46 protein-coding genes, 1 tRNA gene and 1 pseudogene (1 of these 48 running past the window's edge) are annotated in these 56,566 nt (G+C 73.7%); 29 read left to right on the forward strand and 19 right to left on the reverse strand.

The genetic code is table 11. The features are described 5' to 3' along the window. Positions 1-10: 10 nt before the first annotated feature. Positions 11-244, reverse strand: coding sequence for a heavy-metal-associated domain-containing protein (locus tag ACFY7C_RS10165; RefSeq protein ID WP_389646749.1), 234 nt, complete (start codon positions 242-244; stop codon positions 11-13). 185 nt (positions 245-429) lie between these two features. Between ACFY7C_RS10165 and ACFY7C_RS10170 the strand changes: the two genes are divergently transcribed. Then, a complete protein-coding gene (locus ACFY7C_RS10170) occupies positions 430-1,644 on the forward strand; it encodes a cation:proton antiporter (RefSeq protein WP_389646752.1) in 1,215 nt (404 codons plus the stop codon). Here the strand turns inward: ACFY7C_RS10170 and ACFY7C_RS10175 are convergent. Continuing rightward, positions 1,622-2,263: a TetR/AcrR family transcriptional regulator gene (locus ACFY7C_RS10175; protein ID WP_389646755.1), complete on the reverse strand. Its 642-nt coding sequence runs from the start codon at positions 2,261-2,263 to the stop codon at positions 1,622-1,624. The genes ACFY7C_RS10170 and ACFY7C_RS10175 overlap by 23 nt on opposite strands. 167 nt (positions 2,264-2,430) lie before the next feature. On the opposite strand from ACFY7C_RS10175, the pseudogene ACFY7C_RS10180 reads away from it, so the two are divergent. Further along, positions 2,431-4,679 (forward strand): annotated as a pseudogene (locus ACFY7C_RS10180) (MMPL family transporter). Positions 4,680-4,750: 71 nt separating this feature from the next. Here the strand turns inward: ACFY7C_RS10180 and ACFY7C_RS10185 are convergent. Both ACFY7C_RS10185 and ACFY7C_RS10190 read right to left on the reverse strand, forming a co-directional pair. Continuing rightward, a complete protein-coding gene (locus ACFY7C_RS10185) occupies positions 4,751-4,948 on the reverse strand; it encodes a MarR family transcriptional regulator (protein ID WP_351658649.1) in 198 nt (65 codons plus the stop codon). Between the two features lie 235 nt (positions 4,949-5,183). After that, the gene (locus ACFY7C_RS10190; RefSeq protein ID WP_389646758.1) at positions 5,184-6,101 is read right to left on the reverse strand and encodes a sugar phosphate isomerase/epimerase family protein; all 918 of its coding nucleotides are present in this window, start codon (positions 6,099-6,101) and stop codon (positions 5,184-5,186) included. A 146-nt stretch (positions 6,102-6,247) separates the two neighbouring features. On the opposite strand from ACFY7C_RS10190, the gene iolC reads away from it, so the two are divergent. The 5 genes from iolC (at position 6,248) to ACFY7C_RS10215 (ending at position 12,183) form a co-directional block, all read left to right on the forward strand. Next, the gene (gene iolC, locus ACFY7C_RS10195; protein WP_389646761.1) at positions 6,248-7,279 is read left to right on the forward strand and encodes a 5-dehydro-2-deoxygluconokinase; all 1,032 of its coding nucleotides are present in this window, start codon (positions 6,248-6,250) and stop codon (positions 7,277-7,279) included. A 10-nt stretch (positions 7,280-7,289) separates the two neighbouring features. Beyond that, complete coding sequence (gene iolB / locus ACFY7C_RS10200) at positions 7,290-8,117, forward strand: 5-deoxy-glucuronate isomerase (RefSeq protein WP_389646764.1); 828 nt, start codon at positions 7,290-7,292, stop codon at positions 8,115-8,117. Continuing rightward, positions 8,114-9,970, forward strand: a complete 1,857-nt coding sequence (gene iolD / locus ACFY7C_RS10205) for a 3D-(3,5/4)-trihydroxycyclohexane-1,2-dione acylhydrolase (decyclizing) (RefSeq protein ID WP_389646767.1) — start codon at positions 8,114-8,116, stop codon at positions 9,968-9,970. The genes iolB and iolD overlap by 4 nt, the downstream gene beginning before the upstream one ends. A gap of 11 nt (positions 9,971-9,981) precedes the next feature. After that, positions 9,982-11,484: a CoA-acylating methylmalonate-semialdehyde dehydrogenase gene (gene mmsA, locus ACFY7C_RS10210; protein ID WP_389646770.1), complete on the forward strand. Its 1,503-nt coding sequence runs from the start codon at positions 9,982-9,984 to the stop codon at positions 11,482-11,484. Between the two features lie 75 nt (positions 11,485-11,559). Then, positions 11,560-12,183, forward strand: a complete 624-nt coding sequence (locus ACFY7C_RS10215) for a DUF4291 domain-containing protein (RefSeq protein ID WP_389646773.1) — start codon at positions 11,560-11,562, stop codon at positions 12,181-12,183. A gap of 21 nt (positions 12,184-12,204) precedes the next feature. Here ACFY7C_RS10215 and ACFY7C_RS10220 read toward each other — a convergent pair whose 3' ends face one another. Continuing rightward, complete coding sequence (locus ACFY7C_RS10220; protein ID WP_389646775.1) at positions 12,205-13,383, reverse strand: S8 family peptidase; 1,179 nt, start codon at positions 13,381-13,383, stop codon at positions 12,205-12,207. A 156-nt stretch (positions 13,384-13,539) separates the two neighbouring features. Further along, the gene (locus tag ACFY7C_RS10225; protein ID WP_389646777.1) at positions 13,540-13,995 is read right to left on the reverse strand and encodes a GNAT family N-acetyltransferase; all 456 of its coding nucleotides are present in this window, start codon (positions 13,993-13,995) and stop codon (positions 13,540-13,542) included. A gap of 125 nt (positions 13,996-14,120) precedes the next feature. Here ACFY7C_RS10225 and ACFY7C_RS10230 point away from each other — a divergent pair, with 125 nt between their 5' ends. Then, positions 14,121-16,934, forward strand: coding sequence for an alpha/beta fold hydrolase (locus ACFY7C_RS10230; protein ID WP_389646780.1), 2,814 nt, complete (start codon positions 14,121-14,123; stop codon positions 16,932-16,934). After that, positions 16,931-17,782, forward strand: coding sequence for an ABC transporter permease (locus tag ACFY7C_RS10235; RefSeq protein WP_389646783.1), 852 nt, complete (start codon positions 16,931-16,933; stop codon positions 17,780-17,782). The genes ACFY7C_RS10230 and ACFY7C_RS10235 overlap by 4 nt, the downstream gene beginning before the upstream one ends. A gap of 20 nt (positions 17,783-17,802) precedes the next feature. On the opposite strand, the gene ACFY7C_RS10240 is transcribed toward ACFY7C_RS10235, so the two are convergent. Beyond that, positions 17,803-18,513 carry a helix-turn-helix transcriptional regulator gene (locus ACFY7C_RS10240; RefSeq protein ID WP_389646786.1) on the reverse strand — a complete coding sequence of 237 codons (711 nt, stop codon included), beginning with the start codon at positions 18,511-18,513 and terminating at the stop codon, positions 17,803-17,805. A 220-nt stretch (positions 18,514-18,733) separates the two neighbouring features. On the opposite strand from ACFY7C_RS10240, the gene ACFY7C_RS10245 reads away from it, so the two are divergent. From ACFY7C_RS10245 to ACFY7C_RS10265, 5 genes are all read left to right on the forward strand, one after another. Further along, the gene (locus ACFY7C_RS10245; RefSeq protein WP_389649435.1) at positions 18,734-20,290 is read left to right on the forward strand and encodes a von Willebrand factor type A domain-containing protein; all 1,557 of its coding nucleotides are present in this window, start codon (positions 18,734-18,736) and stop codon (positions 20,288-20,290) included. A gap of 18 nt (positions 20,291-20,308) precedes the next feature. Continuing rightward, on the forward strand, positions 20,309-20,782 hold the full coding sequence (locus ACFY7C_RS10250) for a DUF1772 domain-containing protein (protein ID WP_389646789.1): 474 nt from the start codon (positions 20,309-20,311) through the stop codon (positions 20,780-20,782). A 306-nt stretch (positions 20,783-21,088) separates the two neighbouring features. Then, a complete protein-coding gene (locus tag ACFY7C_RS10255; protein WP_389646792.1) occupies positions 21,089-21,760 on the forward strand; it encodes a ScbR family autoregulator-binding transcription factor in 672 nt (223 codons plus the stop codon). Positions 21,761-22,200: 440 nt separating this feature from the next. Further along, positions 22,201-23,130, forward strand: a complete 930-nt coding sequence (locus ACFY7C_RS10260; RefSeq protein ID WP_389646795.1) for a BTAD domain-containing putative transcriptional regulator — start codon at positions 22,201-22,203, stop codon at positions 23,128-23,130. 167 nt (positions 23,131-23,297) lie between these two features. Further along, positions 23,298-25,436, forward strand: a complete 2,139-nt coding sequence (locus ACFY7C_RS10265; protein WP_389646798.1) for a helix-turn-helix domain-containing protein — start codon at positions 23,298-23,300, stop codon at positions 25,434-25,436. 185 nt (positions 25,437-25,621) lie between these two features. Here the strand turns inward: ACFY7C_RS10265 and ACFY7C_RS10270 are convergent, their stop codons facing one another. Further along, complete coding sequence (locus tag ACFY7C_RS10270) at positions 25,622-26,833, reverse strand: IS701 family transposase (RefSeq protein WP_389646801.1); 1,212 nt, start codon at positions 26,831-26,833, stop codon at positions 25,622-25,624. A gap of 402 nt (positions 26,834-27,235) precedes the next feature. Here ACFY7C_RS10270 and crcB (ACFY7C_RS10275) point away from each other — a divergent pair, with 402 nt between their 5' ends. After that, complete coding sequence (gene crcB / locus ACFY7C_RS10275) at positions 27,236-27,658, forward strand: fluoride efflux transporter CrcB (protein WP_389646804.1); 423 nt, start codon at positions 27,236-27,238, stop codon at positions 27,656-27,658. A 103-nt stretch (positions 27,659-27,761) separates the two neighbouring features. Beyond that, complete coding sequence (gene crcB, locus ACFY7C_RS10280; protein WP_389646807.1) at positions 27,762-28,109, forward strand: fluoride efflux transporter CrcB; 348 nt, start codon at positions 27,762-27,764, stop codon at positions 28,107-28,109. 21 nt (positions 28,110-28,130) lie between these two features. On the opposite strand, the gene ACFY7C_RS10285 is transcribed toward crcB (ACFY7C_RS10280), so the two are convergent. Together ACFY7C_RS10285 and ACFY7C_RS10290 are read right to left on the reverse strand one after the other, a co-directional pair. Continuing rightward, a complete protein-coding gene (locus tag ACFY7C_RS10285; protein WP_389646810.1) occupies positions 28,131-29,267 on the reverse strand; it encodes a 4Fe-4S binding protein in 1,137 nt (378 codons plus the stop codon). A gap of 113 nt (positions 29,268-29,380) precedes the next feature. Beyond that, positions 29,381-30,124, reverse strand: coding sequence for a hypothetical protein (locus ACFY7C_RS10290; RefSeq protein ID WP_389646812.1), 744 nt, complete (start codon positions 30,122-30,124; stop codon positions 29,381-29,383). Between ACFY7C_RS10290 and ACFY7C_RS10295 the strand changes: the two genes are divergently transcribed. Beyond that, complete coding sequence (locus ACFY7C_RS10295; RefSeq protein WP_389646815.1) at positions 30,119-30,454, forward strand: hypothetical protein; 336 nt, start codon at positions 30,119-30,121, stop codon at positions 30,452-30,454. The two genes, ACFY7C_RS10290 and ACFY7C_RS10295, sit on opposite strands and share 6 nt — an antisense overlap. Positions 30,455-30,490: 36 nt before the next feature. Here the strand turns inward: ACFY7C_RS10295 and ACFY7C_RS10300 are convergent, their stop codons facing one another. Further along, entirely contained in the window at positions 30,491-31,570 is a 1,080-nt protein-coding gene (locus tag ACFY7C_RS10300; RefSeq protein WP_389646818.1) for a serine hydrolase domain-containing protein, read from the reverse strand. A gap of 214 nt (positions 31,571-31,784) precedes the next feature. Here ACFY7C_RS10300 and ACFY7C_RS10305 point away from each other — a divergent pair, with 214 nt between their 5' ends. From ACFY7C_RS10305 to ACFY7C_RS10315, 3 genes are all read left to right on the forward strand, one after another. Then, positions 31,785-32,252 carry a DUF5994 family protein gene (locus tag ACFY7C_RS10305; RefSeq protein WP_389646821.1) on the forward strand — a complete coding sequence of 156 codons (468 nt, stop codon included), beginning with the start codon at positions 31,785-31,787 and terminating at the stop codon, positions 32,250-32,252. 218 nt (positions 32,253-32,470) lie between these two features. Continuing rightward, entirely contained in the window at positions 32,471-33,559 is a 1,089-nt protein-coding gene (locus tag ACFY7C_RS10310; protein WP_389646824.1) for a PP2C family protein-serine/threonine phosphatase, read from the forward strand. Between the two features lie 266 nt (positions 33,560-33,825). After that, the gene (locus ACFY7C_RS10315; RefSeq protein WP_389646827.1) at positions 33,826-34,029 is read left to right on the forward strand and encodes a hypothetical protein; all 204 of its coding nucleotides are present in this window, start codon (positions 33,826-33,828) and stop codon (positions 34,027-34,029) included. Positions 34,030-34,196: 167 nt separating this feature from the next. On the opposite strand, the gene ACFY7C_RS10320 is transcribed toward ACFY7C_RS10315, so the two are convergent. Continuing rightward, positions 34,197-34,269: transfer RNA gene (locus ACFY7C_RS10320), tRNA-Arg, on the reverse strand. A gap of 261 nt (positions 34,270-34,530) precedes the next feature. Between ACFY7C_RS10320 and ACFY7C_RS10325 the strand changes: the two genes are divergently transcribed. The 8 genes from ACFY7C_RS10325 to ACFY7C_RS10360 all read left to right on the forward strand — a co-directional run bounded on the left by ACFY7C_RS10325 (position 34,531) and on the right by ACFY7C_RS10360 (position 44,348). Continuing rightward, on the forward strand, positions 34,531-36,207 hold the full coding sequence (locus ACFY7C_RS10325) for a dynamin family protein (protein WP_389646830.1): 1,677 nt from the start codon (positions 34,531-34,533) through the stop codon (positions 36,205-36,207). Positions 36,208-36,280: 73 nt separating this feature from the next. Next, positions 36,281-38,380 (forward strand): GTPase, encoded by a 2,100-nt coding sequence (locus ACFY7C_RS10330; protein ID WP_389646833.1) that lies wholly within the window; start codon positions 36,281-36,283, stop codon positions 38,378-38,380. Between the two features lie 174 nt (positions 38,381-38,554). Continuing rightward, positions 38,555-39,031, forward strand: coding sequence for a single-stranded DNA-binding protein (locus ACFY7C_RS10335; protein ID WP_389646835.1), 477 nt, complete (start codon positions 38,555-38,557; stop codon positions 39,029-39,031). A gap of 247 nt (positions 39,032-39,278) precedes the next feature. Further along, a complete protein-coding gene (locus tag ACFY7C_RS10340) occupies positions 39,279-40,718 on the forward strand; it encodes a Cys-Gln thioester bond-forming surface protein (protein ID WP_389646837.1) in 1,440 nt (479 codons plus the stop codon). Between the two features lie 331 nt (positions 40,719-41,049). Next, a complete protein-coding gene (ettA, locus tag ACFY7C_RS10345; protein WP_389646839.1) occupies positions 41,050-42,714 on the forward strand; it encodes an energy-dependent translational throttle protein EttA in 1,665 nt (554 codons plus the stop codon). A gap of 13 nt (positions 42,715-42,727) precedes the next feature. After that, positions 42,728-43,153 (forward strand): acyl-CoA thioesterase, encoded by a 426-nt coding sequence (locus ACFY7C_RS10350; protein WP_389646842.1) that lies wholly within the window; start codon positions 42,728-42,730, stop codon positions 43,151-43,153. Continuing rightward, positions 43,150-43,830, forward strand: a complete 681-nt coding sequence (locus ACFY7C_RS10355; RefSeq protein WP_389646845.1) for a hypothetical protein — start codon at positions 43,150-43,152, stop codon at positions 43,828-43,830. Before ACFY7C_RS10350 ends, ACFY7C_RS10355 begins: the two co-directional genes overlap by 4 nt. Beyond that, on the forward strand, positions 43,827-44,348 hold the full coding sequence (locus tag ACFY7C_RS10360; protein ID WP_389646848.1) for a GNAT family N-acetyltransferase: 522 nt from the start codon (positions 43,827-43,829) through the stop codon (positions 44,346-44,348). The genes ACFY7C_RS10355 and ACFY7C_RS10360 overlap by 4 nt, the downstream gene beginning before the upstream one ends. Here ACFY7C_RS10360 and ACFY7C_RS10365 read toward each other — a convergent pair. From ACFY7C_RS10365 to ACFY7C_RS10385, 5 genes are all read right to left on the reverse strand, one after another. Then, positions 44,329-44,931 (reverse strand): hypothetical protein, encoded by a 603-nt coding sequence (locus tag ACFY7C_RS10365; protein WP_389646851.1) that lies wholly within the window; start codon positions 44,929-44,931, stop codon positions 44,329-44,331. The genes ACFY7C_RS10360 and ACFY7C_RS10365 overlap by 20 nt on opposite strands. A gap of 86 nt (positions 44,932-45,017) precedes the next feature. After that, entirely contained in the window at positions 45,018-46,049 is a 1,032-nt protein-coding gene (locus ACFY7C_RS10370) for an ABC transporter ATP-binding protein (RefSeq protein ID WP_389646854.1), read from the reverse strand. Next, entirely contained in the window at positions 46,046-48,832 is a 2,787-nt protein-coding gene (locus ACFY7C_RS10375) for an FtsX-like permease family protein (protein ID WP_389649437.1), read from the reverse strand. The genes ACFY7C_RS10370 and ACFY7C_RS10375 overlap by 4 nt, the downstream gene beginning before the upstream one ends. Before the next feature lie 59 nt (positions 48,833-48,891). Next, the gene (locus ACFY7C_RS10380; RefSeq protein ID WP_389646857.1) at positions 48,892-52,230 is read right to left on the reverse strand and encodes an FtsX-like permease family protein; all 3,339 of its coding nucleotides are present in this window, start codon (positions 52,228-52,230) and stop codon (positions 48,892-48,894) included. A gap of 161 nt (positions 52,231-52,391) precedes the next feature. Next, positions 52,392-52,796 carry a globin gene (locus ACFY7C_RS10385; RefSeq protein ID WP_389646860.1) on the reverse strand — a complete coding sequence of 135 codons (405 nt, stop codon included), beginning with the start codon at positions 52,794-52,796 and terminating at the stop codon, positions 52,392-52,394. Positions 52,797-52,908: 112 nt separating this feature from the next. Between ACFY7C_RS10385 and ACFY7C_RS10390 the strand changes: the two genes are divergently transcribed. Continuing rightward, positions 52,909-53,886, forward strand: coding sequence for a methyltransferase domain-containing protein (locus ACFY7C_RS10390; RefSeq protein WP_389646863.1), 978 nt, complete (start codon positions 52,909-52,911; stop codon positions 53,884-53,886). Positions 53,887-53,907: 21 nt separating this feature from the next. Here ACFY7C_RS10390 and ACFY7C_RS10395 read toward each other — a convergent pair whose 3' ends face one another. Together ACFY7C_RS10395 and ACFY7C_RS10400 are read right to left on the reverse strand one after the other, a co-directional pair. Then, complete coding sequence (locus ACFY7C_RS10395; RefSeq protein WP_389646866.1) at positions 53,908-55,218, reverse strand: FHA domain-containing protein; 1,311 nt, start codon at positions 55,216-55,218, stop codon at positions 53,908-53,910. Between the two features lie 40 nt (positions 55,219-55,258). Further along, on the reverse strand, positions 55,259-56,566 hold the 3' portion of the coding sequence (locus tag ACFY7C_RS10400; RefSeq protein ID WP_389646869.1) for a VWA domain-containing protein. It continues 9 nt past the right edge of the window; 1,308 of the gene's 1,317 nt are visible here — the last part of the coding sequence; the start codon falls outside the window, past its right edge; it ends in the stop codon at positions 55,259-55,261.

Raw genomic sequence — 56,566 nt, forward strand, 5'->3', positions numbered from 1 at the left:
AGCGGTCCGCTCAGGCGCGGCCGACCAGCTCGTAACCGGCCTCGTCGACGGCGGCGCGGACGGCCTCCTCGTCGAGCGGGGCGGCGGAGACGACGGTGACCTGGCCGGTGGCCGCCACGGCCTTGACCGAGGAGACGCCGTCGATCTCGGAGATCTCGCTGGAGACCGCGCCCTCGCAGTGGCCGCAGGTCATGCCCTTGACCTGGTAGACGGTGGTGAGTTCGGTCTTCGTCTCGGCGGTCATGACGTTCTCCTCTTCGAGGGTGTTGCGGTGCGGGGTCCCGCAGGTGCGCGGGGCCGTACGCCGTACTAGCACAGAGTATACCCCTAGGGGGTATGGATTGCACGGGTGTCCGACGCGTGGCGCGAGGGGTGGTGCGATCCGGGCCCGGCAGGGCGACCGACCGGCTCTCATGGTAGATACCCGATATGTCGCACTCGGGGACCACGCTGATCCTGATCATGGCGATCGCCGTCCTGGCGCCGCTGCTCGCCTACCGGGTGGGCCGCCGGCTCCCCGTCCCCCTCGCCGTCTTCGAGATCCTGCTCGGCATCCTCATCGGCCCCGACGTCCTCGGCTGGGCGAAACCCGACGAGCTGATCGACGGTCTCTCGGAACTCGGCCTCACCATGCTGATCTTCCTCGCCGGATACGAGATCGAGTTCGGCAAGGTCCGCGGCGACACCCTCAAGCGCTCCGTCGGGGCCTGGCTCCTCGCCCTCGCGCTGGGCCTCGGCCTCGGCGTGCTGCTCGGCGGCGGCTACGACAAGGGCGTGTTCATCGGGGTGGCGCTCACCAGCACCGCCCTCGGCACCGTCCTGCCGGTGCTGCGCGACGCCGGCGAGCTGGGCGGCCGCTTCGGTGCGGTGGTCATGGCCTTCGGCGCCGTCGGGGAGTTCGGGCCCATCATCGCCATGGCGCTGCTGCTCAGCGGCCGGGGCGCGGCCGAGTCGACCGCGCTCCTCGCCGTCTTCGCCGCCCTCACGGCGGCCGCCGTCTACTGGGCGCTGCGCCCGCGCCCGCCCTGGTTCTCCCAGATCATCGCCAGGACCCTGCACAGCAGCGGCCAGTTCGCGGTCCGCTTCGTCTTCCTGCTGCTCGCCCTGATGCTGGGCGCCTCGACGGCGCTCGGACTCGACGTGCTGCTCGGCGCTTTCGCCGCCGGTCTGATCACCCGTCTGGTGCTCACCGGCGCCGCCCCGGAGTCCGGGCCGCAGATCCTGGAGAAGGTCGAGGCGGTCGGCTTCGGCTTCCTCGTCCCCGTCTTCTTCGTCGTCACCGGCGTCGAGTTCGACCTCGACTCCCTGCTCTCCGGTGGCCGTACGCTGCTGCTCCTGCCGCTCTTCCTGGTGCTGTTCCTGGTGGTCAGGGGCGGCCCGATCTGGTTCCTCGCCCCGGGCGACCTCCCGTGGCGGGACCGGGCCGGGCTCGTCCTCTACGGCTCCACGGCGCTGCCGCTGGTCGTCGCCATCACCACCATCGGCGTGGACGACAAGGCGCTCACGGCGGGCGAGGCGGCCGCCCTGGTCGGCGCGGCGATGGTCTCGGTGCTTGTCTTCCCGCTGCTCGCGCTGAAGCTGCGCGCGGGGCGGGAGTCCGCGCCGCCGCCCGCCCAGCCGGTCATGGGCTCGGAATCGTGGTGAGCGCCCGGCCGATGACCGGGTCGAGGTAGCGCAGCAGGACCGTCTTCGTCTCGGCGATCACCGCGTCCCGCTCGGGCCCCTCCGGCGCGGCCAGGATCAGATCGAGCCCCGCCTTCACGATCGCGAAGGTCATGTCGGCGATCCGGGAACGCTCGGCGGCCTTGCTGCCGGGCACGTAGTGGGCGAGCAGATCGTCGACCCGGGCGAGCAGCGAGGCGTGCAGGGCGTCGTGCTCCTCGGCGATCCGCCCGGGAATCTCGGAGCCGTGCATCAGGGCGAGGAAGGCCGGGTTCTGGCAGTTGAACGCGATGAGCGGGTCGAGGACGGCGTCGAGGAGCTCGGGCAGGGGAAGGGCGAGGTTCTCGGGTGTGAACGCCTGGCCGTGGGCCTCCCGCATCTGGGCGAGCAGCCGGTCGCCCAGCTCGAGGGCGATGGCCTCCTTGTTCGGGAAGTACTGGTAGAGCGTGCCGGGGGAGACGCTCGCCTCCCGTGCGATCGCGTTGGTGCTGGTCGCCGTGTAGCCGTGGGCGCAGAAGACGTTGGCGGCGGCCTGGAGCAGCTGTGCGATGCGGCGCTCGCCGCGGGCCTGGCGCCGGCGCGGCTTCGGTTCCTCGGGCATGGCTGTCGTCCCCGGCTCTCTGAACGCGATTGACAAACGCGAGAGGTCGCTCGCATTCTTGAGAAACGCGAGCGATCACTCGTGTTTGCCAGTCTATTGGGCAATGGGCGACCCCTGCGCCCCGCCGGAAGCGCGCGCACGGGTCATGGTGAAGGGGACACCGCGTCATGGCCGAAGTCAAGAAAGCGCAGCCCACGGGGGGTGCGCCCGGGGGCTGGACGCGGTTCGTGACGGCGAGGCCCCGCCTGACGCTCCTGGTCGCCCTCGTCCTGACCGCGCTGGCGGTCCTCGCCGGCGGCGGCGTCGCCGACCGGATGGGCAGCGGCGGCTGGGAGGACCCCGACGCCGAGTCCACGTACGCGGTGGAGGTCCTGGAGCGCGAGTTCCCCGCCTCCCAGCCCAATCTGCTGCTGCTCGTCGACGCGGGCGACGCCGGCGTCGACGCCCCGGCCGTCGTCGCCGAGGCCAGGCGGCTCGCCGAGCGGCTCGACGCCCGACCGGACGTCGACGGCGTCGGTTCGTACTGGCAGACCGGCTCCCCCGCGCTGCGCTCGAAGGACGGGCGGCAAGCCCTGATCGCCGCCCGGATCGACGGCGACGAGAAGACGGCCGGCGAGGTCCTGGAGCAGATCGCGCCCGAGTTCCGCGGCAGCCACGGACCCGTGGAGGTCTCCCTCGGCGGCCCGCTCGCCGTTCGCCACGAGATGCAGACGATCATCCAGGAGGACCTGCTCAGGGCCGAGCTGATCGCCCTGCCCCTCACCCTCGTCCTGCTCGTCATGGTCTTCGGCAGCGCCGTCGCCGCCCTGCTCCCGCTCGGCATCGGCATCGTCGCCATCCTCGGCACCAACGCCGTGCTGCGCGGCCTCACCGAGTTCACCGACGTCTCCGTCTTCGCCCAGAACCTCACCACCGCCCTCGGCCTCGGACTCGCCATCGACTACGCCCTGTTTGTGGTCCGCCGCTTCCGCGAGGAGCTGGCGGCGGGCGCCGACACCAGGGCCGCCGTCGCCACCACCCTGCGCACCGCCGGGCGGACCGTGCTGTTCTCCGCCCTCACCGTCGCCGTCTCGCTCGCCGCGATGCTGGTCTTCCCGCAGTATTTCCTGCGCTCCTTCGCCTACGCCGGCATCGCCGTCGTCCTGCTCGCCGCCGCCGCGGCCCTGATCCTGCTGCCCGCCGCGCTCATGCTGCTCGGCGACCGGATCAACGCCCTGGACCTGCGCCGGCTCCTGCGCCGCCGGGCCCGGCCGGGCGGGACGGCCGCCGGAGCCGACGGCGCCGCGGGTGAGGACGGCGCCGGCTGGGCGCGGACCGCTGCCCTGGTGATGCGCAGGGCGCCGCTGTTCGCCGTCGCCACCGCCACCGGACTCGTCCTGCTCGGACTGCCCTTCCTCGGCGTGAAGTTCGGCACCGCCGACGACCGCCAGCTCCCGGCCACCGCGCAGTCCCGCGTGGTCCAGGACCAGCTGCGCGAGGACTTCCCCGGCAGCCCCGGCGGGGCGCTCACGGTGCTCGCCGAAGGCCCCGCCACCCCCGGGCAGTACGCCGAGTACCGGGAGCGGATCGAGCGGCTCGACGGGGTCGTGCGGGTCGACGGGCCGGTGACCTCCGGGTCCGGCGAGCGGACCCACGCTTCCTTCACGGTCGTCCCCGAGGGCGAGGGCGTCGGCGCCGGGGCCCAGCGGGTGGTCGGTGAACTGCGCGCCCAGCAGGCCCCCTTCGAGACCTCCGTCACCGGCGCGGCGGCCGTCCTCGTCGACTCCAAGGACGCCATAGGCGAGCGGCTGCCCTGGGCGGCCGGCATCATCGCCGTCGTCACCCTGCTGCTCGTCTTCCTGCTCACCGGCAGCGTCCTGATCCCGATCCAGGCCGTCGTGCTCAACGCGCTCAGCCTCACGGCCATGTTCGGCGCGGTCGTCTGGGTCTTCCAGGACGGTCACCTCTCCGGACTGCTCGGCTTCACCCCCACCGGCGACATCGAGACCACCCTGCCCGTCCTGATGTTCTGCGTCGCCTTCGGACTCTCCATGGACTACGGGGTGTTCCTGCTCTCCAGGATCAAGGAGGAGTACGACGCCACCGGCGACCACGAGCACGCGGTCCGCTTCGGACTGCGCCGCACCGGCGGCCTGATCACCGCGGCCGCCGTGATCCTGGCCGTGGTCATGGTGGGATCGGCACCTCCCGGGTCACCAACACCAAGATGCTCGGCCTCGGCGTCGCCCTCGCCGTCCTCATGGACGCCATGGTGGTGCGCAGCCTGCTCGTCCCCTCCGTGATGAAACTGACCGGACGCCTCACCTGGTGGGCCCCCGGGCCGCTGCGCCGGTTCCACGCGCGCTTCGGCATCAGCGAGGGCGGCGCGATACCCGAGGCACCCGGGCGGGAGCGGGTGCCGGAGAAGGTCGGGTAGCGCCGACACGGGCCGGGGCCCCGCGCCGCGGTGTGCGGTGCGGGGCCCCGGGGGACGGCGGGAAGGGAGGGTCAGTCCCGGCGGCTCCGGTTCCCGGGGCGGTTGGCCACCCAGGCGCGGATGGTGTCCGCGTACCAGTAGGGCTTGCCCGACTCCACATGGTCGGGGGCGGGCAGCAGCCCGTGCTTCCGATAGGAGCGGACCGTGTCCGGCTGCACCTTGATGTGCGCGGCGATGTCCTTGTACGACCAGAGCCTTCTGTCCGTCATGTGTGGCACCTCTCCTGCGTGCCCGGCAGCGGCGGCGGGGGTGCCGTCGGGGGAGCTGCCGGGCGTCACTGGTGATCACTGGCGATCACTGGCTGGTGATCACTGAGCCTGTGCCCGGTGAACGCCCGCCACGGACGCCAGGAGAGCGCCTGTCGAACGGCTGTGACGGAAAACCCGCGTAATGGAGATATGCGTGACGAAGGGGCGACGGACGTGACGTAAGTGATGCATCACCTCAGGCGCCGCAGGAGCGGAGGAAGCGACGGGTGCGCACCGCGATGGGGAAGGGCTTGTCCGGCTCGCACGGGTACATGTCCTGCTCGACGATGGCGAACAGGTCCACGTCCAGGGCCTGCGCCGCGGCCAGGACCGGTTCGAGGGCCGGCACCCCCGAGGGCGGTTCGCACATCACGCCCCGCGCCACCGCCGGGCCGAAGGGCACCTCGTCCGCGACCACCTCGGCGAGGACGGCCGGGTCGACCTGCTTGAGATGGAGGTAGCCGATCCGCTCGCCGTAGGTCTCGATGAGCTTGACGCTGTCGCCGCCGCAGTAGGCGTAGTGGCCGGTGTCCAGACAGAGCGAGACCAGGTCCGGGTCGGTGGCGTCGAGGAAGCGGGTGACGTTCTCCTCGCCGTCGATGTGGGTGTCGGCGTGCGGGTGGACGACGATCCGCAGCCCGTAGCGTTCCCGGACCTCGTGGCCGAGGCGTTCGGTGAGACCGGTCAGATGCCGCCACTGCTCGCTGTCGAGGGTGCGGTCCTCCAGGACCCGGCCCGTGCGGTCGTCCCGCCAGAAGGAGGGAATCACCACCAGGTGCTCCGCGCCCATCGCCTGGGCGAGGGCGGCGTTCTCGGCCACATGCGCCCAGGTCCGCTCCCACACCGCCGGGCCGTGGTGCAGCCCGGTGAACACGGTCGCCGCGGACACCTTCAGGTCGCGGCGGGCGGTCTCCTCGGCGAGGACGGCCGGATCGGTGGGCAGATAGCCGTACGGGCCGAGCTCGATCCAGCTGTAGCCGGCGCTCGCCACCTCGTCGAGGAACCGCTGCCAGGGCACCTGCCGGGCGTCGTCGGGAAACCACACGCCCCAGGAATCCGGGGCGGAACCGATGCGGATACGGGACAGCGGCGACCGGTTCGTCGGGTTCGTCATGCATGCCACCTTGGCGGCGGTCTGCGACGAGCGTCAAGACACCGTCCGCACCCGCGTCCGTCCGCGCGGACGTGGCGTTGACAGGGCCGGGGGCCGTGGATAGACCTGGGACGAGGGCCCGGCGGGGCCGAGGAGAGGTGCGTGGCATGACGGCGGAGCCGTACGACCGGCCGTACGACCTGATCACGATGGGCCGCCTCGGCGTGGACCTCTACCCGCTGCAGAGCGGTGTGGAGCTGGCCCGGGTGGAGAGCTTCGGCAAGTTCCTCGGCGGCTCCCCGGCCAATGTGGCCGTCGCCGCCGCCCGGCTGGGGCGGAGCGTCGCTCTTGTCAGCCGTACCGGGGCCGACCCCTTCGGGGAGTACCTCCGCCGAGAGCTCCGCGCGTTCGGGGTGGACGACCGCTGGGTGACGGAGGTGACGGAGTATCCCACTCCGGTCACCTTCTGCGAGATCTTCCCGCCCGACCACTTCCCGATCCACTTCTACCGCCGCCCCAAGGCCCCCGACCTGGAGATCCACCTCCACGAGCTCGACCTCCCCGCCCTCCGGGCCGCCCGCGCCTTCTGGGCCACCGGCACCGGACTGAGCGCCGAGCCCAGCCGGACCGCCACCCTCGGCGCGCTCCGGGAGCGCGCCGACGGCGCCGGGCCGGACGCGCTCACCGTCCTCGACCTGGACTGGCGGCCCGCCCTGTGGGACGGAGCCACGCCGGCCGACGACGCCCGGCCGCTCTACCAGGAGGCCCTGCGGTACGCCACCGTCGCCGTCGGCAACCTCGACGAGTGCGAGGTCGCCACCGGCGAGCGCGAGCCGTACGCCGCCGCCCGCGCGCTGCTCGCCGCCGGAGTGCGGATCGCCGTCGTCAAGCAGGGCCCCAAGGGCGTCCTCGCCCTCGCCGCCGACGGCACCGCCGCCGAGGTGCCGCCGCTGCCGGTCGAGGTGGTCAACGGCCTCGGCGCGGGCGACGCCTTCGGCGGGGCACTGGCCCACGCCCTGCTCGCCGGCCGTGACCTGGAGGACGTGCTGCGCCACGCCAACGCGGCGGGCGCGATCGTCGCCGGACGGCTCGCCTGCTCGCCCGCGATGCCGTACGCCGACGAGATCGCCCTCGCCCTCGCCACCGGCACCGGATCCGTCCCCGCGCGCGACCGGGAGAGCGGCCCGGCCGAGGGGTAGGGACAGGACCATGAACGCCACGCCCTCGACCCCATCCCTCCACCTGCCCGCCGGGACGGCCGCCCGCGGCCCGTACGCCGTCGACATCGACCCCGAGCGGGCCGGCTGGACGCACAGCGCGCTGCGCGTCATCGACCTCCCGCCCGGCGGCACCCACACGTACCTGACGGGGAACAGCGAATGGGTGGTGCTTCCGCTGTCCGGGGGCGGTACCGTGCGCGTCGACGGGGAATGCCTCGAACTCGTGGGCCGCGCCAGCGTGTTCGACGGGGTCTCGGACTTCGCCTATGTGCCCAGGGACGCCCACGCCCAGATCGCCTCCGGTGCGGGAGGCCGCTTCGCTTTGGCAGGAGCGAAGTGCGAGCGACGACTCCCCGCCCGCTACGGCCCCGCGCCGGAGGTTCCCGTCGAGACCCGCGGCACCGGCAACCGCAGCCGCGAGGTGCGCAACTTCGCCGCCGCCGGAGCCTTCGACTGCGACCGGCTGATCGCCGTCGAGGTGGTCACCCCGGGCGGCAACTGGTCCTCCTACCCACCCCACAAGCACGACGAGCACCACCCCGGCCGCGAGTCGGTCCTGGAGGAGATCTACCACTACGAGGTCGCGGGCCCGCACGGATACGGCTACCAGCGCATCACCCCCTCCCGCCCCGGCGGCGCCGAGCTCCTCGCCGAGGTCCGCACCGGCGACACCGTCCTCGTACCGGACGGCTGGCACGGCCCGTCCATCGCCCAGCCCGGCCACCCGCTGTACTACCTCAACGTCATGGCGGGCCCGGGACCCGAACGGGAGTGGCGGATCAGCTTCCACCCCGACCACACGGAGGGATACCAGTGACGCGTCTGACCGTCGCCCAGGCCCTGGTGCGCTTCCTCGCCGCCCAGCACACCGAACGCGACGGCGTGCGGCAGCGGCTGATCACCGCCACCTGGGGCATCTTCGGCCACGGCAACGTCGCCGGCATCGGCCAGGCGCTCGTCGAGCACCCCGGCCTCATGCCGTACCACCAGGGACGCAACGAACAGGCCATGGTGCACGCGGCCGTCGGCTACGCCCGCCAGTCCCGCCGCCTCAGCGCCCACGCCGTCACCACCTCCATCGGCCCCGGCGCCACCAACCTGGTCACCGGCGCCGCGCTCGCCACGATCAACCGGCTGCCGGTGCTGCTGCTGCCCGGCGACACCTTCGCCACCCGGCCCGCCGACCCCGTCCTCCAGCAGCTCGAAGTGCCCTACGCGGGCGAGGTGTCCGTCAACGACTGCCTGCGCCCGGTGTCGAGGTACTTCGACCGGATCACCCGCCCCGAGGCGCTGATCCCGGCCGCGCTCGCCGCCGTACGGGTCCTCACCGACCCCGCGGAGACCGGGGCCGTCACCCTCGCCCTGCCGCAGGACGTGCAGGCCGAGGCGTACGACTGGCCCGAGGAGTTCCTCGCCGAGCGGACCTGGACCGTGCGCCGGCCCCGGCCCGACGCGGCCGAACTCGTCGCGGCGGTCCACGCGATCAGGGCCGCCGAGCGGCCGATGATCATCGCGGGCGGCGGGGTGAAGTACAGCGGCGCCGAGGACGCCCTGCGCACGTTCGCCGAGCGGGCCGGCCTGCCCGTCGCCACCACCCAGGCCGGCAAGGGCGTCCTGCCCCACGACCACCGCTGCGACGTCGGCGGCGTCGGCCACACCGGCACCGCCACCGCCGACGCCCTCGCCCGCACCAGCGACCTGATCATCGGCGTCGGCACCCGCCTCACCGACTTCACCACCGCCTCCGGCACCCTCTTCCGCCCCGACACCCGCCTGCTCAACCTCAACATCACCGGCTTCGACGCCCACAAGCAGGCCGCCCAGACCCTCGTCGCCGACGCCCGCGAAGGGCTCACCGCGCTCACCGAGGCCCTCGGCGACCACCACCAGGACCGGGTGCAGTGGCTTTTCTCCAAGCGGGACTGGCAGGAGCGCACCGACCGCGCCTTCGCCGCCCCGGACGAGCACGCCCGCCCCACCCAGACCCAGGTGCTCGGCGTACTCGACACCCTGGTCACCGGGGACGACATCCTGATCAACGCGGCCGGCTCGCTCCCCGGCGATCTCCACAAGCTGTGGCGGGTCCGGTCCGCGGACCAGTACCACGTCGAATACGGCTACTCCTGCATGGGATACGAGATCCCGGCCGCCATCGGCGTCGCCCTCGCCGCGCCCGGCCGCCCCGTCTGGGCGCTCGTCGGCGACGGGACATATCTCATGAACCCCACCGAAATCGTCACCGCCGTCCAGGAGGAACTGCCGATCAAGGTCGTGATCCTCGACAACCACGGCTACGCCTCCATCGGCGGCCTGTCGGAGGCCGTCGGCGCCGAGCGTTACGGCACCGACTACCGCCTCCGCGCCCCCGACGGCTCCTTCACCGGGCCGCCGCTGCCCGTCGACCTGGCCGCCAACGCCGCCTCCCTCGGCATGCGGGTGCTGCGCGCCCGCACCGTCCGTGACCTGCGAGAAGCCCTCGCGGACGCCCGGGAGGCAACGGTTCCCACATGTGTCTACGTCGAGACCGAAACGGCAGACAGTGTGTCGGGCGCGCCCCCCGCCGAGGCGTGGTGGGATGTGCCCGTGGCCGAGACGTCGACCCGCCCGTCGGCGGTCAAGGCCCGCGAGGAGTACGACCGGCACGTCACCGCCCGACGCCGCCATCTGTGAAGGAGTACGCAATGACGAAGACCGTCAACCACTGGATCGGTGGCAAGACCGTCGAAGGCACGTCGGGCAACTGGGGCCCGGTCACCGACCCGGCCACCGGCGCCGTCACCACGCGGGTCGCGCTCGCCTCCGTCGACGAGGTCGACGCCGCCGTCGCCGCCGCCAAGGCGGCGTTCGAGACGTGGGGCACCTCCTCGCTGGCCCAGCGCACCACCATCCTCTTCCGCTTCCGCGCGCTGCTCGACGCCAACCGCGACGCGATCGCCGAACTGATCGTCGCCGAGCACGGCAAGGTGCACTCGGACGCGCTCGGCGAGGTCGCGCGCGGCCTGGAGATCGTCGACCTGGCCTGCGGCATCACCACCCAGCTCAAGGGCGAGCTGTCCACCCAGGTGTCCAACCGGGTGGACGTGGCCGCGATCCGCCAGCCGGTGGGCGTGGTGGCCGGCATCACCCCGTTCAACTTCCCGGCCATGGTGCCGATGTGGATGTTCCCCCTCGCCATCGCCTGCGGGAACACCTTCGTGCTCAAGCCGAGCGAGAAGGACCCGTCGCCGTCCCTGAAGATCGCCGAGCTGCTCGCCGAGGCCGGCCTGCCGGACGGCGTCTTCAACGTCCTGCACGGCGACAAGGTGGCCGTCGACCGGCTGCTCGAGCACCCGGACGTCTCCGCGATCTCCTTCGTCGGCTCCACCCCGATCGCGAAGTACATCCACACCACCGCGTCCGCCAACGGCAAGCGCGTCCAGGCGCTCGGCGGCGCCAAGAACCACATGCTGGTCCTGCCCGACGCCGACCTGGACGCGGCGGCCGACGCAGCGGTCTCGGCGGCGTACGGCTCGGCCGGCGAGCGCTGCATGGCCATCTCCGCGGTCGTGGCCGTCGGCGCCATCGGCGACGAGCTCGTCCAGAAGATCCGCGAGCGCGCCGAGAAGATCAAGATCGGCCCCGGCACCGACCCCACCTCCGAGATGGGCCCGCTCATCACCGCCGTCCACCGCGACAAGGTCGCCTCGTACGTGCACGGGGCGGCGGACGAGGGCTGCGAGGTCGTCCTCGACGGCACCGGCTTGCGCGTCGAGGGCCACGAGAACGGCCACTGGATCGGCCTGTCCCTCCTCGACCATGTCCCGACCACGGCCAAGGCCTACCAGGACGAGATCTTCGGCCCGGTGCTGTGCGTGCTGCGCGCCGACACCTACGAGGAGGGCCTGGCCCTCATCAACGCCTCGCCGTTCGGCAACGGCACCGCCATCTTCACCCGGGACGGCGGCGCAGCCCGCCGCTTCCAGCTGGAGGTCGAGGCGGGCATGGTCGGCGTGAACGTGCCGATCCCGGTGCCGGTGGGCTACCACTCCTTCGGCGGCTGGAAGGACTCGCTCTTCGGCGACCACCACGTCTACGGCAACGACGGCGTCCACTTCTACACCCGTGGCAAGGTCGTCACGACCCGCTGGCCCGACCCGTCCGAGGCGCCGGCCGGCGTGGACCTGGGCTTCCCCCGCAACCACTGACGCCCGCGGAGCACCCGCAAACGAGACCCGTAAACGATTGGCCCCCGGGGCGCGTGTTCCTGCACCCTGGGGGCCATGCCCGTTACGCCTGTTCCGCCGAAGCACCAGATCCGCGCCGTCCACACCGCGACGACGGTGACCGTCTACCAGGCGTACGCCCCGTCCCTCGGCCTCCCGGCGGCCCGCGACGGCCGCTTCCCGCCCGCGTGGAAGCGGGAGCGGATGACCTGGATCAAGCCCTCGTTCCTGTGGATGATGTACCGCTGCGGCTGGGGCCTGAAGCAGGACCAGGAGACGGTGCTCGCCGTCGAGATCACCCGCGAGGGCTTCGAGTGGGCCCTGCGCCACGCCTGCCTGTCGCACTACGTCCGCGGCTTCCACCCCGACCACGCCACCTGGCAGCGCGAGCTGAAGAGCTCCCCGGCCCGGGTCCAGTGGGACCCGGAGCGAGACCTGCGGCTGCGGCCGTTGCCGTACCGCTCGCTGCAACTGGGCCTGGCCGGGGAGGCCTCCCGTCGTTACGCGGACGAGTGGACGGTCGGCATCCGCGACGTGACCCCGCTCGCCCACGAGATCCACGGCCTGGTCCGGGAGGGGCGCCTGACGGAGGCGGAAGCACTGCTGCCCGAGGAGCGGCCGTACCCGGTGGGGGACGGGCTCCTCGGGCGCGTGGTCGACGAGGGCGACGAGTCGGCCTAGGGGCCGGCTACCGGCTGTCGGCTACCAGCGGGAGTACAGGAGCTTGTTCGGGGAGCCGGTCCTCGGGTCCTGGACCTTGCCGGAGGTCGCGTTGGCGACGAGGGCGCTGCTCACCTGGGCCGGGGTGGCCGTCGGGTGGGTGGCGAGGTAGAGGGCCGCGACGCCCGCGGTGTGCGGGGTGGCCATCGAGGTGCCGGAGATGGTGTTGGTCGCCGTGTCGTTGTCCTTCCACGCCGAGGTGATGCTCACGCCGGGCGCGAAGAGGTCGACGCAGGTGCCGTAGTTGGAGAACGAGGCCCGCTTGTCGGCGGAGTCCGTCGCGCCGACCGTGATCGCCTCGGGGACGCGGGCGGGGGAGTAGTTGCAGGTGTTCGCGGGCCAGCCGAGGATGTTGCCGTTGCCGGCGGCGATCGCGTAGGTGACACCGGAGGCGATGGAGCGCTTCACGGCGTCGTCCAGCGAGGTGTTCGCCCCGCCGCCCAGGCTCATGTTGGCGACGGCGGGCTTGACCGCGTTGGCCGTCACCCAGTCGACGCCCGCGATGACCCCGGCCGTGGTGCCCGAGCCGGAGCAGTTGAGGACGCGTACGCCGACCAGCTTCACGCCCTTGGCCACACCGTACTTCGCGCCGCCGACCGTGCCGGCCACGTGGGTGCCGTGGCCCTGGCAGTCCTGGCCGTTCTGCCCGTCACCCACGGTGTCCGTGCCGACCCGGGCCCGCCCGCCGAACTCGCCGTGCGAGGTGCGGATCCCGGTGTCGATGACGTACGCGGTGACGTTCGACGCGGTCGTGTCGTACGTGTACGTCGTCGACAGCGGCAGGTCCCGCTGGTCGATCCGGTCGAGCCCCCAGGTCGCGCCGGGCTGGGTCTCGGCGACCCGTACGGTCGCGTTCTGCTCGACGTACGCCACCCGCGGGTCGGCGGCCAGGGCGGCGGCCTTCGCCCGCGACATCGTGGTCGAGAAGCCCTTGAGCGCCGAGCGGTACTGGTGCTTCGGCGTCACGCCGAGGTCGGCGGCGCGGGTGGAACCGTCCTTGAGGACGACGATCCAGCTGTCGTCGATCGCGAGGGACTCGGGGGCCAGCCGCAGGTCGCCGGTCGGCGTGCCCTGGGCGGCGGGGGAGGCGGCGAACTGGAGGCCGGCGGCGAGCGCGAACACGGGTATCAGCGCTGCGAGGCGGCGGGTGGTGGAGGACATCGGCTGGGGCACCTGAACCTCTCGTCGTGGGGGCACCGGACCGTACGGGCCTGCGCGTGGGGCCGCCGGCGCGTACGGGCACCGCGTCCCGCACGGGGTGGGGGCGCGATGGTGTCCACAGCGTGGCGCTCTTGTCATGTGCTGCACAAGATGGCGTCAGTCCTCGTTCACGTCGCGCCCCTCGAACCCCCACGCGCGCCCCCCGAACCCCCACCCCAGCATCGCGAAGACGCCCTCGTCGGCCGCCCCCGCCGCCCGGTACGTCCGCAGCGCCGCCTCGTTGTCCGTGTCCACGCCCACCCACATCCCGTAGCAGCCGCGCGCCCGCGCCTCGGCCGCCAGCGCCTCCGTGAGCGCCCGCCCGACGCCCCGCCGCCGGTGCCCCTCGTCCACCGACAGCTCGTACAGGCACATCTCCACGCCCTTGTCGGGATGCCGCATCTCGATCCCCGACACGAACCCGGCGGGGAACTCGGCCGCCGCGTACGCGATCAGCAGCACATGCCCCGCCGCCGCCAGAAAGCCCTCCGCCCACTCCGCCCGCGGCGGCGCGTCAAAGAGATGCCCCGCCGCCAGCAGTTCCGCCACCGTCGTCGCCCGCCGGATCTCCACCCGTGCCTCCCGCCTCCGCGTACCGCGTCTGGTGTACGGGACCGTAGTGCGTACGACTCCAGAAGGCCGTCGAACTCCGCCCGGGGGCAGCCGCGGCGCACCGCGGGCCCGCCTAGGCTCGACCCATGAAGCTGCGACTTCCCCGCCAGGGCCTTCCGCGGTGGGCCGCGACCGCCACCGCCCTCGCCGTGCTCACGGGCGGCGCCGGCACCTGGACCGCCGTCGCCTCCGACGATCCCGCGCCCGTGCACCGCGCCGACCGGATGCTCGACCTGGACGGCACCCGCATCGACACCTCGTACTTCACCGCGGGCGACTCCGGGCGCCGTCCCGCCGTGCTCCTCGGCCATGGCTTCGGCGGCTCCAAGGACGACGTCCGCGCCCAGGCCGAGCAGCTCGCCCGCGACGGCTACGCCGTGCTCACCTGGTCCGCCCGTGGCTTCGGCGCCTCCACCGGGCAGATCGGCCTCAACGACCCGGAACGCGAGGTCAAGGACGTCCGCCGACTCGTCGACTGGCTCGCCGGCCGCCCGGAGGTGCTCCTCGACAGGACCGGCGACCCGCGCGTCGGCGTCACCGGCGCCTCCTACGGCGGCGCGGCCGCGCTGCTCGCCGCCGGCCACGACCCGCGCGTGGACGCCGTGGCTCCGCAGATCACGTACTGGAACCTCGCGGACGCGCTGTTCCCGAACGGCGTCTTCAAGAAGCTCTGGGCCGGCATCTTCTTCTCGGCGGGGGCGACGGGGCCGTCGGGGGCGACGGCTTCCGCGGGGGGCACGGACGCGGCGGGCGCCGCGGGCGGCGGCGGTCCCACCGGAGCCGACGGCCCTGCGCGCCCCACCAGCACCACAGGCCCTGCGCGTCCCACCGGTGCTGCGGGCCCCGCGAGCACCGCCAGCGCCACGGGCCCCGCCCGCCCCGGCCCCACGGCCGACACCTGCGGCCGCTTCAGCCCCGAGGTCTGCGCCCTCTACCAGCGCGTCGCCGTCTCCGGAAAGCCCGACCCGGACGCCCGGGCGCTTCTGGAGGCCCGCAGCCCGTCCGCCGTCGGCGCCCGCATCAAGGTGCCCGCGCTGATCGTCCAGGGCCAGTCCGACTCCCTCTTCACCCTCGCCCAGTCCGACGCCATGGCGAGGACCATCGCCGCCAACGGCGCACCCGTCGCCGTCGACTGGACGTCCGGCGGCCACGACGGCGGCGACCGCGAGACCGAGCGGGTCCAGGCCCGTATCACCACCTGGTTCGACCGCCACCTGAAGCGGGACGCGTCCGTCGACACCGGGCCCGCCTTCCGCGTCAGCCGCAGCGGAGGAGTCGACTCCACCGACGGCCGGGCCACCCTGCGCGGCGCCACCGCCGACCGCTACCCCGGCCTCGCCGCGACCCCCGTCTCCGTCGCCCTCTCCGGACCGCCGCGCTCCTTCGCCAACCCGCCCGGCGCGAACCCGCCCGCCCTCTCCGCCGTGCCCGGCCTCGGCGGCGGCCTCTCCCAGCTGTCCTCGCTCGGCGTGGGCCTCTCCCTCGACTTCCCCGGCCAGTTCGCCGCCTTCGACGCCCGGCCGCAGACCCGGCCGATCCGCGTCACCGGCGCCCCCACCGTGCGCGTACGCGTCAGCTCCACCGCCGCCGACGGCTCGGCGATCCTCTTCGCCAAGGTGTACGACGTGGGCCCGGACGGCCGGCAGCAGATCCTGCCCGCCCAACTGGTCTCCCCGGTCCGGGTGGAGGACGCCGCCCGGGGCCGCGAGGTGACGCTGCCCCTCCCCGCCGTCGACCACGAGGTGGCCGCCGGGCACCGGCTGCGACTCGTGCTCGCCGCCACCGACCTCGGTTACGCCTCGCCGGCCGCGCCCGCCACGTACACCGTCGCCGTCCGCGGCCCCCTCACCGTCCCGACCGCACCCGCCGTGACCACCCAGGCCGCGGCACTCCCGTGGTGGGTGTGGGGCCTGCCGGCCGGCGGTCTCGTCGTCGCGGCGGCGCTGCTGCTCACCGCCCGCCGCCGGACGGTCGCCCCGGCCCCCGACCCCGCCCTCGCGGACGTCCCGCTGCGGATCACCGGCCTGACGAAGAAGTACAAGGGCGGCGACCGCTACAGCGTCCGCGATCTGTCCTTCCGCGTCGAACAGGGCCAGGTCCTCGGTCTGCTCGGCCCCAACGGCGCCGGCAAGACCACCACCCTGCGCATGCTGATGGGCCTGATCACCCCCGACGAGGGCGAGATCCGGGTCTTCGGTCACGCCATCCGCCCGGGCGCGCCGGTGCTCTCCCGGGTCGGCGCCTTCGTCGAGGGTGCCGGCTTCCTGCCGCACCTGTCCGGGCGGGAGAACCTGGAGCTCTACTGGAAGGCCACCGGCCGCCCCGCCGAGGACGCCCACATCGACGAGGCGCTGCGGATCGCCAACCTGGGCGGCGCCCTGGAACGCGCCGTCCGCACCTACTCCCAGGGCATGCGGCAGCGGCTCGCCATCGCGCAGGCCATGCTCGGCCTGCCGGACCTGCTGATCCTGGACGAGCCGACGAACGGCCTCGACCCGCCGCAGATCCGCGAGATGCGGGAGGTCATGATCCGTTACGCGGCGGGCGGCCGGACCGTCATCGTCTCCAGCCACCTCCTCGCCGAGGTCGAACAGTCCTGCACCCACCTCGTGGTGATGGACCGCGGCGGCCTGGTCCAGGCGGGCCCCGTCGAGGAGATCACCGGCTCCGGCGACACCCTGCTCGTCACCCTCGGCGGCCCGGTGCCGGACGCGGTGGTGGAGAAGCTCGGAGCCGTACGCGTGGACGGCGGCCTGCTCGTCCGCCTCGACGCCGCCGGTCTCCCCGACGCCACCGCCCTGATCGGCGAACTCGTCCGGCTGGACGTGCCGGTGACCGGGGTGGGCCCGCACCGGCGTCTGGAGGACGCGTTCCTGACCCTGATCGGAGAGACCGCATGACCGCCGTAGCCGCCCCCGGATACGCGTCCGCCCGCACGCTGCCGCTGCGCGTGGAGGCCGTACGCCAGCTGAAGCGCCGCCGCACCCTGGTGATGGGCCTGATCCTGGCCGCCCTGCCCTTCGTCCTGATCGTCGCCTTCGCGATCGGCGGCTCCCCGGACGGATCGCGGAACGGCCGGATCACCCTCATGGACACGGCGACCGCCTCCGGCGCCAACTTCGCCGCGACCTGCCTCTTCGTCTCGGCGGGCTTCCTCCTGGTGATCCCGGTCGCCCTCTTCTGCGGCGACACGGTCGCCTCGGAGGCCGGCTGGTCCTCCCTGCGCTACCTGCTCGCCGCGCCCGTGCCCCGCGCCCGGCTGTTGTGGTCCAAACTCGCCGTGGCCCTCGGCTTCAGCGCCGCCGCGATCCTGCTGCTCCCGCTGATCGCCCTCGCCGCCGGCACCGTCGCCTACGGCTGGGGCCCGCTGCGGCTCCCCACCGGCGGCTCCCTGACCGCGAGCGACGCCCTCCTCCGGCTCGCCCTCGCGACCGCCTTCGTCTTCGTCTCCCAACTCGTCACGGCAGGCCTCGCCTTCTGGCTCTCCACCCGCACCGACGCCCCCCTCGGCGCCGTCGGCGGCGCCGTCGGCCTCACCATCATCGGCAACGTCCTCGACGCGGTCACCGCCCTCGGCGACTGGCGCGCCTTCCTCCCGGCCCACTGGCAGTTCGCCTGGGCCGACGCCCTCCAGCCTCACCTGGAATGGTCGGGCATGGCCAAGGGCACGGCCATCTCGGTCACCTACGCGCTGGTGCTCTTCGCGCTCGCCTTCCGGGGCTTCGCGCGCAAGGACATCGTCTCCTGAGGAGACCGAGCCCGCGGAGGTCACACCCACCCCCTTCGAGCCGCTTCCGCCCCCGCGCGGAAGCGGCTCGTCGTGCCCAGGGCCGCCATCAGTTCGCCCACCCGGCGGCTGTAGGTGCGGGGGGACATGCCCAGGCGGGTGGCGGCCGTTTCGTCGGTGAGGCCGGCGAGGAGGGCTTCGAGGACGGGGCGGAGTTGTGGGGGGAGGTCGGGGGAGGGGGTGGTGAGGCCCGCGAGTTCCTGGCTCGTGTCCCAGGCGGCGTGGTGGGCGCGGACCAGGGCCTGGACGACGACGGGGTCGCGGATCAGGAGGAGGCCGTTGTAGTGGAGGCGGAGGTCCAGGGGGACGGCCGCGACCGTGCGGTCGACGACGATCATCTTGAAGGGGATGGAGTCGGCGACCCGCGCCCGTCCCGGCACCCGCACCGCGTCCACCACGTGCGGCACGGCATGACGCGGCACGATCCGGCGCACCTCGCCCGCCCGCTCCGCCGCCGCGCGCATGCACGCTCCCGCCAACTCCAGGAACGGCTCGGGGATCGCATGCGCCGCGGAGGCGGCCGGGTCGTCGAAGGTCAACAGCTCGTGCCGGGCCGAGGCGGCCAGGCCCGCCAGGGCCGCGCTGACCCGGCGGGTGCCGCGGACCGGGCGCCCGGGAGGACGCTGCGGCTCCGGGCCGGCGCGGCCCATCGCCGAACGGGCGAGCATCACGGAGCCCGCAGTCTCTGCCACCGCTGACCACCCCCGCCCGATCGGTGTGCCACTCCATGTACGCATGCGACTGCGTACGGTGACAACCCCTGTTGACAAAGCTGGCGAGTCCCTGCCACCACGGCGTGCCCCCGCCGCCGTTGCCGCATTGAGATCCTTCCGCAACCCCTTCGTCTGCTCCTTCCGGCGCCGCCGAACGTCACATTCACAAGTGCCGTACCTCGAAGGGGACATGGGGGAGATGCTCGTGCGACGAAGGCTTTCCAGGGCCGCGACCGCCGGACTGCTCGGCGGAGCGCTGCTGTTGACCGCGTGCAGTGCCGGATCCGACGGCGTCCGCAACCCGACCAGCGCCGACCACGGCGCACCCGACCACCGGGCGCCCGACCGCGGCGCACCCGACCGTGCCGCACCGCCCTCCGCCGAGGCCCCGGATCGGCAGCGGCTCTCCACCTTCGCCCTCGACGTCGACACCGCCTCCTACGGCTACGCCCGCCGCGCCCTCGCCGAGGGCCGGCTGCCCGACCCGGCGGACGTACGGCCCGAGGAGTTCGTCAACAGCTTCAGGCCCGACTACCCCCGGCCGAAGGACAACGGCTTCAGCGTCACCCTCGACGGCGCCCGCTCGGACGCCGCCGGCTGGTCGCTGGTGCGGGTCGGACTCGCGACCCGGCCGAGCGACGGCGAACGCCCGCCCGCCGCCCTCACGTTCGTCGTCGACGTCTCCGGCTCGATGGCCGAGCCGGGCAGGCTCGACCTGGTCAAGGAGTCCCTCGGGCTGCTCGCCGACCGGCTCCGCGACGACGACTCGGTCGCCCTCGTCACCTTCAGCTCCGACGCCGAGACCGTCCTGCCCATGACCCGGGTCGGCGGCAACCGCGAGCGCCTCCACGACGTCGTCGACGCCCTCGCGACCAGCAGCTCCACCAACGTCGAGGCGGGTGTCCGCACCGGCTACGACGTCGCCGTCGAGGGACACCGCGAGGGCGCCACCAACCGGGTCGTGCTGCTCTCCGACGCCCTCGCCAACACCGGCGACACCGACGCCGAGGGGATCCTGGAGCGGATCGCCGAGGCGCGCCGCGCGTACGGGATCACCCTGTTCGGAGTCGGTGTCGGCAGCGAGTACGGCGACGCCTTCATGGAGAAGCTCGCCGACAAGGGCGACGGCAGCACCACGTACGTCTCCACCCCCGGCCAGGCCCGCAAGGTCTTCGTCGACCAGCTGCCCGGTCATGTCGAGCTGCGCGCCCGCGACGCCAAGGCGCAGGTCGCGTTCGACCCGAGGACCGTGGAGAGCTTCCGGCTGATCGGTTACGAGAACCGCGAGGTCGCCGACGAGGACTTCCGCGACGACCGGGTCGACGGCGGTGAGATCGGCGCCGGGCACACGGTGACCGCGCTGTACGCGGTGAAGCTGCGGCCAGGTGGGAGCGGCCGGGTCGCCACCGCCACGGTCCGCTGGCTCGACCCGGCCACCCGCGCCCCGCACGAGCGGTCCGGCACGGTGGACACCGCCGCGCTGACCGCCCCCCTGTGGGGCGACGGGCACGACAGCCTCCAGCTGACCGCCATCGCCGCCTACTTCGCCGACCGGCTGCGCGGCGGATCGGTGCCCGGCGCGCCCGCCCTGTCCGGCCTCGCCGCGCGGGCCGGCGCGCTGGCCGAGCGGGCGCGCTCGGCGTCCGTACGGGAGTTGGCGGAGGCGATCCGCCGGGCCGACGGGCTGGGCGCGTCGGACCGCGGCCCGGCCGACGGGCCGGGCGCTTCGGCCGATCACGACCCGTACGCGGGCTGATCGGCCATCATGGTGCCCATGGCCGCCCTGCTGCTCGCCCTCGCCGTCGTCTCCACCGGGCTCTACGCCGGGTTCATGCTGATCTTCGGGACCGGTGTGATGCCCGCCCTGGCCCGGCTGACGGACGAGGAGTTCGTCCGTGCCATGCGGCGGATCAACGAGTACGTGCCGAGGCCGGTGTTCCTGCTGGTCTTCCTCGGGGTCGTCGCCTTCCCGGCGGCGGCCCTGTTCGTGCCCGTCGACGGGCGGACCGACACGCAGCGGTGGCTGGTCGTGGCCGGGCTCGTGTGCGCGGTGGCGAACCACCTGGTGACCATCGGCGGCAACATCCCGCTCAACACCGCCCTCGCCGCCGCCGAGTCGACGGACGAGCCGCCCGCCGCCGTCCGGGCGGCCTTCGAGAAGCGCTGGAACGGCTTCCACCGCGTCCGCACCCTGCTGATCCTGGCGTCCTTCGGGCTGCTCACCGCCTCGGCGGTCGTCACAGGTTGACCGGCCGTCACATGCCGACCCCGCGCCCGACGCGACCGCGGGGTCGGTTTTCCGGTTGCCCAGAGTGACATCGGCCGTCTTCGGAGCGGACCGCCGGACCCCGCCCGGAGGCCCGACCTGACGTTCTCGTACGCGGGCGTGCTGTCAAAGCGCCTGGTCAGAGGCATGGTTGTCCGACAGGCAAGATGCCCGGGTTCTCTGCGAACAGGGCTTCGGGTATCTTCCAGCTGCCGGAAAATTGGTACCCCCGGGTTTGTTTTCTGCCACCGGGATGCCGGTTCGGGCGATGAGAGGGACGTGACTCCCATGGCGAAGCAGGATCGGGCGATCCGCACCCGCAAGGCGATCCTGGAGGCGGCCGCGGCCGTCTTCGACGAGCGGGGCTACGAGGCCGCCAAGCTCTCCGACATCCTGGCGCTGGCCCAAGTGACCAAGGGCGCGCTCTACTTCCACTTCGACTCCAAGGAAGACCTCGCGCACGCGGTGATCGACGCCCAGGTGTCGGTCGTGCCCACGGCGCCGCCGCAGATCTCCAAGGTGCAGGAGTTCGTCGACGTCGGCATGGTGTTCGCGCACCGGCTGACCAGGGACCGGGTGCTGAGCGGCAGCGTGCGGCTGACCCTCGACCAGGGCGCGCACGACCTCAATCGCAGCGGCCCGTACCGCGAGTGGACCGAGATCAACCTGCGCCTGCTCAACGAGGCCAAGGACCGCGGCGAGCTGCTTCCGCACGCCGACCCGGAGGAGGTGGCCCCGCTCGTCGTGGGCGCCTACGCCGGCCTCAACCTGATGACCCACGCCCTGGAGGGCGACCGGTCGTCGCTGGAGCGCTGGGCGTCGGCGCTTTACCACCACTTACTGCCCAGCATCGTGGTGCCGTCGGTGCTCACCATGCTCGACCTGGAGCCGGGTCGAGGTGCGCGTGCCCTCGGCCTCGCGGTGACGGATGCCGTTCCCTCGGAGGAAGCCGCCTTCTAACGGCGCTCCCCGCTGACGTCCTGACGTCCTGACCTCCTGATGCCCTGATGCCTCTGATGGCCCCTCTGGAGCGCCGTCCGGTGTGCCGGCCTGCGCTGTCCGCGGGCGGGAGGCTCCCTGGAGTACGCGCCCTGGACGGGGCATGATGAGGGCAAACAAAACCGCCGTGCTGGTTTGTTGAAGCGCCTGGCCAGAAGCCACCCGCACGGCTGCCGGAAATCGACCCCCAAAGCATACCCGCGAGTCCAGTAAGTGGATCCCCGGGTACGTTTCGTCGACCCCTGGCACTTCCTTGATGGTCGCGAAGCGGTGTAAAACGGGCAATATTTCCGTCCGCGAGGTCCTGTCTTTCCGTACCGCCCGGTTTCTTATTGACATGCACCGCGGTCTCTTTTCTAATCGTCCAGGGTCATCCCGTGCGCAGACGCTGAGGGGGCAAGGTGGACGTCCGGATCCTGGGGGGACTTTCGGTGCGCGAGAACGGGGTGTCGGTCACCCCGACCGCCGCCGCGCCGCGACAACTGCTCGCCCTGCTCGCCGCCGGTGCCGACCAGATCGTCCCGGTCTCCGTCCTCATGGAGGAGGTGTGGCCGTCCGGGGCGCCGCGCGGAGCACGCGCCGAACTCCACACCCACATCCTCGGGCTGCGGTCCCTGATCGCCACGGCGCTGCCCGGCGGCCGGGGCGGTGGCGACGGACGCACCGCCGAGACCGTGCTCGCCGCCCAGTCCGGCGGCTACCGCCTCGACACCGGCGGCGGCTCCCACGACGTCTGGCAGTTCGAGCGGGCGGCCGGCGCCGGATACCGGGCCATGGAAGCGGGCGACCTCCCCCGCGCCGCCCTCCGCCTCGGCGAGGCCCTCGCCCTCTGGCGCGGCGAGCCGTACGCGGGCGTCGACGCCGGACCCCGGCTGCGCGCGGAGATCGAGCGCCTGGAGGCGTCCCGGCTCAGCGTGCTCGACCAGTGGGTGGAGGCGCAGTTGGGCCTCGGCCGGCACGCCGAGATGGTGCCCGAGCTCGCCGTGCTCGCCGCCCGACACCCCGTCAACGAGTCGCTGCACGCCCAGTTCATGGTCGCCCTGCTGCGCTCGGGCCGCACCGACGACGCCCTGGAGGCCTTCCACCGGCTCTGCGTGGCGTTGCAGCGGGACGGCGGCCGTGAGCCCTCGGCGCGCCTGCGCCGCCTCCACCGCTCGCTCCTGACCGTACGGGACGCCGCCCGGCCCCGCGTACCGGCGCAGGCGCACACGCACACGCAGGTCTCGTGGTCACGGACCCCCCGGTTCGCGCCGTCCCTCACCGTCGCGCCGGCCGCCGCGGCGGTCACCGCGGGAACGGCCGCGGCCGTCCCCGCGGGTGCCTCGGCCTGACGCAAGGGATGCAAGGGGCGGAAGGGGCGGAAGGAGAGGGAGCGGGCATGACGGGAACGAAGTGGTCGATCTCACCGTTGACCGGCGCCCACGACCGATCTAGTTTCGGCCAGCGGTACGGGTTTCCACTGCGGCGCCCGGTTCTGCTCAGCAGCGGGAGTTGAGGAATGTCCCACCACGGCGCGGACGGGAGCGGGGGCGCCGACGCGCTCGCCGTGCTGGAGCTGCTCGCCCAGCAGGCACCGCAGGAGCGGTTCGCCGAACTGCTCGACAAGGCCCGCGCGGACGACCTTCCGGAGCCCGAACTCGCCCGCCTGGAACGGGCCGTTCACCTCGCCTCCGGAGTCCGCCACTCCCAGGCCCGCCGCGAACAGCGCGAGGCAGGCCTCGACGCCCTCGCCGACACCGCCCGTGACCTGACGCTCCCCTACGACCTGGACGGCCTGCTGCGGAGCATCGCCCGCCGGGCCCGGCGACTCCTCGACCTCGACCTGACCTGCGTCACCCTGCGCGGCACGCACGGCGTCCGGGTGGTCCACGGCGCCGACGGAGCCCTCGCCGTGACCGGCCCGGTCGACTGCCCCGGCGCGTTCGAGGAGGACGGACTCGGCGGGCTCGTCCACATCCTCGGCGCGCCCGTCTGGACCGAGGACTACCTGGCGGACGAGCGCTTCGCCCACACGCCCGCCGTCGACGCGGTGATACGGGACGAGGGCCTGCGCGCGGTCGTCGTCGTGCCGCTGCGCGCGGGCGACACCGTCCTCGGCCTGCTCTACGGCGCCGATCGCCGTGCCCGCCGCTACACCGCTGGCGAACTGGGCCTGCTCACCTCGCTCGCCGACCTGGCCGCCGTCGCCACGGAGAAGGCCGGGCTGCTCGACCAGACCCGCGCCGAGGTCACCGAGCTCGAACGGGACAGCTCCCGCGCCCGCACCACCCTCACCCGCATGCGCTACATCGGTGAGGCGCACCGCCGCATCATGAACCTGATCCTGGCCGGCGGAGACCTGAGCAACGTGGCCAAGGCCGCCGGCGACGCCCTCGACGCCTGTGTCCTGATCCGCGACCCCGGCGGCCGCACGCTCGCCTCCACCGGGGAGATCACCGGACTCGACGAGGAGGCGGTGGCCAAGGCCTCGCTCGACGCCCACGCGGGCCGCCGCCCCGTCCTCACCGAAGACGGCGGGGACTCCGCGCAGACCGGTGGTGCGGAGGGCCGCGCCGCGAAGGGCCGTGGTGCGGAGCGCGGCGACGGAGAGCGTCGTGCCGCGGAGGGCCGTCATGTGGACGGGTATCCGGACGACCGGCGGACCTGGGTCGCCCCGGTCATCGCCGGCTCGGAGGACCTGGGTGTCCTCGTCGTGCGCGCGGCGACCCCGCTCACCGGCGAGGACGAGCGGCTCCTCGAACTGGCCGCCCAGTCCGTCGCCTTCCTGCTCCTGATCCAGCGTTCCACCGCCGTCGCCGAGGGCCCGGTCCGTGACGAGCTGCTCGACGACCTGCTCGCCGAGCCGCAGCACGCCCCGCAGCAGATCGCCCAGCGCGCCCGCCGCCTCGGCATCGACCTGCGCAAGCCGCACGTCCTGGTGGTGGCCAGGCCCGAAGGCGGCGAGCAGGGCCGCGCGGTGGTGTGGGCGTCCTCGTACGCGTACCGCATGGCGGGTCTGAAGACCGTGCAGGGCGGCTGCATCGTCCTGCTGCTGCCCGGCGTGGACGCCTCGGCCGCCGCGAAGGCGGTCTCCGGCGAGCTGGCGCCGCTGCTCGGCCACCCGGTCTCCGTGGGCGCCGCCGGTCCCGGCTGGAGCCCGGACAGCACCGTCCGGCTGTACCAGGAGGCCATGCGCTGCCTGGACGCGATGAGCGCGCTCGGCGGCACGGGCGCGGCGGCGTCCGTCGACGACCTGGGGTTCCTGGGGCTGCTGCTGTCGGACGACCACGACGTGGACGGGTTCATCGAGTCGGCCATCGGCCCCGTACTGGACTACGACGCCGAGCGGTTCACCGATCTGACCCGCACGCTGGAGGCGTACTTCGCCTCCGGTGGCAGCCCCACCAACGCGGCCGAGGCGCTGCACGTGCACCCGAACACGGTCTCCCGGCGCCTGGAGCGGATCGGCGAACTCCTCGGCCCCGAGTGGCAGAAGCCGGGCCAGGTCCTGGAGGTGCAGCTCGCGCTGCGCCTCCAGCGCACCCGTGACGTCCTCACCCGCCGGCGCGCCGCGCTGGGCGACCCGCGCCCGTCAGCCCCGTCCGCCTCGACGGCTCCCTCGCCGGCGGCGCCGTCCGGCGACCGCCCCGGCGCCTGAGCCACGGCTCGACCGCCCCGGAGGCTGAGTCGGAGCACTCCGTGCGTACGGGGCGGCCACGGCAACTTCGTACGTACGGGGCGGCCACGGGAACTCCGTGCATACGGGGGGCCCGGAAGCGCCGACTTCCGGGCCCCGGCCTTGGTGGCGGCCACGGGCCCCGGCCCTGGTGGTGGCCGCGGGGCTCAGCTCGCCGAGCGGTCCTGGACCGTGCCGTACGGCGCGTCCCAGTCGGTGGCCAGGACGGTCGCCGCGTGCGCCGCCGAGGCCAGCGTGATGTGCCGGTGCCAGCCGCGGAACGAGCGGCCCACGAAGTCCCGCAGGCCCGCGCCCTCGCCGACCGCGCGGAAGTCCCGCTCGACCCGCCGCGACAGCTTCGTCAGCCGCAGCAGCGGCCCGACCGACGAGCCCGTCAGATCGGTGATCCACAGCCGGGCCGGGGAGCGCCGCGGGTCGTCCCACTCGCCGAGCAGGAGCAGCGGCCGCTGCCGCTCGCCCGCCGGTACGGGCAGGGTGACCCGGACCGCGGTGGCCAGGGAGGTACGCGAGGTCCGCATCCCGGTGGCCGCGTCCACCCAGCTCACCGGGCGGCGCAGCCCCTTGAGGGACTCCAGGATCTGCAGCGCGGTGAGCGGTCCCGAGCCGAAGCCGGGCAGCGAGCGGTCCGCGACGGTCAGCCGGCAGCCCGCGCCGATCCGGGCGACCACCGGGACACCCGCGAGGGCGAGCCTGTGCAGGGCCGCCCGGCCCGCGCCGCCGCGGATGTCGAGCAGCAGCGGCTTGCGGGCCACGTCCGGCCAGCGGGCCGTGTCGAGCGCCGCGTTGACCGCGCACTCCTCCAGGGTCTCCTCCGCCGCGCCCTCGGGCACCTCCGCCCGGTCCCGGCGCGTGCGGTCCTTGACCCACGGATCGGGCAGGAAGAGACGCCAGTTGACGGGGACGCTGGTCTCCTCGGAGGCGAACCAGACGCCGAACGCCTGCTGCCCGCGGAACACCTGACCCCGTTCGGGGTCGAAGCGCCGGTCGACGCCGACCGAGTGCTGTCCGGCCTTCGGTATCGGCATCGGCCGCACCACCCAGGCCTGCGGGCCGCTGTTCTGCTGCAGATAGCGGGCGAGTTCGGCCCGCATCGGCCGCCAGTCCCACGTGGAGCTGGAGATGAAGTGGTGCAGGCTCTGCTCGGCGGCCGGGCCGCCGATCTGCGCGGCGATGTTGCGAATGGACTTGCGGCCCTGCGCGGTCAGCAGACCCCGCAGATACTGCTCGGCCTTCAGCCGCTGGTCGCGGCGCGGGAAGCCGGAGAAGAGCGCGGCGCAGAGTTCGCCGTACACGTCCTCGGCGGCCGCGTCCCGGTGCGCGGTGACGGTCCTGAACCTGGTTGCGACGGATGTACTCACGACACTCCTGCCCTACGGCCTGCCCTACGGGTCGAGCGGCTCCCTCCCGCTGCACCTCTACGGTCGCGCGTCGCCGCCGCCGGGACGAGGTGTACCCGGCACCCGTCTGGGCCGCCGGATGGTGGCCGGACCACCGCCCCCCACTCCGCCCCCGGCTCGCCCCCGGTTCGCGCCCCGTTTCCTGCCGCGACGGGGACCCCGTGGGGGGTATCTGACAGACTCGCCGGACCGGCTTTGACCCGTCCGCCGCCCCGCCCGGAACATCAGGGCGAGGCAGCACGGGCCGGACTCCGGTTAATGCCCCAGGCCGGGGGCCGTGCCTGTGCGCCTCGCTTCACACCCCCGTCCCATCAGGGCCGTCCCCACCGGGGCACGGCGCCCCGCGCGCCCTAACCTGAGGGCATGGGATTCCGCGCGCAGCTACCGGTCGTGGGGGTGGTCGCCGCCGGCGGTGCCCTCGGAGCCACCGCCCGCTACGCCGCGACCCTCGCCTGGCCCACCCCGGCCGGCGCGTTCCCCTGGACGATCCTCACCGTCAACGCGACCGGCTGCGCGGCCCTCGGCGTGCTGATGGTCCTCGCCACCGAGACCCTCACCCCGCCCCACCCGCTCCTGCGGCCCTTCCTCGGGACCGGCGTCTGCGGTGGCTTCACCACCTTCTCGACCTACGCGCTCGACATCCAGCGGCTGCTCGCCGACGGGGACGTCCCGCGCGCCCTGCTCTACCTGGCGGCGACGGCGGTCACCGCGTTCACCGCCGTCTGGGCGGCCGTCGTGGCCACCCGTGCCGCCGTACGGACCGTCCCTGACAGGAGGCGGGGATGACACGACTCACCGGCCCCGCGTCGCGGGACGAGTCGGTGACGGAGGGTCTGGTGCCGCTCGACCCGTGCGAGGTCGTACGGTACGGGCCCCGGGAGCCGCAGGAGTGAACTGGCTGCTGGTCGTCGCCGGAGGCGCCCTCGGAGCGCCCCTGCGCTATCTCACCGACCGTGCCGTCCAGGCCCGCCACGCGTCGGTCCTCCCCTGGGGCACCTTCGTCGTGAACGTCGTCGGGTCCTTCGTGCTCGGCCTCCTCACCGGCGTGGCCTCCGCCCGGGCCGGACTGCTCCTCGGCACGGGCCTGTGCGGCGCCCTGACCACGTACTCCACCTTCTCGTACGAGACGCTGAAGCTGTACGAGAACGGGGCGCGGGCCTACGCGGCGGCGAACGTGGTGGGCAGCATCGCGGCGGCCCTCGGCGCGGTGTGGCTGGGCGTGGAACTCGTACGGTAGGGCCGCGTGTACGACCCCGGGTCAGTCGGCCGGGGCGGAACCTCGCTTCGAAGGTTCCGGTTTCCGCCAGCCGCCGCTGACCTCCTTGACGGCCTTGTGCGGGAAGCGGCGCTCCGCGTACTCCTTCGCGGCCGAGCCCGGCAGGACGTACAGCGTCTCCCTCTTCTCCTGGAGCGGCCGCAGCACGGTGTCCATGAAGCGGCGGCGGTCGTCGATATACGGGCCGAGGACGTCCTCACCGGCGGGGCAGACGGCCAGACAGTAGGCGGCCTTGTAGTTCGGCTTGAAGGCGAGGCTCTGCCACATGGAGGCGTTCTCGGCGTCGGTGACGCGGGAGCGGAAGTCGGCGGCGTCCGCGCTGTCGGCCACCGTCTGCACGTAGTCGGTGAATCCGGCCATGAACTCCCGGTAGTTGTGGGTGGCGCAGGCCAGGAAGTCGAAGGCGCCGTCCTTGGTGATGGCCCCCACCGGGCAGGCGGCCACGCACAGCTTGCACTCCACGCAGGGGTTGTAGTCGAGCCGCTGCCCGTACGACGAGACCTCGGCGTCCAGGAGGACGGTGGCGAGCAGGACGAAGCTGCCGAAGCGGGGGTGGATGACGTTGCGGTGCAGCCCCATCACGCCGAGACCGGCCGCCACCGCGACCGTCTTGTGGGCGACCACCCAGATCCGCCCGGGGAAGTCGTCCATCTCCATGGGGAAGGTCGCGGAGGGGTTCACCGCCCGGTGCCCGGCCCGCTCCAGCTCCCGCACCACGGTCCGGGCCGCGTCGTTGACCAGCTCGCCGGCCCGGTGGAACTCGTGGTTGGCGATGCTGCGGGCCGCCGAGCGCACGTCGTCCCGGTTCATCCGCACGACGAGCGAGACGAGGGCCCGCGCGCCGGGCAGGGCGCCCTCCACGTGTTCGCGTTCGCCGGCCAGGTCGGGATGGTCGAGGGCGACGGCCGCCGCGTCGTCCGCCCCGGCCCGCAGGCAGAGCTCCCGCAGCCAGTCGGCGTCGATCACGGCGGGCGGCAGCTCGGTGCCGGATCCCGTCTCGCCGAGATCCGTCCCTCGGGCCGTCCCTCGGGCCGTCTCGCGGGCCGTCTCGCGGGCCGCAAGGACGGCCCGTACGGACGGATGGTCGGCCAGCCTGGCCGGAAGCCTTCTCGCTCCCATGGAATGTCCCGCCCCCCAGTCGTGGTCAGTTTGATTTCCGGACACACTGCAGTGCCGGACACACTAGAGGGGTGGTCGGTTGGAAAACAAGACTGACTGGACTCGGGATCGGCTCAGGCGTCTCGCCCGGGAAGGGGCGGCGCGTAGGTGCGGGGTGCGGGCCGTGGCCCGGCGGCCCCCGGGGCGGGGGCGAGCGCGAAACCGTGGTTCGCGGCGACGGAACGGATGTGCTCGGCCGACAGGGAGCCCTGCCGCTCCAGGGTCAGCGCCGGCAGCCCCGCCCGGCCGCACCCCGCCGAACGGTGGAACGAGACCACGCTCGCCGCCACCGGCGTGTGGTGCGGGTGGCGCAGTCGCGCCGCGCCGTCGTCGGCGTGGGCCAGGACCCGTACCCGTACCCATGGCTCGTGGCGGAAGTCCCGGGCGGCCTCGTCCGCCCGCCAGTGGGGGAGCTCGTCCGAGCGGCGGGCCGACGCGGTGAACAGGAACTCCGCACCGGTCCTTTCCAGCGCCGCGCGGAGGAAGTCGTTCGACGGGCAGTGCCGGCCGGGCGACATCACCTGAACGGTCGTCATCCCGTCCCGCTCGGAGGTCAGATGCGAGGGCAGCCGGTCCGCGGCCGGACCCCGGAAGCCGAACGGGCCGAGCTCGTACAGCTCCTCCATCAGCGACCACACCTGCCGCCGCGGCAGCTCGGCGGGCAGCCGCGTCCAGTCGAAGAGGCCCGTGAGGGCGGACGGCACGGTGGTGACGCTGCCCGTCCACCCGTCCGGGCGGCCCGTCATCCGCCGGACCCGCGCCACGACTTCGCGGTCGGCGCGAGCGGTCAGCGCGTAGAGACCGGCGAAGCCGTGCACCACCGCGCACCCCGCCTCCAGATCCTCCGCCGCCCGGCGTACGTCCGCCGCGTCGTCCAGGCGCAGGACGCCCTCTCCGCCCGGATGACCGCCCGGATGCCCGCTCGCCTGTCCACCCGCGTGCCCGCTCGTCTGTCCGCCCGGATGCCCGACGGTCTCTCTGAACGCCCCGTCGCCCCGCTCTCCGGGCACCCCCTCGTCCCGCGGCCTGACCGGCTGCCCGCCCCGTTCTCCTCCGACTTCCCCGAGCCCCTCTCCCTGCCGCCCGACCGGCTCCTCGACCAGTACCGCCCGCTCGTCGCCCACCGTCGCGCCTCCTCGCATACCTGATCGTTTACGGCGTGCAACGAGCCCGGCTGCTTCCGGTCACAACGGGGCGAACGCGGCTTCCCGGAACGCGTCGCGCACCGCCGTCACCGGGCCGGTGGCGCGCGTAAAGTACAGCTTGTTGGTGAGCAGCACCGCCCAACGGCCGCGCGAGGGGCTGACCCACATGCCGGTTCCGGTGAAGCCGTAGTGCACCCAGATGTCGTCCCGTACCGCCGTGCCGGGCGCGAGGTGCCAGAAGAGCCCGCGGACCGGGGCCAGTTCGCCGGTACGGACGCGCAGCGACGCCGCGACCCACTCGGGCCCGAACGGCGGCCGCACCGGATCGAGCACCTGCCGCAGGAAGCGCCCGAGGTCCCCGGCGGTGGAGAAGGTGCCCGCGATGCCGCAGGCGCCGCCGAGCAGCCGGGTGGAGAAGTCGTGCACGGTGCCCCGCAGATGGGCCCCGGTCTCCTCGTCGTACTCCGTCGGTGCGCAGCGGGCCGCCAGTGGGTCCGGCAGTGGCCCGAAGCGGGTCTCCGCCATGCCCAGCGGCTCCCAGACCCGGCCGGCGGCGAGCCGCGCGAGCGGCAGGCCGGTGAGATGCTCGGCGAGATAGCCGAGGACCAGCGCGGCCCGGTCGGTGTACTCGACGGCCTCTCCGGGGCGCCGCCGCAGCACCTCGCGCAGCACCCCGTCCCGTACGTCCTGCGGATCGCTGCCGTACAGCGCGCGGAGATTGGCGCGCAGGGGCAGGCCCGCGGTGTGCGTGAGCAGGTGGAGCGGGGTGACGTCGCCCAGTGGACGTCCGGCGACCTCGGGCCAGAAGGAACCCAGGGGCGCGTCGAGCACGAGCTTGCCGCCCTCGACGAGTGTGCCGACGACCGGCCACACCGCGATCACCTTGGTGAGGCTCGCGAGGTCGAAGAGGGTGTCGGGGCGGGTGGGGCGGCCACTCGGCCCGTCCCCTGACGGGTCGCCTGATCGGGGGGCCGGGCCGGGCGCGAGGAGGCCGACGGCGCCGCCCGCGACGGGCCCGCCGGCGTCCCCGACGGCCCAGGCGGCCCCGGGGTAGACCTGGGCGCGGACCCCCTCCTGGAGGATCCGCGCGATGCGCGGAGCGTCGAGCGTCGTGTTCACATCAGGTGTCTACCCAGAGATGGGGGCGCCGGTTCGGGCCCGCCGGTTCGGGTGCGCGGTCGGGGTGCGGCGAGTCCGCCCTGATCAGGGAGGGTTCCCGGGGGCTGGGGGAGTACCGTGGGACACACGGTGGCAGAGCGCCGAACCGACCGCTCCGGCGTCATGAACGCTGCGCACGGGTGCCGTCGCACCGCACAGACAGGGCGAACCGATCATGGCCGCATCCGCCGACCCCACCCCTTCCCGGCTCCTGCCCGACGAGATCCACGGTGCGGTCCGCCCCGGGACGGCCGTCCTCCGCCTCCGTACGACACAGTCCCGCGAAGGCGTCCTCGACGGGGCCTGGTGGCCCCGCTCCCGGCACGTCGCCGACGAGCTTCCCGCGCTGATCGAGGCCCTCACCGCCCACATCGGTCCCGTCACCAGGATCGGCCTGGACACCGCCGCCTGGGAGGAGCTGCCCACCCGCCTGGTCGTCGCCGACCGGGTCGTACGGCTCGACTCCTACCCCGTCGGCGACGACACCGTCCTGATCACCCGGGGCGACCAGGACCACTTCGCGCTCCTCGTCGTCCCGCCGAACACGCCGGCCGACCTGGCGCGTGAGGCGATGGCCCGCGCGGTGCGTGCGGACAACATGACCTCGGCGGCGCAGATCCTCCTCACGACGACGGCGGAGTGACAGACGCGTCCTCCTGACAGCGATCTCGCGGCCCGCGACAGGAAGCGCGCCCGCAACAGGACAGGAGCCCGCGACAGGAAGCGCACCCGCAACAGGACAGGAGCCCGCGACAGGAAGCGCGCCCGCAACAGGACAGGTGCCATCACCTGAGGTATGCCTTTTTCATGGATGCCCGCCGGCGAGCCCTCGTCCTCCGCCTTTCCCGGCGCGGCGGACGTATGCTGCTCGCCGCGCCCTTCACGCTGATCGCGACGGTCACCGTGGTGGACATCCTGTCCCCGCCCGAGGTCCACCTGGGGCCGTTCCTGATCGCCGCGCCGGCGGTGACGGCGTCGTTCGCGGGGCCGCGCATGACGGCCTTCGTGGGCGCGGTCGCGGTCCTCGCCCAGTCGGTGGTGGCGGTCGTCCGGACGAGCCTCACCGACCTCAACCACACGTACCAGATCATCGCGCTCATCCTGATCTCGACGATCGTCACCTTCTTCGCCCATCTGCGGGAGGTGGACGAGAGCCGCGTGACGCGGCTGCGCTCCATCGCCGAGGCCGCCCAGAGCGTCGTCCTGCGCCCGCTGCCGCACCGGGCGGGCCCGCTGCACATCGCCTCGGTCTACCTGGCGGCCGAGGAGGAGGCGCAGATGGGCGGCGACCTGTACGCGGCGGCCCGTACGGCGACCGGGACCCGGCTGCTGATCGGGGACGCCAGGGGCAAGGGCCTCGACGCGATCAGCGAGGCGTCGCTGGTCCTGGGCGCCTTCCGCGTCACGGCCCGCCGCGAGCACGCGCTGCCGGAACTGATCGGGCACCTGGAGGAGGGAGTCGGCTCGGCGGAGGAGCCCGAAGGCGACGCGGGGGCGGGCCGCCACGCCGGTACGGCGGCCGACGACCCGACCGAGGCCTTCGTCACCGCGCTGGTGCTCGACATCCCGGACCACGAGCCGGTGGTACGGCTCGTGAACCGCGGCCATCCACCGCCGCTGCTCCTGCGGCAGGGGCGCGTGATCTCCCTCGACACGGTCGACACGAGCCCTCCGCTGGGCCTGTCGGACATCCTCTCGCCCGACGTGACGGTCGAGACCTTCCCCTTCGACGTCGGCGACGTGCTCCTGCTCTACACGGACGGAGTCGTCGAGGCCCGCGACCGCTCGCGCGCCTTCTACCCCCTGACCGACCGCCTCTCGGCCTGGACCGGCGACGACCCACCCACCCTGCTCGACCACCTCCGCGCCGACCTCCAGTCCTACGCCGGCGGCCACCTCGGCGACGACGCCGCCCTCGTCGCGGTCGAACGCCTCCCCCCGAAGCCGTAGCCCTGCCCGGCCCAGGTTGACCACCCGGCCACGGGGTGGGCGGCGGCTGCACACATTCTTCGCAACCATGTACGACGCGGGTGCCCGACCGGAGGAAGTCGTTGCGACCGGGTCCATATCGAGAAGGAAGGGCTCAGACCGGGTGATCGCCTGATTCAGGGAGAAAGGGGCGGGATGCTCGCCGGGTCCGTCATTCGGCGAGCGTGGCGCAGGGCGCGAAAGGAAGTGCTCGGTTCGCGCGAATTCGCGTCCCCCTCGCCCGTCGGGTGTACGACCTCCGCCACACGCGTCTGACCAACTGGCTGAACGCCGGCGTGCCGCCCGCGACCGTGGCGGAGCGGGCAGAGAACGGCGTGCCGGTGGTGCCGGCGACGTACGCGCGCTGCGTCAAGGGCCGGCTCGATGACCTGAAGAAGCGCATCGAGGAGGCGGGTGCGCTACCGCATCCGGCCGGGCCCGAGGCTGTCTGAGAACTTCACCGCGTATTCTCCGCTGCCACCAGCAGGAACCCGGTGGCAGCCGGACACCGCCGGCCACCTCCCGTGGCTGCCGGGAGCGCGTCCGGCGCCCTGCGGCGATCACGAGAGCCGCCTCTGACCAGCAAAAAGGACCCTCCCGAAGGAGGGTCCTGGTGTTGCGCCCCCGGCAGGACTCGAACCTGCGGCCAAGTGCTTAGAAGGCACCTGCTCTATCCGCTGAGCTACGGGGGCCGGTGGTGGACGGGTCAAGGATAGGGCTCCCATCGCCTTGGCCCGGTTGCTTCACCTGCGTGGCACGATGTGGAGGTTCGGTGAAGCGGTCCGATAATCGCAGGCAGGTGCGATTCGTGCAGCGCTTTTCGCGCCACTCGGGCCGGGTGTTGTGCACTCGTTATGCCTGAGGTCCCCGGCTACATCCGTTCGGTCGGCGCGCAGAGTGTCAATACGCTTCAAAAAGGCTCCAAAATTGGGCATTCTTCGCATGTGGTGACCTTGGACGAACGGCCTCAGCTGATCGACGCACTTTCCGCCCTGCGCGACTGTGTCGCCGCCGTGCGTCTTCCCCTCCCCCTCCCAGGCGCCCCCCGAGCCCGGCAGACCCGGGCCGAGTTGCTCGCCCAGCTCGACGACTACTTGGTGCCCCGGCTGAAGGATCCCGACGCGCCGCTGCTCGCGGTCGTCGGCGGGTCCACCGGTGCCGGGAAGTCCACGCTGGTCAACTCGCTCGTCGGGCGGCGCGTCAGCGAGGCCGGGGTGCTCAGACCCACCACCCGTACGCCGGTCCTGGTGTGCCACCCGGAGGACCACCACTGGTTCGCCGGGATGCGCGTCCTGCCCCAGCTGACCCGCGTCTGGCTGCCCCAGCAGGACGACGACCATCCCGCCGAGGAGCCCCCGGAGGACAACGCCCTGCGGGTCGAGACGGCCGCCACCCTGCCCCGCGGGCTCGCCCTCCTCGACGCGCCCGACATCGACTCGCTCGTCGTCGAGAACCGGCTCCTCGCCGCCGAGTTGATCTGCGCCGCCGACATCTGGGTCATGGTCACCACCGCGTCCCGGTACGCCGACGCGGTCCCCTGGCACCTCCTCCGTACCGCCAAGGAGTACGACGTCACCCTCGTCACCGTCCTCGACCGGGTGCCCCACCAGGTCATCGGCGAGGTCTCCCGGCAGTACGAGGCGCTGCTCGACAAGGCGGGCTTCGGCGACGTACCCCGGTTCACCATCCCCGAGCTGCCGGAATCCACCGGCGGCGGCAGCGGGCTGCTGCCCGACAACGCCGTCGCCCCGCTGCGCGCCTGGCTCGCCCACTGCGCCCAGGACCCGGCCGCCCGCCAGCAGGCCGCCGGCCGGACCGCCTCCGGGGTGCTCGACTCGCTCGACACCCGGATGCCCGAGCTCGCCGGGGCGGTCGCCGCCCAGTACGCCGCGGCCGTACGGCTCGGCGGGGCCGTCGAGGCCGCGTACGAGGAGCAGGGGCGGCGGGTCGGCGAGCAGGTGCGCCGCGGCGCCGTCCTCGCCGGGGACGCCAGGACCCGCTGGCGCGGCTACCCCCGCGACAGTTCCGCGGACGAACTCCTCGACGCCCTCGTCGAGTCCCTGGCCGCGCTGGTGCAGTGCGCCGTCGCCGCCGCCGACGAGCGGGTACGGGACGCCTGGCGCCGCGAGCCGGCCGCGGGCGCCCTCGCCCCGGGCACCGGCGCCGGCAGGGGAGCGGCGACGCCCGACGAGGGCAGGGACGCCGGGGAGCGGATCGCCATGACCGTACGGCGCTGGCGGCGCGTCCTGGAGGAGATGGTCGAGGAGGAGGTGCGGGAGATGGAGCGCCCGGCCGCCGCACGCGGCTCGGGACGAGGCTCAGGGCGCGGTTCCAAGCGGGCCGCCGCCACCGCGACCCCCGACACCGAGACGCTCACCGCCCTCCTCGCCGCCGTCCTCCTCGGCGGTCGCCGCACCCGGACCGCGGGCGACCGGCTCGCCGAACTCCTCGGCGCCCAGGGCGCCCTGCGCCTGCGGGACAAGGGCGGCGAGCTCCTCGCGACCTGCCTCGACCGCGCCCTGCACACCGAACGCTACCGGCGTCTCGCGCCCCTCGACGCCCTCGACGTGACCCCCGAGCCGCAGGCCGAGCTGATCGCCGCGCTCTCCCTACTGCAGAAGGAGAAGTGACGCAGTGGACGCAGACGCACTGGACGCTGGGGGAGCTGAGGGATCGGAGGGAGCAGTGGGCTCAGGGGGGTCAATGGGCCGAGTGGGCTCAGAGGCACTGGTGAGTTCGGTGAGTTCGGTGAGTTCGGTGAGTTCGGTGGGTACGGAGGGCGCGGCGGTCCCGGCCGGTCCGGGCGGTCCGGCGGGTACGGAAGGTCCGGGCGGTCCGGCGAAGTCACCGGAGCCGGCCCGTCCGGCGGAGCCGAGCCGATCGGCGGATACGACAAGTCCCGTGAGCACCGACCCGAGCGCCCCCTCGCACTCCCCCGCCGGCGACCGCAGCCCCGGCCGCTGGGACGACGGCCTGATCGCGCGGCGGGCGGCCGGACGCGCCGCCGCTCACGACCAGCGAAGCCCAGGCGCAGGCCCAGGCACGGCCCCAGGCCCGGGCGCCGCCGAGGAGGACGAGGACGGTGGCCTCCCGCCCCTCCGCGGGGCCTACGGCGGAGCGCTGCGCGCCCGGCTCGACGCCCTTCACGAGCTCGTCGGCCTGTCCCGTACCCGCGTCGAGAGCGAGGCCCTCGCCGAGGCCGGGCGGGTCCTGGACGAGGCCGCGGCCCGGCAGCGGCTCTCCGCCCGGCACACCGTCGTCGCCATCGCGGGCGCCACCGGCAGCGGCAAGTCGAGCCTCTTCAACGCCCTCGCCGGCGTGCCCGTCTCCGAGACCGGACTGCGCCGCCCCACCACCGCCGCCCCGGTCGCCCTCACCTGGTCCGAGGGCGCCGCGGGCCTCCTCGACCGGCTCGGCATCCCCGGGCGGCTGCGCCGCAGACCGCTCGCGGGCGGCGCGGCCGACGCCGACCTCCAGGGGCTCGTCCTCGTGGACCTGCCCGACCACGACTCGGCGGTCACCGCCCACCGCGACCAGGTGGACCGTCTGCTCGGGCTCGTCGACGCCGTGATCTGGGTGGTGGATCCCGAGAAGTACGCGGACGCGGCCCTGCACGAGCGCTACCTGCGGCCGCTCGCCGGACACGCGGAGGTCACCTTCGTCGTGCTCAACCAGATCGACCGGCTCGGCACCGAGGCCGCAGACCTCGTCCTCGACGACCTGCGCCGCCTCCTCGACGAGGACGGCATGGCGCTCGGCGAGCACGGCGAGCCCGGCGCGACCGTCCTGTCCGTCTCCGCGGTCACCGGCGAGGGCGTGCCGGAACTGCGCGAACTTCTCGGCCGGTTCGTCCAGGAGCGCACCGCGCCCGAACGGCGGCTGGCCGCCGATGTCGACGCCGCCGCGGCCCGGCTGCGGCCGGTGTACGTGGCGGACGGCCGGCCCGGGCTCGGCGAGCGGGCCCGTGAGGACTTCGCCGACCGGCTCGCGGTCGCGGTCGGCGCCCGGGCCGCGGGCGAGGCCGCCGAGCGGGTCTGGCGGCGGGGCGCCATCCGTGCCTGCGGGACGCCGTGGCTGCGGCTCTACCGCTGGTACGAGCGGATCCGCGCGCACGGCAGCACCGATCCGCGCCTGAACGCCCCGGTCGAGGACGAGCTGACCGCTCGTCAACAGGTCGAGCAAGCCGTACGGATCGTCGCCGACGAGGCCTCGCGCGGGCTGCCGGTGCCGTGGGGGCAGGCGGTGCGGGAGGCGGCGCTGCGGGGGGCCGAGGGGCTCCCGGAGGCCCTGGACGAGCTGACGGTGACCATGGGCGATCCGGCCGCCCGGCCGCCCCGCCCGGCGTGGTGGCCGGCCGCGGTCCTCGCGCAGGTGGTGATGACCTTCCTGCAGATCTTCGGCGCGCTGTGGCTGGTGGGTCAGATCGTGGGCGTCGTGGAGCCGTTGCTCTGGCCGCCGGTCCTGATCATGGTGACCGGGATCGTCGGCGGGCCGCTGGTGGAGTGGGCGTGCGCGGCGGCCGTACGAGGGCCGGCGCGGCGGTACGGGCAGGAGGCCGAGCGCAGGCTGCGCGAGGCGGCCGCGGCCTGCGGCAGGGCCCGGGTGCTCGATCCGATCGCGGCGGAGCTGATGCGCTACCGAGAGGTGCGCGAGCAGTACGTGACGGCCTCGGGCGCGACGCGGGTGGTGAGCCGGATCGCGGGCGGGGGCGCGGGCGGATTCGCGGGCGGGCGCATGGGGGCGGGGCGGTTCGGCGGGACGCGGCTCGGGCCGGCGAGGGCGGGTGCCGCGCGGGTGAGGTGAGAGCGGCGGCGGGGCGGAAGTGGCGCCGGCGGCGGAACGGCTCGTTCGAGTGGTGGACTTGTCCACAGTCGTCCCTGTGTCCACAGGCTTCGGCGGGTTTTCCCGGACGGGTCCAGCATGGGATCCGAGCGAAGGACATCCGGGGAGACCCAACCGAGCGCGAGGAGCGGGGACATGAACGAGACGATGGTGACGCTGGTCGGGAACGTGGCGACGAACGTGGAGTTCCGGGAGACGGTGACGGGCGGTGTCGCGCGGTTCCGCTTCGCGGTGACGGCCCGGCGCTGGGACCGGGAGCGGGCGGTCTGGACGGACGGCCCGACCAGCTTCTACACGGTCTCCGCCTGGCGCTCGTTGGGGGTGAACCTGGCGGCCTCGGTCTCGGTGGGGGAGCCGCTGGTGGTGCACGGCCGGCTGAAGGTCCGCGAGGAGGAGCACGACGGCCGCTGGAAGACCTTCGTGGACGTGGACGCCCTGGCGGTGGGACATGATCTGACGCGAGGGACGGCGGCGTTCCGCCGGGCGGTACGGCAGAGTACGGAGACCTCCGTACCGGAGCAGCGGGTTCCGGATCCCTCGGCGCCAGATCCCTGGCAGACGCCGCCACCTGCGGCGGAAGGGGTCTCGACGCCCGCCGTAACCGGCTCCTGACGATCCGTCGTGGGGATTTGTCGATACCGTGACCTGCGGTTTCATCGTCAACTTCCGCCGCAGATAACGATTTCGAGTCGGAATGGTTATCAGACCGTACGACGGGACACGGGGGGCTTCCCCGTCCCTAGGATTCCCGGGTACTCATGAGGCGCTTGCTTCCAGTGGGTCAGTGAGTCTGCTGGCGGGTGCTCCCCCCACGCGTATCGATCGATGTCGCGGAGCAGCCTGCCCGGAGGGGAAATCCATGTTTTCTGTACGGAGGCGCGGCGTTGCCCGCCTTGCCGCCGCGACCGTGGTCTCCGGCCTCGTCGCGGCGGGCGCGATAGCCGTCGCCGGCCCGGCGGCGGCCGACGAGGGCTCGACGAGCGGTGGCGGCGTCGCGGCGACGCTGGGTCCGCTCAGCGAGGCCGGCGACATCGCCATCACCGTCAAGAACGCCAAGGGCGAGGAGGAGACCGAGACCTACAAGGGTGGTCTCTTCTTCCTCGACGTCAACGGTGGCGGTTCGCTCAAGGCCTACTGCATCGACCTGTTCACCCCGACCCACCCGGGCGTGAAGTACAAGGAGGTCGGCTGGGACGAGTCGACCCTCCACAACAACGCCGACGCCGGCAAGATCCGCTGGATCCTGCTGAACTCCTACCCGCAGGTGGACGACCTGACCGCGCTGGCCGCCAAGGCCGGCGTCAAGGGTGCGCTGTCGAAGGAGGAGGCCGCCACGGCCACCCAGGCGGCGATCTGGCACTTCTCGGACAAGATCAAGGCCGTTCCGGCCGACGCCGAGGCCAAGCAGCTGGCCGAGTTCCTGGTCGAGAAGGCGCAGAAGGCCGAGGACCTCACCGAGCCCTCGGCGACGCTCGGCGTCTCCAAGACCTCCCTGGCCGGCAAGGCGGGCAGCCGCCTCGGCCCGACCAAGGTGAGCACCAACGCGGCCGCGGCCTCGGTCTCCCTTGCCGCCGACGCCCCGCAGGGCGTCAAGGTCGTCGACAAGGACGGCAAGGTCGTCACCTCCGCCAAGGACGGCGACGAGCTCTACCTCGACGTGCCGGCCGGCACTCCCGACGGGTCCGCCAAGGTCAGCCTGCAGGCCAACACCAAGGTGAACGTCGGCCGTGCCTTCGCCAGCGTCACGGAGAAGCGCAAGCAGACGCTGATCCTCGCCGGCAGCAGCGAGTCGACGTCCAAGGCCGAGTTCCAGGCCACCTGGGCCAAGCAGGGCGCCGTTCCGGCCGTGGACTTCAAGGAGAACTGCGCCGAGGGCGGCGTGGACATCACCGTGTCCAACAAGGGCGACGAGGACTGGGTCTTCGAGCTCAAGGGCCTGAAGTACACGATCGGCGCCGGCAAGTCCCAGACGGTCACCGTCCCGGTCGCCGAGGACGCGGCGTACAAGTACACGATCACCGGCCCGAACGGGTTCGAGAAGGTCATCGAGGGCGTCCTCGACTGCAAGACGGCCACCCCCGGCCCGAAGCCGTCCGAGACCCCGGCCCCCTCGCAGAGCCCGGCCACCGGTGGCACCGCTTCCGCCGGGACCACCGGCTCCACCACCGGTGGCGGCGACCTCGCCGAGACCGGTAGCTCCAACGCCACCCCGATGATCGCCGGCATCGCCGTCGCGCTCGTCGCGCTCGGCGGCGGCGCGATCTTCTTCCTCCGCAAGAAGAAGGCGGCCGGTCAGTAAGGCACCCGCAGGATCCCGGGGCGCCCTGAGCGGCGCCCCACCCGACGGCCCCGTCGCGCACCGCGCGGCGGGGCCGTCCCGCTGCCCGCCCGCTGCCCGCCCGCTGCCCGCGGCCTCGTCCGCGCGGCACTCCGCCGCCGCACGGGACACCGCACATGTCCCCGAACAGCACACCGCGGCCCCACGGGACACGGAACGTGATCGGGCCGTCACCGCCACTCGCGCACAAGGCCCAGGTCAGCCGGTCCCGGAGGTACTGGTTTCCGCCGAGGGGGCTCGGTCAGGCAAGATGGGTCTATCTGCCCACTCACTCTTTGCCGGACGGTTTCTCTTGGCTGAGTACATCTACACCATGCGCAAGACGCGCAAGGCGCACGGCGACAAGGTCATCCTCGATGACGTGACGCTGAGCTTCCTGCCCGGTGCGAAGATCGGTGTGGTCGGCCCGAACGGTGCCGGTAAGTCCACCGTGCTGAAGATCATGGCCGGTCTGGAGCAGCCCTCCAACGGTGACGCGTTCCTCACGCCCGGCTACTCCGTCGGCATCCTCATGCAGGAGCCGAAGCTCGACGAGTCCAAGACCGTCCTGGAGAACGTCGAGGACGGCGTCGCCGAGATCAAGGGCAAGCTCGACCGGTTCAACGCCATCGCCGAGGAGATGGCCACGAACTACACGGACGAGCTCATGGCGGAGATGGGCAAGCTCCAGGACGACCTGGACCACGCCAACGCGTGGGACCTCGACGCCCAGCTGGAGCAGGCCATGGACGCCCTGGGCTGCCCGCCCGGCGACTGGCCGGTCACCAACCTCTCCGGTGGTGAGAAGCGCCGCGTCGCCCTCTGCAAGCTCCTGCTCGAGGCCCCCGACCTGCTGCTCCTCGACGAGCCCACCAACCACCTCGACGCCGAGTCGGTGAACTGGCTGGAGCAGCACCTCGCCCAGTACAAGGGCACCGTCGTGGCCATCACCCACGACCGGTACTTCCTCGACAACGTCGCCGAGTGGATCCTCGAGCTCGACCGCGGCCGCGCCATCCCGTACGAGGGCAACTACTCCACGTACCTCCAGCGCAAGTCCGAGCGCCTCAAGGTCGAGGGCAAGAAGGACGAGAAGCGGCAGAAGCGCCTCAAGGAAGAGCTGGAGTGGGTCCGCTCCAACGCCAAGGGACGCCAGGCCAAGTCCAAGGCCCGCCTCGCCCGCTACGAGGAGATGGCCGCCGAGGCCGACAAGATGCGGAAGCTGGACTTCGAGGAGATCCAGATCCCGCCGGGCCCGCGTCTGGGCTCGGTCGTCGTCGAGATCAACAACCTCTCCAAGGCCTTCGGCGACAAGGTCCTCATCGACGACCTGTCCTTCACCCTCCCGCGCAACGGCATCGTCGGCGTGATCGGCCCGAACGGCGCCGGCAAGACCACGCTCTTCAAGATGATCCAGGGCCTGGAGACCCCGGACTCCGGCGACATCCGGGTCGGCGAGACCGTCAAGATCTCGTACGTCGACCAGACCCGCGCCAACATCGACCCGAAGAAGACGCTGTGGGCCGTCGTCTCCGACGAGCTGGACTACATCAACGTCGGCCAGGTCGAGATGCCGTCCCGCGCCTACGTCTCCGCGTTCGGCTTCAAGGGCCCGGACCAGCAGAAGCCGGCCGGCGTGCTCTCCGGCGGTGAGCGCAACCGCCTGAACCTGGCGCTCACCCTCAAGCAGGGCGGCAACCTGCTGCTCCTCGACGAGCCGACCAACGACCTCGACGTCGAGACCCTGTCCTCGCTGGAGAACGCGCTCCTCGACTTCCCCGGCTGCGCCGTGGTCGTCTCCCACGACCGCTGGTTCCTCGACCGGGTCGCCACGCACATCCTGGCGTACGAGGGCGAATCCAAGTGGTTCTGGTTCGAGGGCAACTTCGAGTCGTACGAGAAGAACAAGGTCGAGCGGCTCGGCCCGGACGCCACCCGTCCGCACCGCGCCACCTACAAGAAGCTGACCCGAGGCTGAGGCTGACCGCTTCATGGCACGACACATCTACTCCTGTCCCCTGCGCTGGTCCGACATGGACGCCTTCGGGCACGTCAACAACGTCGTCTTCCTCCGCTATCTGGAGGAGGCGCGGATCGACTTCATGTTCCGGCTGGCGCCGGGGAACGGAAGCCCGTCGTTCTCCGGAGGGTCCGTCGTGGCCCGCCACGAGATCGACTACGTACGGCCGCTGGTCCACCGGCACGAGCCGGTGACCATCGAGTCCTGGGTCACCAAGATCGGCGCGGCGTCGCTGACGATCGCGTACGAGATCAAGGACCCGGACGTGACGTACGTACGGGCCAAGACGGTCGTCGTGCCCTTCGACCTCCAGGAGCAGCGCCCGCGCCGGATCAGCGACGAGGAGCGGGCGTTCCTCCAGGAGTACGTCGACGACGGGATGACGTCCGCCCCATGACCGCCCTCGCGCCGCTGCACTTCGCCGACCCCAGGGAGGCGGCGGGCCTCGCGGCCTTCCTGCGCCGGCTGCTCCACTACGACCGTGCCGCCGCCGTCCGCCTCCAGGCGGGCGAGGGCGGCGCGCTCGCCGTCTTCGGGCGGCCGCCGTCGTTCGAGGTGCTGGCGATCCGCGCGGCGCGGCTCGTCGACGCCGTGGCCCTGGACGTGACGGTGTCCGCCGGTGAGTTCCTCGAAGGCATCGAGGAGTCGGCGGGCAAGGCCGTCGTCCCCGACGCCGTCACCGGCCCGCCGTGGGCCGGGGTCCTGCCGCCGCGCGGCGGCTGGGAGCAGGTCGCCGGGGTGCCGTCCGCCGCCGAGATGCGGGGCGCGGTCGCCGCGGCGGTGGCCGAGTTCCGGTCCCGCGACGAGGCACTGCCCGAGGAGCGGCGGACCCGGACCGAGCGCGACCGCATCGGCCGCGAGATCTGGTCCCGGACGCTCGCCGACACCGGCCTCCCGCTGCGGGCCGTGCACGCGGCCCAGTCCCTCGGCTTCCTGCCGGACCTCCCCGAGGGCGAGCTGCCGGTGGCGCTGTTCGCCGCCGGACCGTGGCTGCGCCTGCGCACCCCGTACGGCTCGGTCGCGCTGCGCAGCGCCCCGATGTCGCTGACGGTCAGCCCGAGCCGGGCCGGATGACGGACCAGGCCCAGGACCAAGACGAGGCCCAGGACCAAGACCAGGCCCAGAACCAGGACCAGGCCCAGAACCAGGCCCAGGACCGGGCCCAGGCCCAGGACCAGCCCCAAGAGCAGGCCCCGGACGCCGTTCTCCGCCTCGTCGTCGACGCCGAGCTCACCGGCAGTGAGCTCAACGAGCTCTTCCGCGCCTCCTGGCCCGGTCACCGGGACACCGACTTCGCGCCCGTCCTGGCCCGCCGGCTGCTGCACGTCACCGCCCGTCGGGACGGTCGGCTGGTCGGCTATGTGAACGTCGTCGGCGACGGTGGCGCGCACGCCTTCCTGCTCGACACGACCGTGCACCCCGACGAGCGCCGCCGGAGGCTCGGTGTCGCGCTCGTACGGGCCGCCGCCGAGGCGGCCCGGGAGCGCGGGGCGCAGTGGCTGCACGTGGACTTCGAGCCGCACCTCACCGGCTTCTACGAGGAGTGCGGGTTCCGCGGCACCGCGGCCGGGCTCATGCGTCTCGACCCCTGAGGGCGGGCTCCTCCGCCGCGACCGCCGCGAGCGAGAACACCACCGACAGCGCGAGCAGGACCGACGGCAGGACCGGCGAGCCGTGGGCCACGTTGTCCTTCTCCAGGATCGGGTCCATCCGACGGGCCGGGTCGTAGGCGACGCGCACCTTCTTGCCCGCCGCGCCGATCCGCTCCTCGGCGGTGAACTCCGACGGGTAGCCGCCGGGGCAGTCGAGCGGATGGTGGTACAGCCACATCTCGCTCGGCGCGCCCTCGCCGAAGGTCGGGTGGTACGTCGCCCTGGCCGTGCCGGTGATCTCGCACCCGACGACCGCCGCGCGGACCCGGGAGTCCCCGGCCTCCACCCACACCGCGACCAGGCCCGCCACCAGCAGCACCACCGCGACGATGCTGCCGCCCTCGCGGAACAGCGCGTTGTGCGCGAGCAGGGCGACACCGGTCAGGGCCAGACCCGCGAGCGCGGCGAGCAGGGTCGGAACGCGTACGGGGCTGCGCATGCTCCAGCCCGCCCACAGGTGCAGCAGCAGACCGGCCCCCAAGGGCACCAGGACCGCGCCGAGATACGCCGGAGCTCTCCTCATGCGTCACCCCCGGACACGGGGACGCGTGCCGCCCCCGCGCGGTTCCCCGAACCCCGAGCCCCGAACCCCGGCCGCGGCCTCGCCCCTCAGCTCCCGGCGCCCGCCCCCGACCCCGTATCCGCGTCGTCCGGCCACACCCCGATGTGGTCCCGCTCCAGCTCGAGGGCCACCCGGTGCCGCATGCCGAGCGTCTCGGTGTACTCGGCGGGCAGCTGCAGCCGCCCCGCCCGGTCGAGCATCGCGTACTCCCGGGCCACCAGCGACTCCTGGCCCTCCGCGTCGATCTCGGTGCGCCGCAGCACCTCGGAGGAGGTGCGGCCGTCGCGGATGGCGACCGTACGGCGGACCTCGGAGGCGACGGCCTGGTCGTGGGTGACGATCACGATCGTCGTGCCCAGCTCCTCGTTGGCCCGGCGGAAGGCCGCGAAGACCTGCTCGCCGGTCGCCGAGTCCAGCTCGCCGGTCGGCTCGTCGGCGAGCAGCACGGACGGGTCGTTGGCGAGGGCGACGGCGATCGCCACTCGCTGCTGCTGGCCGCCGGACATCTGGTGCGGGCGCCGGTCGTGGATCTCGGAGATGCCCAGCATGGCCAGGAGCTCCTCGGCCCGCTTGGCCTTGTTCTTCGCGCTGCTCTTCGCCTTGTTCTTCGAGCCGCCGCTCAACTGCATGGGCAGCGCCGCGTTCTGTGCCGCCGTCAGGTAGGGCAGCAGGTTGCGGGCGGTCTGCTGCCAGACGAAGCCGACGACCTCGCGGCGATAGCGCAGCCGGGCCTTGCCGTCCATGGCGAGCAGATCGCAGCCCGCGACCTTCGCGGCCCCGGCGGTCGGCACGTCGAGGCCGGCCAGGATGTTCATCAGGGTCGACTTGCCGGAGCCCGACGCCCCGACCAGGGCCATCAACTCGCCCTCCTTCACCAGCAGGTCGAGACCCTGGAGGGCCTGCACCTCCACCCCGTCCGTGGTGAAGATCCGCACCAGCCGGTCGCAGGCGATCAGCGCGTCATGGCCGTACGAGGGCCGGTCGCGCCGCGCCGCCGCCCGCCGCTCCAGCTCCTCCAGCGTCGTACCCGCCGTACCCGTGGCGCCCGCAGTCCCCGCCGTCCCCGTGGTCGTCGTCATCGTGCGTCTCCTGCCCTGAGTTCCCTGATCGAGCCCCTACGGGATGCCCACCACGCCTGCACCAGCGCCGCCCCCGCCGCCAGCAGCACCACGCCGAGCGCCGGAAGGCCCAACGACCGGACGTCCGCCCGCAGTGCCGCCCCCAGCGCCATCGCCTCGTCCGGCGCCGCGCCCAGCGCCAGTCGGGCCAGGTCGACCCCGGGCGACAGCAGCAGGATCGTGGCCCAGCCCACCAGCGCGCCGCCCGCCGCCGCGAGGAACGCCTGCGGCAGCGCCTCCAGGCCGAGCAGCCACCGCGCCTGCCGGCGGGTCAGGCCCATCGTGCGCAGCCGCGCGAGGAGCGTGGTGCGCTCGGGCGCGGACTGGAGCAGGGAGAGCATCAGCGCGAGGACGGCGTATCCGGCGCCCGCGGCGAGGGCGGTGAGGTAGATCCGTTCGGCGCCGGTCTGCATGGGCGAGTCGACGTAGCCGGCCCGCTGCTCCGCCTGCAGTGCCACCCGCAGGTTCCCGGCCTTCGCCGTGACCGCGGCGCGCAGCGCCCGGCCGTCCAGCGACCCGTCGGCGCGCTCGCGCACCAGCAGCGCGGTGGGCGCCCGGTTGGTGAGGTCGGCGGCGTTGACCAGGAGGAAGTCCTTGTCGGGCAGGGCCGGGGTGGCGTCGCGCACGGCGACCACCCTCACATGGAACCGGCCGGCGGCCGCCGTGATCTCGATGGGCGCCCGGCCGAGACGCTCGGCGACCCGCGGCGAGGCGATCGCGGGAAGCACCCGGTCGGTGTCGCCGGTGTGGGCGGGCCCGCCGGTGCCGGTCGACCTCAGCAGGTCCGCGGGGAACGGCCCGAAGCCGGTGCGGGCCGCGAGCCGGGCGTACGAGACGGGCTCGACGCCGACGAGCGGTGCGCCCATGCCGTTGTCGACGGCGCCCTTGTGGTCAGGGACCTCCAGGCCGAACTCGATCTGCACCGGCGACACCTCGCCGACCCCGGGGAAGCGCCGTACCGTCTCGAAGAGCCCGGCGGGCAGCGGTGTCATCTCCAGGTCGTGGTGCACCCGGGCGTCCGCGCCGGTCGCCAGGAGCGCCGCGCGGTCACGGGCCTCGGAGATCCCGGTGAGCACGGAACCGCCGAACGCGGCGGTGGTCAGCGCCACGAGCAGTGCGAGCAGCGGCAGCGCGCCGGTGGAGGCGGAGCGTCCGGCCCGGGCGAGCGACAGATGGCCGACCGCGCCGCGCAGTCGGCGGGCCGGCCGGGCGGCCCAGCGCAGCGGCAGCGGATAGAGCCGTACGAGCACGAACGCGGCGATCAGGCCGACGAGTACGGGCGCGGCGCTGACCAGGTGGTCGCCGGGGTCGGCGGTGCCACGGCGGCGCAGCGCGGTGACCGCGCCCACGGCGAGGACGAGGAAGGTGAGTTCGGCGATGGTGCGGCGGGTGGAGGGCCGGGCGGCGATCAGGTCCTCGCGCTCGCCGTGCAGCCGGGGGCGGCGGTGCAGGAAGACCGCGCGCAGCGGCAGGACCAGGGCGGCGAGCAGCGCGACGGCCGCGGCGCCCGCGCAGGCGGGCCAGAAGCGGGCACCGCCGCCGGCGCCGACCGCCGGCAGGGCGAGGAGCCCCCCGAGCGCGGCGGCGGGGAGGGCGACCGCGGCGCTCTCGCCGAGCAGCCGGCCGCCGATGCCGGTCAGCGAGGCGCCCCGGGAGCGCAGCAGGGCCAGTTCGGCGTGGCGCCGGGCGGCGAACAGGCCGCCGGTCATGGCGATCACCACGGCGGCGACGGAGCCGATGCCGAAGGCGGCGACGGCGACGACCGAGGCGATGGCGTCCCGCATCCGGGCGTAGTCGCCGACGACCTCGTCGAGGCCGGTGGTGAAGCCGGCGTTGTCGCCGAGCGCCTTGCGCAGCTTCACCCGGGCGGGCCCGGAGTCCGCCGAGTCGAGGGCCGCGGTGAGGCGGTCGGTGTCCTGGGCGGTGAGATGGCGGACGGTGGGCGTGAACCGCCAGTACTGCTCGGGCTCCCCGAGGGTGGTGAGCAGCTCGGGCGCGCTCTCGGGCGCCACGAGCAGCGCGGCCACCCAGTACCACTTGATGTCGCCCACGCCCTTGGCGGTGAAGAGGGGTGTGTGCAGGAGCGGGTCGACCGCCCAGTAGCCGCCCTGGACGTCACGCGGCTCGACGATGCCGGTGACGGTGACCGCCTTGGGCAGGCCGTCCGTGCCCGGCACATGGACGACGGAGCCGACCTTCAGGGCGAGCGCCCGGGCGGTCTTCGTCGTGACCGCCGCCTCCATGGCGCCGTCCCGGCCGGCCTTCGGGGCACGGCCGGCCGTGAGGGTGGAGTGCGCGGCGAGGTCGGACGGGGCGTCCAGGACGAGCTCGGGCGGCAGACCGTCCGGCCGCGGCAGCCACCGGTCGAGGCCCGGCATCCGCTTCGTGGTGTGCGCCCCGTACACCGAGTTCGCGGGGTCGGTGCGCAGCGGCGGGGGCAGCAGGGGCAGCAGCCCGTCCCGCGTGGCGCGCAGTTTCTCCGGGCCGAACTGCGCGGCCTGTCGCGCGGGGCCCCAGTGGGCCTCCGGCCGGGTGGTCAGGGTGAGCGCGGTGCGGCTCGGCTCGGCGGAGTCGACGGCGTGCCACAGCCCTTCGGACTCGTACGCGTCGACGGCGCGGGGGAGCGCCGCCGCGAGGAAGGCCGTCACCAGCACGAGCAGGCCGTAGGCGACGGCCGTGCCCGGGGCGGTCCGCAGCCGGGTGCGGACCCAGGGGGCCACGGTGCGGGCGGGTTTGCGGGGCATGGCGTCCGCCTTTCCGCGGGCCGGGGTGGACGGCGGCGTCGGGGTGCGGGTGGCCGGCATCAGTGGTCCCCCTGGGTGCGCAGGGTCACGGCCGGGTCGGTGCGGCGCAGCGCGATCGCGGCGACGATCAGCAGCGGCAGGGCGGCGACCCCGGCGAGCAGCAGGGCCACATGGGCGGCGGGCAGTTCGACCAGGACGGAGGGCACGGGGCGGCCCGCCTGGCCGGTGAGCACGATGAGCGGGACGACCGCCCGGGTGAGGAGGGTGCCGAGCGCGACGCCGACGAGCAGGCCGATGCCGATGAGCAGGCCCTGTTCGGCGGCGATCAGCCGGGCCAGCCGGCGGCGTGGCGCGCCGAGCGCCCGCAGCACCCCGAACTCCGCGGACCGCTCGCGCATCGAACCGGCCGAGCCGACCGCGAAGCCGACCGCGGCGAGCGCCGCCGCGGCGGCGGCGACGGCCATCAGGGCCGAGTTGGGGCCCGCGCCGAGCGGGTCGCCGAGCAGCTCGGCGGCGGCCTCGTTGCGTACGAGGACCAGGGAGGGGTCGGTGTCCGGGCGCGCGCGCAGCGTCGTGGCGACCTCGGCGGCCCGGCCGGGCGCGGTGGTCAGCCACCACTCGGTGGGCGGCAGCGGCGCGGAGCCGGTGGCGAGGGCCCGGTTCGCGGTGAACAGGTCGACGAGGAGCGCGCCGCCGTCCTCGGGGGCGGTGGCGGGTGCCGACGCCGAGACGGCCTGGGCGCCGGGCCCGGTGGTCGGCAGCTCCCGTACGACCGCGGTGATCTCCACGTCGACGGTGACGCCGCCGAAGGTGACGCCGACGGTGTCGCCCTTCTTCGCGTTCGCGGCGCTGACGAAGGCGTCGGTCGCCAGGGCCGGGATCCGCCGCGGCCCGGTGGGGCGGGGGGCGGTGAGCGTCAGCGCGTACGAGTCGGTGCCGGGGGAAGTGGCGTCGCTCGCGCGCTTCTTCGTGGAACCGCCGACGAAGCTGACGGTGAAGGGGGCGTTGGCGGTCGGCGGTCGGCCGACCGGGTCCTCGGGGGTGTCGCCGTTCGCGAGCTTCGCGGTGTACGTGGTGCGCCACTGCCGCAGGGCGGTCCGCGGGTCGACGGGCCGCCCGGCGCCGTCGGCGCGCACGGGGGCGATCCGTTCGACGGTGAGGGTCCGGGGGCCGCCGCGGCCCTCCTCGCTCCGGCCCTCGATCTCCAGACCGGCAAGGCCGAGTCCGCCGGCGGGCCGGGTGTCGGCGTCGTCGGCGTCGGGCTCGGGCAGCGCCACGGTCAGCCGGTGGGTTCGCCCGTCGGCGGGCAGGCTGCCGAGGTGACGGCGGTACGGGATGCCGTGGGCGTCCTCGAGGACCGCGGTGACCTGCGTGCCGGGCGTCCCGGGCGGCGCCGTGTCGCGCAGGTCGACGGCGAGGGCGCGGGTGTCGGCGGGCAGGGGGACGCCCGGCGGCGGTCCGGCCTTCGGGGTGACGGCGGCGAGGCGCTCGGCGGGCTCGCCGCCCGCGAGGTCGGGGCGGAGGAGCAGGCCGCCGGCGGCGTGCCGGGTGTCGACGGCGAGGACGGTGGCCTGCCGTCCGGCGACGTCGGTGGTGGTGCGGTGCACGGGCGCCGCCGCGCGCACCCCGGGGAGGGCCGCGAGCTGTTCGGTCTCGGCGAGGTCGCCGGGTCCCGAGGCGAGCAGGCGGACGTCCGTACCGGTGCGGAAGTCGGCCTGGTCGCGCTGCGAGCGGTCCCAGGAGTCGCTCTGACCGATCGCCAGCATGCCCATGGCGACGGCGAGGACGAGCAGCAGCACCGGGCCCGCGCCGCGCAGCGGGCGGCGGCTGAACTGCCAGCCGGCCAGCGCCGCGGACAGCCCCCGGCCGCCGGCCGCGCGCCGCTCGGCCAGGCGCGCGGCGGGCGGCAGCAGACGCAGGGTCAGCACGGTGCCGGCGAGCAGGGCGAGCGCGGGCGCGGCCACCAGGAGCGGGTCGATGCCGAGGTCGCCGGAGCGGTCGCCGGCGACCGCTCCGCCGCCGGCGCCGGTCTGCCGGTCGAGCTGCCAGTAGGCGACGCCGGCGATGACGAGCAGGCCGATGTCGGCACCGGCCCGTACGGGCGCGGGCAGTGCGGCGGCCCGGCCCCGGCGCAGCGAGACGACGCTGCCGTCGCCGCCGGCGAGTGCCGGGGCGACGACGGCGGCGGCGCAGCACAGGGCGACCGCGGCGGCGACCAGCCAGACCGTGAGCGGGGGAGTGGCGTCGAGCCGGTCGAGCGCGTCGAGCGCGGACCGGTCGGCGAAGAGCCGGGTGAGCGGGCCGGCGAGCAGCGGGGCGGCGACGGCGGCGGGCAGGGCGAGGAGCAGGGCCTCGACGGTGGCGAGTCCGGCGATCCGGCGGCGCGATGCGCCGCGGGCCCGCAGCAGTTCGGTCTCGCCGGAGCGTTCGGAGCTGAGCAGCCGGGCGACGAGCAGCAGGGCGTAGGCGGCGAGCAGCACGAGCTGCACGGCCACGATGGAGAGGGTGGAGCGGGAGACGAGCAGGGCCCGCTCGGTCTGCTCCAGGACGGTGGGCAGGGAGGTGCGGGCGTCGACCGTGGCGCCGAAGCGGGCCGTGTCGGCGGCGAGGGCCTTCGGGCCCTCGGTCGCCGCGGTGCGCAGGGCGTCCATCCGGCCGGTGGTGACGCCGGTGTAGTCGGCGGTGCCGAGCCAGGCGGTGTCGCCGGCGGTGAGCCGGCCGGAGCCGAGGACGGCCGGGTCGGTGAGCAGCGGGCCGTAGGTGGTGAAGACGACGGTCTTCACGCCGCGGCCGCCGAGCAGGTCGAGCTGCCAGTAGAGGTCGGCGGCGTCGAGCGGTCGGTAGACACCGGTGACACGGGTCGTGACGGTCTTGCCACCGAGCCGGTCGGTGAGGTCGAGGACGGTGCCGGGGGTGATCTTCAGCCGCTTGGCGGCCTCCTCGGGCAGCGCGGTCTCGACCGCGTCGCGCGGGCCGGTCGCCTTCGGCCAGGCGCCGCCGACCAGGGTGAGGCGCGAGCGGTCGAGCGCGGCGAAGTGGGTGAGGTCCGGCTCGCCCGCGCGGGCGGCGGCGGGCCGCAGCGAGCCGGGCAGCGCGTACGTGCCGGAGCGCTCCAGCCTGCGCAGGGTGACGGGCAGCCCGTCGAAGGTCCGCTCGGCGCCCTCGCGGGCGGCGGCGTCGGCGCTCGCCCGCCGGTCGGCCGGGACCTGGCCGTTGACGACCAGGGCGGCGGCGGGCGCGGAGCGTCCTCGCAGGGTGCCCTGGAGGGCGGCGTCACCGATGGAGCCGGAGAAGGCGGCGAGGGTGGCGAGGACCGCGGTGGTGAGGAGGACGGAGAGCAGGGCGGCGGCCAGCAGGAGCCGGTGGGCCCTGACTCGTAGCAGTACAAAGCCCGTCACCCGTGTCCCCCCTGAAAACACCGTGATCGTTCACGATCGAACGTTCATGGATGCTTTCAGAGGGCATGCGGTCTGGAAACCGCTTTCGGACCGACCTTGATGGGATCGTGACCGTTATTCGGGGTCCCGTCACCGGAATGTGTTCGTCCGGGAGCGGGGGGTCAGTCCGCCGCGTTGACCATGGAGGCGGCCGCGTAGGTCAGGTAGCGCCACAGCTGCTGCTCGTGCTCCGGCGCGAGACCCAGCTCGTCCACCGCGTCCCGCATGTGCCGCAGCCACGCGTCGTGCGCCGCCCGGTCGACCGTGAACGGAGCGTGCCGCATCCGCAGCCGGGGATGGCCGCGGTGGTCGCTGTAGGTGCGCGGGCCGCCCCAGTACTGCATGAGGAAGAGCACCAGCCGCTCCTCGGCCGGCCCGAGGTCCTCCTCCGGGTACATCGGCCGCAGCAGCGGGTCCTCCGCGACTCCCTGGTAGAAGCGGCGGACCAGGCGCCGGAAGGTCTCCTCGCCACCCACCTGCTCGTAGAAGGTCTGCTCCTGAAGCGTGCCGCGCGGAATCTCGTTCACCGTTCCATCGTCTCAGATGCCCCGACGGAGGACCTGAGGTCTAGGACCTTCCCCTGGTTCCACCGGGTGGGAGCGGTGGCCGGATTCGGTCGGTCCGCAGCACAGTGGACCCATGGGCGCACCGCACGACTTGTTCGCCGAGGAGGGCGCGCGGGCGCGGCGGGCGCTGGTGCGCGAGATCGAGGCGTACGGCGCCCTGCGCGACCCCGCCTGGCGGGCCGCCTTCGCCGAGGTCCCGCGCCACCTCTTCGTACCGTATTACTACGTCGCGGGATCCGGCGGCTACGAACGCCTCTGGTCCGGCGACCCCGACCCGGCCCGCCGCACCCGCTGGCTGCGCGGGGCCTACGGGGACACCGCCCTCGCCACCCGGGTCAGGGACGGCGAGCTGATCTCCTCCGCCAGCCAGCCCTCCCTGATGGCGCGGATGCTGGAGGCCCTCGACGTCCACGACGGCCACGACGTCCTGGAGATCGGCGCCGGCACCGGATACGGCGCCGCCCTGCTCTGCCACCGCCTCGGCGACGACCGCGTCACCACCGTCGACCTGGACGAGGAGATCAGCGAATCCGCCCGCGTCCATCTCGCCGCCGCCGGCCACCGGCCCGCCGTCGTCACCGGGGACGGCGCCCGCGGCTGCCCCGAGCGCGCCCCGTACGACCGGATCGTGGCGACCTGCGCGGTGACCTCCGTCCCGTACAGCTGGCTCGCCCAGTGCCGGCCCGGCGCGCGGATCCTCACCCCGCTGTCCACCGGCCTGATCGTCCTCGACGTCCGTGATCCGGGCCACGCCGAGGGCCGCTTCCTGGCCACCTCCGCCTACTTCGTCGCCCTGCGCGGCGGCGGCGCCCGTCCTGCCCCGCCCCGGCGCACGGCCGGGGTGCCGCGGCGGGTGGCCGAGGACGAGCGGTTCGCGTTCCTGACCGGCCTCGCCGGGGAGAGCCTCGACACGCGCGAAGCGCTCGCGCTCTGGCAGCACGAGGGGCGGCCGGAGCGGGAGCGCTTCGGGGTGACGGTGAGCGGCGGCCGGCAGTGGGCCTGGCTGGACGACCCCGAGGGGCCGTACTCCTGGGCACTGCCGGAGCCGTGACCGCGGTGTCCGTACGGTCGTTCAGCCGCGCCGGACGGTGATCGTCGTCCAGGCGCCGACGTGCACCCGGTCGCCGTCCTGGAGCTGGACCGGCACATAGGGCTGGATCGGGTCGGGCGAGCCGTTGATCGTGGTGCCGTTGGTGGAGTTCTGGTCCACCACCGCCCACGAGCCGTCCGGCTGTTGCACGAGCACCGCGTGCTGGTGCGAGACGCCCGGGTCCTCCGGCGGAACGGACAGGTCGATGTCGGGCGACTCGCCGGTGGAGTGGCGGCGGCGGCCGATGCTGACCTGGCTGCCCTGGAGCGGGACGTGCTGCTCGGGGGAGTAGGCGGGCAGGTTGAGCCCCGTCGCCTCCGGGCCGCTGCGCTGCATCATCGCCATGAAGTAGTCGCGGTCCGGGCCGATCACCGCGGTCCAGCCCGCCTGAGGACGGGGCGGCTGCTGCGTGAACTGCTGCGGCGGCCCCTGCGGGGCCGGACCCTGGCCGTGGCTCTGGCCGTGACCCTGGCCGTGTCCCTGGGGAGCCGGGCCCTGGCCGTGGCCCTGGGGGCCGTGGCCGGGAGGCGGCGGCAGGTGCGGCGCCATGGGGCCGGGCCCCGGTGCGGGCGCGGGGGCCTGCGGCTGGTGCTGGTGCTGGGGCTGAGGCGCCGACGGCGGCGGCAGCATCCAGTCGTCGTCCGCACGGGGCTGCGGCGGCGCGGGCTGCGGCGGCGCCTGCTGGAAGGCCTGGGGGGCCTGCGGGGCCTGGGGCGGCTGCGGCGGGGCCATCGGCGGGCGCTGTGGCGGCGCCTGGTGGTGGGTCGCGTCGGCGCCCAGCGGCTCGGCCGGACGGTTCACCTGCGAGGGCCGCGAGCCCTGGTACTGAGCCGGGTCCGGATGCTGCGGCGGAGCCGGACGCGACGGCGACTGGAAGCCCGGCGGCAGGTTGAGACCGGGCGGCGGCCCCTGCGGCGGGCCCTGCGGCGCGGCGGACGGACCCGGCTGCGCGTGCGGCGGGGCGAGAGGCGTGTACGAGGTCGCCGTGTTCGTGAGGAAGTTCCAGCGGCACTCCTCGCAGAACGGCGCCATGTGCTCGCGCGGCGTACGGCACTGCGGGCACAGCTCGGCCTGGGCGGTCGCGTTCGGGTCGTAGCCCCCGGGAGCGGGAGCGCCCGGCGGCACCGGGGCGCCCGGCCCGCCGGGGCCGGGGTAGCCGTACGCGGGCGGCGGCGGCGGGGGAGGCGGCGGCACGGCACCCGTCGGCGCACCCGCCCCGGCCGCCATGCGGTGGCCGCAGACCTCGCACCAGTCGTCGGAGACCGACTGGTGTCCGTTCGGGCAGGTCGGCATGTCGGTGCTTCCCCCTCTCATCACGTCATCACGCGTCACTTCACTTCTTCACGCGAACGGTCTTGGTGGAGCGGGTCTCGAGAGTCATCTCGTCCGCTTCCGCGACCTTCGCCTTCAACCGCACAGTACCCGTCGCGGCGTCGACCACGTCCACCACCTTCGAAAGGAGTTTCGCCGTATCGGCGTTGCCGGAGGCCGCCGCGAGCTGCACCGCACGCCCGAGTTTCGCCGTCGCGCCGTCGTGATCGCCCGATTTGCGAGCGTCCAGTCCCTGCTGGATCACGTCGGCCAGTTCGGCCTGTCCGGTGTAGTGCGCGACCTGCGGATTGATCGACGTGGACATCGCCATGTCGTCCGTCCACACCGCCCGTACCAGCCCCTGGGACAGCGTCGTCGGGGTGCCGCCCGCCGGGTCGGGGACGATCAGCGAGACCCGGGCGGCCAGCATCTCCTGCCCGACCGCGGCCTGCGGGACGCGCACGGACACGTGGTAGTCGCGGGACTCGTCGCCCCACGAGCCGGTCGGATAGTCCCCGGCGCGCGGGCCCGCCTCGGTCCGACGGCCGGTCAGGTCCTCGACCGTCGGGGCGACCTGCTTCACGAAGGCGATCTCCACGCCGACCGGGGTCCACAGGCGCAGCGCGACGTCCGCGACCTCCTTGCCCATGGCGTTCTCCATCATCGTCGTGAAGTCCTCGGCGAGACCGGAGGGGTCGGCGACGATGTCGGCCGTGCCGAGCATCGCCGAGGCGATGCCCCGCACCTCGTCGACCTCCCAGTCGGTGCCGACCCCGCGCGCGTCGCAGGTGAACCGGCCGGAGCAGGCGTCCAGGGCGGACCGCAGCGCCTGCGGCGTCTCGTGCTCGTTGCGGCCGTCGGTGAGCAGGATGCCGTGCCGGATGGAGGCGTCGGCGGAGGCCAGCAGCCGGTCGGCCAGGCGCAGCCAGGTCCCGATGGCGGTGCCGCCGCCCGCGCTCAGCCGGCGCAGCGCGGTCTTGGCCTCGGCGCGGGTGTGCGCGTCGGCGACGGCGAGGCGGCCGTCGCCGGGGTAGACCTCCTTCGCCACGTGCGTGCCGGCGACGACGGCGAAGGAGGTGCCGTCGCGCAGGGTGTCGATGGCGGCGGCGGCCGCCTCCCGCGCGCCGCGCATCTTGGTCGAGGGGTAGTCCATCGACCCGGAGCAGTCGAGCATCAGCACGACCGCGGCGGCGGTCGGCAGGACCGTGCCGGCGGTGCCGCCGCCGGTGGAGGTCACGGTGACGATCGCGCTGACGTCCCGACCGCCCTCCGGCAGGAACTCGTTCTGGTACACGTCCACCGAGAACTGCGGCCCGGTCGGCTTGGAGAA

The organism is Streptomyces sp. NPDC012769 (assembly GCF_042901205.1).
In the GTDB taxonomy this organism is placed as follows: domain Bacteria; phylum Actinomycetota; class Actinomycetes; order Streptomycetales; family Streptomycetaceae; genus Streptomyces.

What these genes read in the sequence shown, in the direction of transcription:
- ACFY7C_RS10350 (WP_389646842.1), top strand. Translation starts at nt 42,728, where the DNA reads ATGGCACGACACATCTACTCCTGTCCCCTGCGCTGGTCCGACATGGAC.
- ACFY7C_RS10365 (WP_389646851.1), bottom strand. Translation starts at nt 44,931, where the DNA reads ATGAGGAGAGCTCCGGCGTATCTCGGCGCGGTCCTGGTGCCCTTGGGG.
- ACFY7C_RS10245 (WP_389649435.1), top strand. Translation starts at nt 18,734, where the DNA reads ATGCTCGTGCGACGAAGGCTTTCCAGGGCCGCGACCGCCGGACTGCTC.
- ACFY7C_RS10335 (WP_389646835.1), top strand. Translation starts at nt 38,555, where the DNA reads ATGAACGAGACGATGGTGACGCTGGTCGGGAACGTGGCGACGAACGTG.
- ACFY7C_RS10175 (WP_389646755.1), bottom strand. Translation starts at nt 2,263, where the DNA reads ATGCCCGAGGAACCGAAGCCGCGCCGGCGCCAGGCCCGCGGCGAGCGC.
- iolB (WP_389646764.1), top strand. Translation starts at nt 7,290, where the DNA reads ATGAACGCCACGCCCTCGACCCCATCCCTCCACCTGCCCGCCGGGACG.
- ACFY7C_RS10220 (WP_389646775.1), bottom strand. Translation starts at nt 13,383, where the DNA reads ATGTCCTCCACCACCCGCCGCCTCGCAGCGCTGATACCCGTGTTCGCG.
- ACFY7C_RS10285 (WP_389646810.1), bottom strand. Translation starts at nt 29,267, where the DNA reads ATGGGAGCGAGAAGGCTTCCGGCCAGGCTGGCCGACCATCCGTCCGTA.
- ACFY7C_RS10390 (WP_389646863.1), top strand. Translation starts at nt 52,909, where the DNA reads ATGGGCGCACCGCACGACTTGTTCGCCGAGGAGGGCGCGCGGGCGCGG.
- ACFY7C_RS10185 (WP_351658649.1), bottom strand. Translation starts at nt 4,948, where the DNA reads ATGACGGACAGAAGGCTCTGGTCGTACAAGGACATCGCCGCGCACATC.
- ACFY7C_RS10255 (WP_389646792.1), top strand. Translation starts at nt 21,089, where the DNA reads ATGGCGAAGCAGGATCGGGCGATCCGCACCCGCAAGGCGATCCTGGAG.
- ACFY7C_RS10370 (WP_389646854.1), bottom strand. Translation starts at nt 46,049, where the DNA reads ATGACGACGACCACGGGGACGGCGGGGACTGCGGGCGCCACGGGTACG.
- ACFY7C_RS10330 (WP_389646833.1), top strand. Translation starts at nt 36,281, where the DNA reads ATGGGCCGAGTGGGCTCAGAGGCACTGGTGAGTTCGGTGAGTTCGGTG.
- ACFY7C_RS10340 (WP_389646837.1), top strand. Translation starts at nt 39,279, where the DNA reads ATGTTTTCTGTACGGAGGCGCGGCGTTGCCCGCCTTGCCGCCGCGACC.
- ACFY7C_RS10360 (WP_389646848.1), top strand. Translation starts at nt 43,827, where the DNA reads ATGACGGACCAGGCCCAGGACCAAGACGAGGCCCAGGACCAAGACCAG.
- ACFY7C_RS10265 (WP_389646798.1), top strand. Translation starts at nt 23,298, where the DNA reads ATGTCCCACCACGGCGCGGACGGGAGCGGGGGCGCCGACGCGCTCGCC.
- ACFY7C_RS10165 (WP_389646749.1), bottom strand. Translation starts at nt 244, where the DNA reads ATGACCGCCGAGACGAAGACCGAACTCACCACCGTCTACCAGGTCAAG.
- ACFY7C_RS10235 (WP_389646783.1), top strand. Translation starts at nt 16,931, where the DNA reads ATGACCGCCGTAGCCGCCCCCGGATACGCGTCCGCCCGCACGCTGCCG.
- mmsA (WP_389646770.1), top strand. Translation starts at nt 9,982, where the DNA reads ATGACGAAGACCGTCAACCACTGGATCGGTGGCAAGACCGTCGAAGGC.
- ACFY7C_RS10250 (WP_389646789.1), top strand. Translation starts at nt 20,309, where the DNA reads ATGGCCGCCCTGCTGCTCGCCCTCGCCGTCGTCTCCACCGGGCTCTAC.
- ACFY7C_RS10190 (WP_389646758.1), bottom strand. Translation starts at nt 6,101, where the DNA reads ATGACGAACCCGACGAACCGGTCGCCGCTGTCCCGTATCCGCATCGGT.
- ACFY7C_RS10395 (WP_389646866.1), bottom strand. Translation starts at nt 55,218, where the DNA reads ATGCCGACCTGCCCGAACGGACACCAGTCGGTCTCCGACGACTGGTGC.
- ACFY7C_RS10305 (WP_389646821.1), top strand. Translation starts at nt 31,785, where the DNA reads ATGGCCGCATCCGCCGACCCCACCCCTTCCCGGCTCCTGCCCGACGAG.
- crcB (WP_389646804.1), top strand. Translation starts at nt 27,236, where the DNA reads ATGGGATTCCGCGCGCAGCTACCGGTCGTGGGGGTGGTCGCCGCCGGC.
- ACFY7C_RS10215 (WP_389646773.1), top strand. Translation starts at nt 11,560, where the DNA reads ATGCCCGTTACGCCTGTTCCGCCGAAGCACCAGATCCGCGCCGTCCAC.
- ACFY7C_RS10230 (WP_389646780.1), top strand. Translation starts at nt 14,121, where the DNA reads ATGAAGCTGCGACTTCCCCGCCAGGGCCTTCCGCGGTGGGCCGCGACC.
- ACFY7C_RS10310 (WP_389646824.1), top strand. Translation starts at nt 32,471, where the DNA reads ATGCTGCTCGCCGCGCCCTTCACGCTGATCGCGACGGTCACCGTGGTG.
- ACFY7C_RS10355 (WP_389646845.1), top strand. Translation starts at nt 43,150, where the DNA reads ATGACCGCCCTCGCGCCGCTGCACTTCGCCGACCCCAGGGAGGCGGCG.
- ACFY7C_RS10170 (WP_389646752.1), top strand. Translation starts at nt 430, where the DNA reads ATGTCGCACTCGGGGACCACGCTGATCCTGATCATGGCGATCGCCGTC.
- ACFY7C_RS10375 (WP_389649437.1), bottom strand. Translation starts at nt 48,832, where the DNA reads ATGCCCCGCAAACCCGCCCGCACCGTGGCCCCCTGGGTCCGCACCCGG.
- iolC (WP_389646761.1), top strand. Translation starts at nt 6,248, where the DNA reads ATGACGGCGGAGCCGTACGACCGGCCGTACGACCTGATCACGATGGGC.